The organism is Amycolatopsis orientalis DSM 40040 = KCTC 9412 (assembly GCF_000478275.1).
Taxonomy (GTDB): domain Bacteria; phylum Actinomycetota; class Actinomycetes; order Mycobacteriales; family Pseudonocardiaceae; genus Amycolatopsis; species Amycolatopsis orientalis.
In genome coordinates this window covers 171,751-225,565 of the sequence record NZ_ASJB01000062.1, presented here as the reverse complement: position 1 = coordinate 225,565, position 53,815 = coordinate 171,751, and the positions used below count along the sequence as shown (strand labels likewise).

Here is a 53,815-nt window from a genome sequence, read left to right as displayed (position 1 = left end):
GCTAGGTGTATTTGGCCATTAGGTTGGTTGCAGTCGGCTGGTGGGTGGTTGGCCGCCGAGTGCGCTGTGGCGGCGTTGAGTGTTGTAGTGCTCGAGCCAGGGTGCAAGTGCCGCGGTGCGTTCGGTGTTGCTGGTGAAGACCTGGCGGTAGGCCCACTCGGTTTGCAGCGTGCGGTTGAGACGTTCGACTTTGCCGTTCTGCCAGGGGCAGTGGGGCTTGATGAACTTCTGCCGGATCCCGTGCTCGGCGCAGACTTCCCGCAATGACCAGCGATAGGCCCAGGCGTTGTCGGTCATCAGTCGTTCGATCTGGGTGATTCCGTGGCCGGCGAAGTAGGTGATCGCGCGGGTGAGGAAGGCGGCGCAGGTCGGGCCTTTCTCGTCCGGGTGGATCTCGGAGTAGGCCAGGCGAGAGTGGTCGTCGACCAGGGAGTGGACGTAGTCGTAGCCGATCTTGGCGTGGCGGTCGCGGGTGGTCTCCCGCTGAGCCCGGCCGTGGGCTCGCCAGCCTCCGCCGTCGGGAATGCGGCCTATCTTCTTGACGTCCATGTGGACCAGCTCGCCCGGCCGCTCACGCTCATAGCGGACGGCGGTGGTCTTGCTGGCCCGGATCACCTGGCCGGTGATCGGGTCCAGCGCGGCCAGCCGAGGGATCTGGTGACGAGCCAATACCCGCGACACCGTCCGGGTCGGGACACCTAGTTCGCAGCCGAGCCAGGCGGGCCCGCGGCGTTCACGCTGCCGCAACGTGATGATCCGCTGCTCGAGCTGATCATCAGTGCGTCGTGGTGAGGTGTGCGGCCGCGAGGACCGGTCACGAAGACCGGGCTCGCCCTCGGTGGCATAGCGGTCCAGCCACGTCTTCACACACTTGCGGGAGATTCCCATCGCGGCGGCGATATGCGCTTGCGGCCATCCGGCCTGGTGGCGCTGGACGATCAGCAACCTGCCCAGAAACGTGGTCCGGGCGTTACGGTGAGACACGAGAGCCTCCGGCTGGCGTGGGTCCTAGACAAGCCACACCTCAACCGGAGGCTCTCCCCATGTCAACCAGAACCCTCCCGCAACCAACCTCCTGGCCAGATACACCTAGGGCGTGTTTCATAAGTCTGTTCGATGGGCTTCGTGATCCAGGTGGTTCCTGGCGGTGCGGCGGGATCGCCCTCGTACCGGGTTGTACTCGGGCGCATTCCGCCGTGCCGCCAGGGGACACCTGGGCGCGAAGACCGCGAACTTGACTTGTGAAACACGCCCTAGCCCCGGTCGCCTCGTTCCCGCAGGTAGCGCGTGTGGTCGGCCTGCAGCATGACGTCCCCGGCGTAGAACCGTTCCGCGACCCGGTGCGCTTCGGTCTCCAGCAGATCCAGCTGCGCGAGCAGTTCTTCGGACGCGCTCCGCTCGCCGCTCGCCCGCCGTTTGGCGGCGAACCACCACGGCAGGTTGAGGTAGGTCTGCACGGAAAGCGGCAGATCCGTCCGTGCCAGCCGGACGATGGCGTGCCGGACGTCCGGATCGGCGGCCAGCCGCTCCGGCCGCGCGAGCAGATCGTCGAGGACCTCGGCGATCCGCCGCACACCGTCCACAGAGGACTCTGGCATCCGCTGCGCCTGCGCGGTCACCTTGCCCACCACCGAGGCGAGGTCGGCGCGCAGCCGCCCGGCTTCGGTGACGGCGTCCACCGGCACCAGCCGGATCCGTTCGGGCGGCGCGAGCAGGGCGAACACCGCGTACAGCCCCGCGACGACCACCGGCCACAGTCCGCCGACGACGCCGGTCAGGTACAGCACGAGCCCGATCAGCCCGCCGACGCAGCCGGCGAGGTTCTTCGTGGAGCCGAGGTACCGGATCATTGGTACCCGCGGATTTCCTGGAACACCTTGGGCAGTACGTCGCCGCGCGCGTCGAACACGTTGCCGCCGGTGCGTTTCGCGACCTCGCCCAGTTCGGCGGAGTCGCCCTCACCGAAGATGACGGTGAACACCGGGATCTGCCGCACCGCCTCCGGCAGCGCAGGGAACTTCCGCTGGAAGTCCGCGAACGTGGAACCGCCCGCGTTCGCTCCGTCGGTCATCAGCACGATCGAGGTGAACCGGTCCGGGTCGCGGGCGACCAGCGGCCCCAGGATGCCGTACGCGCGATCCAGGCTGTCGTAGATCGCCGTACCGCCGTCCGCGTCGAGGTCTTCGGCGAAGTGCTTGATTTTGTCCAACGTGGGCTGGGGATCACCTTCCGGAACGACGAAGGTCTCCGGGCGGCCGGGCACCGTGTCGAACGGCAGCATCGTGACCTCTTCGCGGCTGCGGAACCGCCGGTACCGCCCGGTCAGCGAACCGTCGGCGCCGGTCAGGCCGATCAGCGCGGTCCGCAGTGCCTCGATCCGGTCCCCCGCCATGGACCCGGACGTGTCGAGCACGTACAGCGTCCGCGAGGGACGCCGGATCTTGTCGAAATACGCGCCCAGCAACGCGTCGACAGCCTGCTGCGTCGCGGGGAACGGCAGCTCGACGAGATCCCGCTGAGCGAACTGCTGTCCGAGCTGGACTCCGGGGACGACCGGACGGCGCTGCGTGGTCTCCATGATCCTGCGCTGCGTGTCCGGTGTGCGCAGCCGCTCGGCCAGTTTGCGATGCGCGTCCCGCGCGTCGGGATTCGCGCTCTGCAACAGGGTCAGCGGATAGTCGGCGGTGACCACACCGTCTGAGGGATACACCAGCGTCAGCGGTTCGGGGAGCGTTCCGGTCGCGTTCAGCGAAAGCAGGACGGACTCGTAGTTGATCAAGCCGTCGACCTTCTTGCCGGGATCCTGACCGCTCGCCCTCCGTTGGTATGCCTCGGAAAGCCAGCCGGACGAGCCTGCGGACATCGCCTGCGCGCTGAAGAACTCGGTCAGTTTCGGGGTGACGGAAGCGATCTGCTGCGCGTCGATGGCGTTGCCCGCGCCCGCGAGCGCCGACGCGACCCCGACCAGGGCCGAGAACCCGGAGTTCGAGGCCGACGGATCGGTCATGCCGTAGCTGAAGGCCTTCTTCCCCGCCTGTTCGGCGATTTCGCCCCAGCCCACCGGCCGCCCGGTCCAGCCGAGCCGCTGCGCCGCCGAGGCGGAAAGACCGAGCACCACCGGCGAACTCATGATCTTCACCTGCTCGCCCAACCGCTTCGCCGCTTCGGGAACGGCCGCGGGATAGCGGTTCGACGAGAACCAGACGGCGTCGTACTGGCCGTCCGCCTTCCCGTTCGCGAGCGATTCGGTGCCCTCCAGCGTGCCGGCGAACTGGAATTTGACCTTGACCCCGGTGGCCGCCGCTTCCTGTTCCAGCAGCGGTCGCATATCCGCCAGCTCGCTGCCCGCGAGCACCCGCAAGGTACCCGGCTCGGCCTCCCCCAGTCCCCGTTCCTCTCCTTCGCCCGAATCACAGGAAACCAGCGACAGCGCGCAAACCGCGCTGATCGCCAGTACCGTCCAGCGTTTCACGATGCCCCCTCGGCCGTCGCCGTCTCATGGGACCGGCGCAGCTGGTCTTCGGCCCGCCGGATCTCCCCGGACAGCGCCTCCACGGTCGCCGCCATCGTCGAGACGGCCCCCGCCTTGAACTCGTCGATCGCGTCGATGCTCCGGTAGATCCGCTCGAACGACTCGCGGATCGTCTCCACCGCCACCGCGGGATCACTGCCCGCGCGCTGGATCTCGGCGCTGCGCAGTTCCAGCATTTCCGCGTTGGCCCTGATCAGCCCGTCGGTCGTGGCCTGCACGGCCCGCACCTCGTCGAGGACGTCACGCTGACCGGCGAGCGCCCCGCTCACCACCAGTGCGACCCGCAGCGCCGCGACCGTGGTCGACACCGCCCGCTCGATCCCGCGGATCAGCTCGTCGTTGTTGCGCCGCACCAGATCCAGCGCGAGATAGCCCTGCGCGCTCACCGCGAGCTGGGTCAGCAGATCCTGGTGCCACTGCCGGATCGGATGCAGCGCGTCGGCCCGCAACGACTTGGCCCGCGCCGGATCGGTCAGGTCGAAGATCCCCGCCTGGCGGTCGATCGCCGCGTCGACCGCCTCGGCGAACGCGGCCGCCTCCGACAGCTTGCCGAGCGTCGCCCACAGCCGCTCCCGTTCACCCTTGAGCGCGGCGTTGTCCCGCCGCAGGACGTCCTGCCGCGCGCGCAGTTCCAGGACCAGCGCGTTCACCGGCTCGTTGGCGGCGCGGTAGCGGTCCAGCGCCTTCTTCGCGCTCCACGCGACCGGGATCAGTCCCCTCAGTTTCCGGCCGGTGATCGGCAGTTTCGCGGGATCGATCTCCGCCACGGTCCGCCTGAGCCCGGCCAGACTCACCGCTGCCTGCTGTTGCGGTGACCCGATTTCCGCCAGGGCCCGCGCCGAGCGATCCAGCAGGGCGCCCGCGACCGACGCCGCCGCGCGCATGTCGGACTCGCCGACCGCGAGCAGTTCGTCCAAGACCCGGGTGAACTCCGGCGATCGGACGTCGAGGGCTTCGAGCCGCCGCGCGAACTCCTCGGCGCGCCGGGCGACTTCGGCATGCACCTCCGGGCCGAGGGTGACCAGGCCGACCGCCCGCTCGGCCGGGATCGCCTCCACCGGTTCGGGTGGAGTGAGCGTGAACTCGTCCATCAGTACTGCTTCTTCACGGCGTCGAGCAGACGCTCCAGGGTTTCGAACGACGGCGGTTCGACGGCGTCCACCAGATCGGCGGGCACCGGCGCCTTGGCCGCGGCGACGACGTCGGCGAACAACCGGGGGTCACCGGTGCGGAACCCGAAGGTGGCGGCGAGTTTCCCCAGTTCCGGGTCGGTCGCGAGCAGCCTGCCGACCTGGTCGCCATTCGGTTTCAGCGGGACGAGCGTGTGCTTCGAGTAGACCGTCGGCGCGGTGTAGAGCAGGCGCATGTCCTGCCTGATCGAGCCGTCCGCGCGCACCAGCCTGTCGACGAACTGCGACTCGTAGATGAGCGCCATCGGCGTCTTGCCCATCCCGGCGGCGAGGTAGTCCTCGAACGGCCCTTCCGTGCTGTTCTGCGTGTATCCCTGGTCGATGAAGAGCTTCGACACCCCGGGTAGCACCTTCGCTTCGGCTTCCGGCGTGCTGACGACGTTGTTCCCGTTGGCGACGAAGGAAACGATCGACAGGTACATCGCCGCCGAATTCGATTCACGCGGATCCGTGGTGGTGACCAGCACGTTCTTGCGCGCCGGGAAGGCGGTGTTGCCGGGAAGCTGGTCCCAGCGGGTGCCCTTCTGCGCCAGTTCGAGGTACTTCGCGATGTCGAGCACCTGATAGTCCCCGGCACCCTTGCGCACGATCCCGTTGGCGGCCAGCAGGTTCACGATGGGTTCGAAGGTCGCGACCGCCATCGGCGACTGGAACGGCGTGTGCACGCCCGTCACCTTGTGGTCCCGCTGGATCCGCTGCGCGGCGGGTGACGAGGACGGGAACGCGAACTCGTACCCGCCGAGGTCCATGTTCGCGATCTGTCGCGACCCCGCGGTGTCGACCTCCACCTTCAGGCCGTGTTTCGCGAAGGCGTCAGTCACCCGCTTGTCGGAGAAGAACGCGAGTTTCTCCGAACCGATGACCCCACGCACAGTGGTCAGGCCGGTACCTTGCGCGGTGTCTTCGTCGCCTCCCCGGCCCCAGATGATCACGGCCACCACGGCCAGCAGCAGCACCACGGCCAAGCCGATCGACAGACGGCGTTTCACCGAGCCCACCCCCTCGTTCACAGGCCCGATCCTTCAGCCCGTTCACCTCTTTTGACGCGCGGGCGAGCCATTTCGAAATGAACGGTGTGTGAACGGAAGAAGTCGTCAACTCCTGGCGAACCGTTGGGGTAGAAGGAAAATCAGATCACGGACTGCTCCGAGACCGGCAGGCACACGGTGAACCGCGTGTTCCCGGGTTCCGAGTCGACCCGCAGATCGCCCTGATGCCGCTCGACGACGATGCGCCAGGAGATGTCCAGACCGAGCCCGGTCCCTTGTCCCACCGGTTTCGTGGTGAAGAACGGTTCGAAGATCCGCTGCCGGATCTCCATCGGGATCCCCGGGCCGGTGTCGCCGATCTCGACGTGCACGTGATCGTCCACCCGGGACGTCCGCAGCGTCAGTGTGCCCTCTGCACCCATGGCGCCGAGCGCGTTGTCGATGACGTTCGTCCACACCTGGTTCAGTTCGCCCGCGTACGCCGGGATCCTCGGCACCGTGTGGTCGTACTCCTTCACGACCCGGATCCCCGGCGCGATCTTGCCGGCGAGCATGACGAGCGTGGAGTCGAGTCCTTCGTGGACATCGATCCACTGGTGCGGCGCACGGTCCATTTGGGAGTACTGCTTGGCTTTGCCGACCAGCACCGAGATCCGCGTCGTCGAATCCTCGATCTCGCCCATCAGCATCTCGGTCTCGAGCGCGTACGCCAGCCAGCGGACGGCGCCGTCGAGGAAGGTCTCCCCCACCGAGTCCAGCAGGCGATCGAGATCCGGCACGGTCAGCCCGGCGCGGACGTAGATGTCGGCGAGGTCCCAGCCCTGGTCGATGCCGTGGTCGTCGAACCAGTCGCCGATCTCGTCCTCGCGGTCGGCCTGCTGCATCGCGGTCAGCTTCGGCGCCGAGGCGACCTGCTTGACCAGCTGCTCCTGGATGTCGAGCAACTGCTCCAGCAACGTGGGATCGACGTTCTTCTTCGCCAGCAGCGCGAGTTTGTGCCGCATCCCCGCGACGCGCTCCCGCAGTGCGGCCGTCGCCCGTACGGCGGCCGCGGCCGGGTTGTTGAGTTCGTGGGTCAGCCCGGCGGACAGCTCGCCGAGCGCGAGCAGACGCCGCCGCGAGCCGATCACCGTGTCGCTGTTGCGCCAGCCGAGGTACATGCCCTCCAGCAGATGCGTCGCCATCGGGAACCAGCGGCGGAACTCGGTGGCGAACTCGGCCGCGGGCAGGGTCAGGAAGGTGAGATCGCTGACGGCGTGCACCGAAGCGCCGTACGTGTGTTCGGTCTCCTGGTGCACGAAGAACTGCGTCGCGCCGCAGTACGCGCCTCGCTGGTCGGACCGGATCGTCTCGACCTCGGTTCCGCCGACGAGCCGCGTCATCCGCAGCGCGCCGGACAGCAGGAGGTAGAAGCAGGTGGCCGGCTCGCCCTCGCGGATGACCGTCGTGCCGCCGGCGTACCGCTCCAGCACGGCGTGCTCGTCGATCCAGTCCAGCTGTTCCTCGCTGAGGTGCTCGAAGAGGAAGAGCCCGCGCAGTTCCTCCCGGGGCAGAACGCTCATTGCTCCTCCAAGTAGCGATGAACCAGGGTGACCGCCATGGCGCCTTCGCCGACGGCGGACGCGACACGTTTCACCGACGCCGCCCGGACGTCACCCGCGACGAACACGCCGGGGATGGACGACTCCAGGTAGTGCGGGTCGCGGTCCAGCGGCCAGCCGGGCGGCTGCGCGCCGTCGGTCAGCAGATCGGGCCCGGTCCGGACGAAACCGTGGTCGTCCCGCAGGATCTCCGTGCCCAGCCAATCGGTCCGCGGCGCGGCGCCGATGAAGATGAAGAGATGGCCGGTGGGCACGGTCTCGGTCGCGCCGCCGTTCTCGCACAGGGTGAGCCGTTCGAGATGGTCGTCGCCGTGGGCCTCGACCACCGTGGTCCGGGTGCGGACGTGGATGTTCCCGATCCCGGCGATCTGTTCGATCAGATAATGCGACATCGACGCTTCGAGCGACTCGCCGCGGACGAGGATCGTGACGTCGGCGGCGTGCTTGGAGAAGAACACCGCCGCCTGGCCCGCCGAGTTCGCGCCGCCGACGATGTAGACGTGCTCGCCCTTGCACTCGGGCGCTTCGGTGGCGGCCGAGCCGTAGTAGACGCCGCGGCCGGTGAGTTTCTCGATCCCCTCGGCGTTCAGGGCGCGATAGGTGACGCCGCTGGCCAGCACCACCGAATGCGCGGCGATCTCGGTCCCGTCGCCGAACATGACCACCCGCGCCGAACCGCGCGCCTCCAGTCCGACGACGTCGCGGGTGGTGAGCACCTCCGCGCCGAACTTCAGCGCCTGGCGGCGGGCGCGGTCGGTGAGCTGCGCCCCGGAAACGCCGTCGGGGAAGCCCAGGTAGTTCTCGATCCGGGAGCTGGTGCCCGCCTGCCCGCCGGTGGCCTTGCGCTCGACGATGACCGTCCGCAGCCCCTCCGACGCGCCGTACACGGCCGCCCCGAGCCCGGCCGGCCCGCCGCCGATCACGATCAGGTCGTAGAACTCCTGCGCCGGCCGTGTCGAGAGTCCGACGGCGTCGGCGAGTTCCGGTCCGGACGGCTGGCGCAGCACCGTGCCGTCCGGCGTGACCAGCACCGGGATGTCCTGCGGCGCGGCGTCCGCGGCCTCCAGGATCCGGCGGCCCTCGTCGTCGTCGACCGAGTACCAGCGGTACGGCACGGCGTTGCGCGCCAGGAAGTCCCGCAGGTGGAACGACGGCGACGAGTACCGGTGGCCGATGAGCTTGATCTCGTCGACCGGCCGTTCCCCCACCGCGCGCCAGGTCTCCACCAGCGCGTCGATGACCGGGTAGAGCTTCTCCTCCGGCGGGTCCCACGGCTTGAGCAGGTAGTGGTCGACGTCGACCACGTTGATGGCCTGGATCGCGGCGTCGGTGTCGGCATAGGCGGTCAGCAGCGCGCGGCGGGCGTTCGGGAACAGGTCCATCGCCTTCTCGAGGAAGACGATGCCGTCCATCTGCGGCATCCGGTAGTCGGCGAGGATCGCGGCCACGGCGTCGCCGCGCAGCTTGATCTCGCGCAGTGCTTCCAGGGCGTCGGCCCCGGAATCGGCCCGGATGATCCGGTAGTCCTTCCCGTACCGTCTGCGCAGGTCGCGGGCGACCGAACGGGATACGGCGGGATCGTCGTCGACGGTCAACAGGATCGGCTGGCTCACCGGATCAGCCTAAGCGATCCCGGGTAGCGTCGGATCATGCTCACCGACGCGGAGCGCGTCCTCCACGACCGCGCCGTCCTCGCGTGTGCGGCGGCAACCGCGGCGGGTCTGCCCGGCACGTTCGAGGCCTGGCGCGAAGACGGGCTGTTCGCGGTGCTGGCGACGGCACCGGAACTGCGCTTTCTCCGCACGATCTCCGGTGTCACCGAGGCCAATCTGCCCCAGGCCGTGCGGCTCGCGAGCGCGTCCTGTTGGGACGGTGACCGGCCGACGCTCGTCCTCCCACCGGGGGTGACCCCGGCAGAGGCCGGTCTCGTGCCCGCCGGTGTCCGCCCGATCGCGGTCCTCCCGCTCGAAGGCATTCCCGTCACGGAGGACCCGGATGTCTTCGAGTCACCCGACATCGACGTCTTCCTCCCCATCCTGCTCGACGGCTATGAGAGCGAGGGCGCCGTGACGAGGTTCATCGCCGCGGAGCACTCCGATCCGGGGATCCGCCGCTCGGTGCTCGTCGAGAAGGGCGAGCCGATCTCCGCCGCGGCCCTGAGTTCGCACGGCCCCGGCGTCCTCCTCGGCGGTTCGGCCACGCCACGGGAACACCGCGGCAAAGGCGCGCAGGCACGGCTGCTCCTGCACGGGCTGACTGCGGCCGCCCGGGAGGGTCACCGTTTCGCCGTCGCGACCGCGGTGGAGGGATCGCCGAGCCTATCGAACCTGCGCCGCGCTGGGGCCCGCGTGCATCAGCGGCAGGCCTGGCGGTGAACGCTCAGACCTGGGCGAGCTTCCGCAGCCGGAAGGCCAGTACCAGCAGGATCACGCCGTAGATCAGGGCGTAGATCCCGACCAGCAGCGCGATCCCGAACGCGCCCGCCACCGGGTTGAACACGATCACGATGCCCGCGATCAGCGAGAGCGCGCCCGCCGCGATGAGGAAGGCCTCGCCCTCGATCTGCTTGCGCAGCCGGATCGCGGCGACGATCTCGACGATGCCGGTGAAGATCGCCCAGAACCCGACGAGCAGCGCCAGCACCAGCACCGTGATCCCCGGCCAGAGCAGGACCAGCACCCCGGTGGCGATGCCGAGCAGGCCCAGCACCCCGTAGGCGGCACGGTGGGCGGCGTCGCCCGGCCGGAAGGCCTGCATCACGCCGCCGATGCCGTCGAAGATCGCGTAGACGCCGTAGAGGATCGCCAGCACCAGGACGGTCGTTCCCGGCCAGATCAGCGCGAGCACCCCGAACAGGACGGCGAAGACCCCGCGGAGGGCGGCGAGCGGCCAGGCCAGGCGGGGTTCGATGGCGGTGAAACCGACGAGAGGCATGCTCCGAGTATCGAAGCGACGGAAGGCGTGCGCGCGGCACACCACCCGTTCGGGGGCCGGTGCGCGCCGCGACCGCCATCACGGCGCGCACCGGGGTTCCTCAGGGATACGCGACCAGGTTGGCCACGTTCGTGCCCGAATTCGACGGTCCGCCGGTGTTGTTGATGACCCGGCTGATGGTCCCGTTCCCGCCCAGGGAGACGGTGACCATGCTGCGGAACCGCACGTTCGGGGTGTTCGGTACCTCGATCGCGCGATCCGCGACCACACTCGGGTTCACGTTGAAGAAGCAGTAACTGCCGAGTCCGTACGCCTCGTGGGCCGTGACGGAGTCCGCCACCTTGTAGGCCGCGTAACCCCGGGTCGACCCGTTCATCCAGGCGGCCTGATTCGGTGGGTCGTAAGGCATTTCGTTCTGGTAGAAGTACGTCCGGCCGCGGTTGCCGGTCCAGATCGTCTGGTACTTCTGGTAATGCTCGACGAACAGGCCGTACATCGTGACGTCGTCGCCGTTGACGATCAGGCCGGTGTCGGCGGTGTTGGTGGTCCACCCGACCCCGCTGCCGTGGTCGGCGCGCCAGATCCACAGGTGGTCGCCGATGACGTCGTCACTGTTGACCACCAGGCTGTTCGTGGCCTTGCCGACGCCCGCCCCGCCGACGCGGAAGAACACGTCGTGCAGCGAAGTCGGGTTCGCCGCGTGATCCTGCGCGGAGTCGGCCGGGCCGACCTCCATCAGCGTGTTCGAATTCGTGGTGCCCGCGTCGATCAGCACGCCGGCCACCTTCACGCCGTCGACGTCGGCCACCCTCATCGCGGTGATGCCGTTGTCCGGGACCAGCGTCGCCAGCCCGAGGCCGAGCACGACGGTGTCCGGCCTGGTCACACGGAGCGTCTCGCTGAGGTGGTAGACGCCCGGCGTGATCAGGAGGTCCTTACCCTCGGCGAGGGCCGCGTTGAGCTGCGACGCCGTCGTTCCGGGTTTCGCGATGAAGAACCGGCTGATCGGCAGCGACGTCCCCGGCTGGCCGGCGCCCCACGTGATGCCCGACGCGTTGGTGCGCGTGGAAGGCACGAAAACCTGGTACGCGCCCGCGTTGTCGACGTAGAGGAACGGTTTCTCCCGCACGACCGGCGTCGTGTTCACCGTGGTGTAAGGCGGATTCGGGAAACTCGTCGACGGCGCGCCGTTGACGCCCGCGAACACCATGTTCCAGTTGGAGCCACTCCAGCTACCGAACTGCGAGTTGCGCGAGATCCACTGCTGCTGCGAACCGGAACGGACCTGACCGTCGACCTTGACGTCGGACATCCAGCCGCCACTCGACCAGCCTCCGTCGTCGAGCTGCAGATTGCCGCGGACATGCATCCGCCGGTAGGGCGCGGCCTGCGAAACGGCCCAGCGATCCGTGCCGCCGTTGGGGGTGACGGAGAGGTTTTCCGCGCCACGCCAGAAGTTCTGCGTCGCGTTACCCTGGAACCAGTCGGCCTCCGCGTGCACCGCGCCGTTGATCGTCACGTTGTCCGGCGAAAGCCCGAGCCCGAGCACCTGCGTGTAGAACCCGACGTTGACGTCGACGTTGTACGACCCCGGTTTGAAGAGCAACGCCTTGCGGTTCGACCCGAACTGGTTGGTCTCCTGCTGCGAGAACACGCTGTTGACCTGGGATTGGATCGCCGACTGCGCCATCCCGGGGTCGAAGACGAGCACGTTCGGCCCGAGGTCGGGGTTCGCGGTGCCGGAAACCGGGGTGAGCCGGAACGACTGCGCGCCGGAGCCATTGCACGTGTACTGCTGGAGCTGGACACTGTCCGCGGTCGAGGCTCCCGGGACGTCCAGGCACTTCCCGCTGTTGCGGCTGACGAAGTGATACGCCCCACCGGATTCCTCGACAGGCTGCCACTGCTGGTTGTTCCCGCCGCCGTAGGCCCACAGGTGGATCAGTCCCCCGTCGGCCGTCGACACGTCGGCGACGTCCCACACCCGCGCCGGGTCGTTACGCGTGTTGACCCGGTAGTAGCCGCCCGACGTGGACTGGAACTGCCACTGCTGGGAGAAGGTCTGGTTGCACGCGTACTGCTGGACGACCGTCCCGTTCGCCGTCCCGGCGGCCCGCGCGTCCACGCACTTCCCGTTGACGGCGGTCACTGTGTACCAACTGTCGGGCACGATGGCCGCCTGCGCCGCCGGAGCCACCACTATCAGCGCTCCGACCAGGGAAAACAGGGTTAACAGAGCTGCTCTGGCCCGCATCCGGACCTCCTCCGCGTCATTGGGGCAGGGCGAGCTGAGGCGGAGCCCAGTGGAGACGCGGCGTAGCGGGCGGGGACCTCGGCGTCACGATGGTCGAAAACGTAACGGCGGTCACAGGCAGAGTCAATACACAACTAAAAATAAGGCTCAAAGATGCAGGTCAGCCGGGTTTCGGTCGACCGCGCCCACGCAAGGTGACCCCCGCGTGAACGGCCCTCGGGGGCGGTGTAATGTATGGACACACGAGATGCGGAGTACAACTTCGCTCCGGGGCTATGGCGCAGCTGGTAGCGCACCTCACTGGCAGTGAGGGGGTCAGGGGTTCGAGTCCCCTTAGCTCCACAGTGACGAAACACCGCCCACCTGGCAGATTTGCCGAGGTAGGGCGGTTTTTTTCGTTCGGTCTTACTTTGAGAATTGGCATAGCGAACTTCCGTTACCGTGCAGTAGCTGGAGCAAATCAGGAGCACGCCATTCCCGGTACCGGACATACGCGGTACCACGTCGACGCTTGACGTTTGTTCCGCTTGCCGGAGTGGGCGAACCGGCGCGGCTCGAACCGTAGGCCGGCCCGGGTCGCGCCGCCGAACCACAAGACCAGGTACCGCTTGTCGTCGCGGCCGCGGGACGTCACCGCCAGAAGGAAACCAACCAGCACCACCACAGATGGAACCGCGCCCGGGATTTCTCCATCCGCACGCCGTGATGCCACAACAACAGCAAGACGAGGGCGCCCGAGCTGAGCACGGTCAGCACACTGCCCATGACGATCACGCCGGTGTGCTTGTCACCTTCGTCCAATTCCGCGCGTCGCTCGTCCGGCCACACCCGGACCTGTACCCTGCTCCCCTGGTGGATCCTGCGCGGCTGGTGGTGCTCAAAGGTTTCCGTCCTCGTCACGCCGTCGGGTCCGGTGTATTGGACGTCCGCGGTCGAGGTCATCCGAACCCCGGTCGCCACGACCCGCCCGGGGACGAGCCCTGCCGACCGGTTGACATCCGCGGCGAGGGAAACACCGAGCCACAGCACCGCGAGCCCGCAGACCAGCAACATCAGGGGAAGCCACAACACGGCCATCCCGGGCAGCCAGGACCTCGACGACTTCATGCCTTCAGCACGCCCAGAACGCTGTCGCGGTTGCCTCAGCGGCTCCCAGCGATCCTGTTTCATCAGAGGTCTCGGCGTCATCCGCGTGACCAACGCGATGCTGCCGCTACCGCGGCACTCCCCGTCACCGCGCACTACACCCGGCAGCTCACCGGTACGGACATCCTGATCAACGCCGCCTGTTCGGGCGTTCTTCCGCTGGTCGACTTGGCGGTCCGTTCCGGCGAGACAGCGCATCTTTTCTTCCGTTCGACGCGGACACCTTCGCACAGTTGCCTCTTGAAGGTTCGGAAGGAATCTGGCAGCCTCACGAAGCGGCGATGTTCACCGTTTCCCTCGAAGTCCTGTGGCGTGAACGCGTTTCGTGGCTCGAATGTTAGCGCTAACACAATGGTGCTGTCTCTGCTGAACCTTTGTCTCGACAAGGAGCTGTCATGAGATTCAACGGCGAATCCGAGCAGGACCGTCAACCGCGTGGGCGGCGCGTCGCCTAGCCACAGTGGCAAAGCCGTAGAACGCAACAACGGCAATGCCGCGGAGATCGAGGACCTTTCGGCCGCGTACGGAATAAGTCGTCCAGTACGGCCAAGGGAACAGATCCGACCCGTGCTCTCATCGGACCGAATCGTGAGTGCGGGGATCGGGTCTCCTTGTCGCGCATATGGGGCCCGATGTGGCCTTGACTCTGAAGGAGAATCACTGTGGATTCGATGGGCCAAGTTCCCCCGAGCGGGCGGCGCCGGATAGCGCGTCACCGTGCGGCCGGCGTCCGGCGCGGTCGTTGGGCGTCCGCGCTGAGCACCTTGCTCGTGACCATTCTCGCGACCGCCACGGCGGTCGCGCTCGACACCGGTACGGCGTCGGCGGCGACCGTCGACACGAACGCGTGGTACGTGCTGGTCAATCGCAACAGCGGCAAGGCGATCGACGTCGCGAGCGCTTCCACCGCCGACGGGGCGGTGGTCCATCAGTGGTCCCGCCACGACGGGGCCAACCAGCAGTGGCAGTTCGTGGATTCCGGAAACGGCTACTACCGGCTGAAATCCAAGAATTCCGGCAAGGTCCTCGAGGTCGGCAACTGGTCGACCGCGGACGGCGGCAAGATCCAGCAGTGGACGGACAACAACAGCACCAACCAGCAGTTCCGGCTCGCGGACTCCGACAGCGGCTACGTCAGGTTGCTCAACAACAACAGCGGCAAGGCCGTGGAGGTGACCGGCCTGTCCACCGCGGACGGAGCGGCGGTCGTGCAGTACGGCGACTGGAACGGGGCCAACCAGCAGTGGAAACTCGTCCGCGTGGGCGACACGCCGGGCGGATCGTGCCGGCTCCCGTCGAGCTATCGCTGGTCGTCGACGGGCGCGCTGGCGAACCCCAAGTCGGACTGGATATCGCTCAAGGACTTCACCAACGTCGTCTACAACGGTAAGCACCTCGTCTACGGTTCGACGGTCGACGCGTCGGGGCAGCACTACGGCTCGATGAACTTCGGGACGTTCACCAACTGGTCGGACATGGCCTCCGCCCCGCAGAACACGATGAACATCGGCACCGTCGCACCCACGTTGTTCTACTTCGCACCGAAGAACATCTGGGTGCTCGCCTACCAGTGGGGTCCGACCACGTTCAGCTATCGGACCACCAACGATCCCACCAACGCCAACGGATGGTCGGCACCGCAGGAGCTCTTCTCGGGCAATATCCCCGGCGGCGGCGCCCTCGACCAGACCATCATCGGCGACGGCACGAACATGTACCTGTTCTTCGCCGGTGACAACGGCAACATCTACCGCGCCAGCATGCCGATCGGGAACTTCCCCGGCAGCTTCGGCACGTCGTACACGACGATCATGAGCGACACCAAGGAAAACCTGTTCGAGGCCGTCGAGGTGTACAAGGTCAAGGACCAGAACCAATACCTCATGATCGTCGAGGCGATGGGGGCCAACGGACGCTACTTCCGCTCGTTCACCTCCAGCAGCCTCAACGGTTCGTGGGCCCCGCAGGCCGCCACCGAGAGCAACCCGTTCGCCGGCAAGGCCAACAGCGGCGCCACGTGGTCCAACGACATCAGCCACGGCGATCTGGTCCGGAGCAACCCGGATCAGACCAAGACCGTCGACCCCTGCAACCTCCAGTTGCTCTACCAGGGACTTCCCCCGGGCTCCAGTGGCCCGTACAACTCCCTGCCCTGGCGGCCGGCCGTGCTGACGCTCCAGCGCTGATCGCCTGACACAGGACCGTCTCGACCGTCGGGCCGGCGCCCTCATCGCTCATCGGGTGAGGGCGCCGGTCCTTCAAGTTCGGGACACTAGGACTGGGTGGCCGGGCGCGGTGACTCGGTGCTCGCCGAAGCCATCAGGACCGCGCAGATCGGCACCGCCAGCGCCAGGGTGGCGAGGACGAAAACCGGGAACAGGAAGGAGAATACCTCCACCCCCGGCGGATCCGCCGCGGCCGGATCCAGGTCCAGGCGCACCGCCGCCATCCCGGTGTAGTGCATGCCGGTGACCGCCGCGCCCATCACCAGTCCCGCCGCCAGCCGGGGCAGGAGCTTGTCCAGCCCGACGGTGAACCACAGCGCGGCGGTCGCGGCGACGACCGCGATGACCACCGAGAGCGCCACCATCGGGACGTCGTAGCCAATGGTCCCCTTGACCTGCACAGCCCACATCCCGGTGTAGTGCATGCCGTTCACGGCGAGCCCGGTGAGCAGCCCGCCGAGCAGCAGCCGCCGCCACGCGAACCGGGTGCGGACCCCGAACACCAGCAGGCCGAGGAAGACCGCGGCCACCGAAACGATCGCGGACAGCGTCGTCCGGAGGATGTCGTAGCGCACCGGCAGACCTGGCGTCGAAAAGCCCAGCATCGCGATGAAGTGCATGACCCAGATGCCGACCCCGCCGATGGACACCGCGGCCAGCACGAGCCAGCCCAGCCTGCTCCGCGGGTTGATGGTCGACCGAGCCTGCAGCGTGCAGGCGAGCCCGAGCGCACACCCCACCACCGAAGTGAGGTACGCGAGCACGACGAGCCAGTTCCCCATCGCGAAATCGTCGTGGTCCATAGGCATTTCCGGGCTCCTGTCAGGCTTTCCGTTGATGCGGTGCGTGCAACTCGGCCAACGCGTGCTCGGCCGCGGCGATCAGGGTCTGTTTCGTCGACTCCGGCGAACGCGCGTCGCAGGAGATCACCTGTACCGTCGGCGGGATCTTGAGCGCCTCACGGACTTGTTCGGGCGCGTGCTGGCGGGTGCCCTGGAACTGGTTGATGGCCACCAGGAACGGCAGGCCGCGCGACTCGAAGAAGTCGATCGGCGCGAAGCAGTCCATGAGGCGGCGCGTGTCGACCAGGACGATCGCGGCGACCGCGCCGCAGACCAGGTCGTCCCACATGAACCAGAACCGGTGCTGGCCCGGGGTGCCGAACACATAGAGCACCAGATCGTCGGCGAGGGTGAGACGACCGAAGTCCATCGCGACGGTGGTGGCGATCTTCCCCGGCACCGCCTCGATCCGGTCGACCCCGACGCTCGCGGTCGTCATCATGGCTTCGGTGCGGAGCGGGAGTATTTCCGAGACCGCGCCGACGAAGGTGGTCTTGCCGGCGCCGAATCCGCCTGCCACCACGATCTTGGCCGAGGTGATCCGTCGTTCAGAGTGCGCGTAGTCCACTGAGGACCCTTTCGAGCAGGTCGTTGCGTTCGTCCCAGGAGGTGTCTTCGGTGAGCGTGTCCCGCACCGACACCTGCCTGGTGCTGAGCAGGTCGCCGATCAGGACCCTGGCCACCCCCAGCGGCACGCTCAGGTGGGCCGCGATCTCCGCCACCGAACGCTGGTGCAGGCACAGCTGCGTGACCACCGCCAGCGGGTTGGTGGGGCTGTAGGGCGCCGTGCGCCCCTCGGCTGTCGTCTCCACGAGTGCTTCCACCGGGAGGTCGACCGCGGGCCGGGTCCGGCCGGCGGTCCACGCGTAGGGGCGGGCCAGCGAAGCCGCGTGCCTGCCGCCCTCACGTCGCCGGGCCTCACTCACCTGGTGGCTCCCGGCGAGGCCGCACGCCGCACCGGGGTATCGACCATCTTCCCCACCCGGTCGACCAGCAAGGTCATCTCGTACCCCACCAGCCCGATGTCGCAGCCAGGGTTGGCCAGCACCACCAGATTCGAGCCGTCGCCGACGTTCATCAGCATCAGGAAGCCCTGCTCCATCTCGATGACGGACTGCACGACCCGGCCGGCGGTGAACAGCTCGGCCGTGCCCAGCGCGAGGCTGGACAGCCCGGACGCGATCGCCGAGAGCTGGTCGGCCCGGTCCCGTGGCAGCGTTTCGTTCGCCGCCACGAGCAGCCCGTCCGCCGAGACGAGCGCCGCGTGCGCGACGCCGGGAACGTCCTGGGTGAACGCCGACACCAGCCAGCTCCGGGACTGGTCGATCACGTCCGCTCCTTCTTGCCGGGTGTTCATCGCTTCTCCACCTTCGGTGCGGCCTGCTCGTTCGTCACGCGATGGCGGGCCGCGCGCATGCCGCTGTAGTGCCGGGAAAGGTTGTTCCGCACCGCCGCGGGATCGCGAAACGACGTGTCCTGCGGCTGCGGACGGCGCGGAGCGGCCGCGCCAGGGGCGAGCTGCGCGCCGGGTTGCCGGGTCGGCAGCCCGGACTCGGTGAACTCGATGTCGGCAAGGCCACCGACCGCGACTTCCGCGGCCAGCCGGACCTGGTCGACGGGGGTGACCCACTGCTCGGTCCGGTCCGCCGGGGCCGCGCCGGGTTCGTCGGCGAACCAGTGCGAGAGCGTCTGGTCGAAGATCGGGGTCGGCATCTGGGTGAGCTCCGGGTCGAAGGGCGCTGGTTCCTCGGCGGGCCATCGGGGTTCGAGTTCGTGGCGCGCGCTGCCGTTGATCGCGGGCCGTGCCGGGAAGACGGGCCGCGGCGGAAGGTCGACCAGCACCAGCACGCCGGGAACGTGCACGCTCGCCGTGATCCCCGCACTCGCGTTCCGGGTGGTCGTCGGCCGCAGCCGGACGGTGATCCCATGCGACGCGGCGAGCCTGCTCACCACGAACAGTCCCATGCGGCGCGTGGTTTCCGGGCTCACGGCGGCACCGGCGGCGAGCCGGGCGTTCGCCGCTTCGATGTCCCCGCCGCTCATGCCGAGCCCGACGTCGACGACCTCGATCAGCACCCCGCCGTCGTACCCGCGGTCGGCGGTGAGCACGACCTGCTCCTCCGGCGGCGAGGAGCGAATGGCGTTCTCCAGCAGTTCGGCGAGGATGTGCACGACGTCGGCGGCGGCCTCGGACTGCACCGAGCCGCGCGGCGCGTTCCCCAGGGAGATCCGCTGGTAGTCCTTGACCTCCGAGGTCGCGGCCCGCAGCAGCTCGACCGTCGCGACCGGCCCGGTCTCCCGTCGCACCGGGCGGCCACCGGCGAGGACCTGGAGGTTCTCGCCGTTGCGCCGCAACCGGGTGGCGATGTGGTCGATCTGGAAGAGTTCGGCGAGCCGCTGCGGATCCTGCTCGTCGGCTTCGAGGTCCTCGATGACCGAAAGCTGAAGTTCCACCAGCGACTGGCTGCGGCGGGACAGCGTCATGAACATCTCGCTGACCTGGATGCGCATCTCCGCCTGCTCGCCGACGGCCAGCCGGACGGCCTGCCGGTGCATGTCGTCGAAGGCGCGGGCGAGCTGGCCGATCTCCTCCTCGGAGTCGACCGGGAGCGTCTCGACCGCCTGCCAATCGATCGTTTCCCCGCCCCGGATCCGCTCGATCATGTCGGGCAGCCGGTGGCGCGCGACGTCGATCGCGGCCGCGTGCAACCGCCGGATCGGCGCGACCAGCGACCGCGCCACGGCGAGCGCGATGGCGAGCGCGCTGAGCAGTGAAGCGATGATGAGCGCGGCGTCGCGAAGGGCGTCGGAACGGGCCAGGTCGGTCTGGAAGCCGACCGAGTCGGACAACGTTTTGACGTGCTCCGTCAGCAGATTCCCGAGCGCGGCGCGTTTCGCCGCCGATCCCCCGGCGGCGGGAATGGTCGCCGCGGCGAACCGCGCGGCCTCCGCCCCCGGCGGCAACGACCGGCGAATCTGGGCGGTCAGCACGGTTTCCTCGGCGGCGACCGCGATCGACGCGTCCGGCGGCTGCCTGGACAGCGCTTCCTGCACCGCGAGACTGGTCCGCAACTGCATGAGCGCCCTGGCGATACCGGCCGAGGCGTCGAGTTCCGGGCTGCCCGCCTGCCGGACCACCCCGGGGATCACTTCGCTGAGCGCGAAGACGAAGTCGTGGTAGCGACCGGTTTTGACGGCGGGTGCCCCGGACTCCTGACGCAACTCGGCCAGCTTTCCCAGCTCGGTCTCCAGCGCCCCCGCGGTCTGCGGTGCCAGCCGCGCGAACTCGGCGTCATGCCGCACCGACGCCGCTTTCGCATCCACCGCGCCGGTCTGCGCGGATGCGCCGTCGTGGATCATCTCTTCGTCGACGAGCGCGCTGAGCTCGGCAATCCCTTGCAGTACAGGCATTTGATCCCGTACGGCACTGAGCCCGCCCGCTCTGGCGAGCTCGGATTGCACCCGTATCCCCGCCAGCAGCAGCGCGACGAGCACGGGCAGCAACAGCACCACGGAGATCTTGGTGCGCAGCCGCCACGTGCTGGGATTCCAGTACGTGCCGGCAGGACGGCGTCGAAGGGGTTCGTCTTCTTTCATCTGTGGCGTGGCTCGATTCCTACGCGTGGCCCGATGAACGATTTCCAGAGTTCGTTTTTTCCCTGAATTCAAGCCAGAGACGTAACTCCGCCGCCGGGGGTGTTGTCAAGGAGCCGAACTCATTTCCCCCGTACGCATCAGCTACGCAGGGTAAACGTCGCACAGCTGGGCTTTTACCTTCGCGGAGGGTGAGCTGTCCAATTCCGCGATCGCCATGTCCGGGAATTTCCGGCGACCATTTCTTGATCGGCCGGATTTGATCACACCTGGCACGCATCGAAGGTGTTCGCGGTCTTGACGACCGTCCCGATCTTGTCGGCGCAATCTCCCCGGGGTGACTCGCCGCCGTGGCACCACACCCGGCGGACAGGCCCGCTACAGCCCCACCAACCAGCTCGCCTCGATCACCTCCGGCGCCGACACACCCTGTTCACCGCCTCCTACGACACCCTCGACCAGACCCAGCCCGATACCATCACCGAAATCACCGGCGCCGTCACCACCAGCCACGCCTTCACCCGCACCGCCATCGGCGTCTCCCGCACCGTCGTCAACGGCGCCGGCCGGCTGACCGCCCGGCCACCTCCATGACCTCTGGGAAACGATCGACCAGGTTCGCCTTGCGGCGCGGCCGCAGACGGCGGATGGTTCCCGCCCTCACCCAGGTCGATCGCACGCCATGGACCCGGTGCTACCGGGGAAACCCCGCGAACGGCGCCAACGTCGGCGCCACCACCTGGTCGTGGGTCAACGCCGAAACCTGGAGTTCGTTCGCGAGGAAATCAGGCCGCGTCACCAAGATCGAGTATCTGAGCGACGTCGACCTCGGCTCCGAAACACGGGCCCGGATCCCGTTCTGAAGGGAACCTTCGAGACGCTCCACGTCCGAAAGGGGCCTTCAGGACACCCCAGGCCACGAAAACCCCACCCGACCCGGGGCGCACCACCCAGCCATGTTCGCCTTACCTCTCAATAACCTGAACAACGCAGAACATCGGCACGCCATTGTGCTCCGGCCTCGACAGACAGGGCAAACTGCCGAGGCATCGCTAGTGCGCGTGTCCCGAAGTCGGCGGTCACCGTTGCACCGCGACGAGAGAGACGACGGGCGGCGGTCAGACCAGGTATCGCGGACGAGGTCCGGACTGTCCCCTCCCAGAGCATCAGCGCGGTTCCAATGTCGTCCCGCTGGACGTGCCATAGCGCGAATCGCGCACCGCCTTGTCACAGGGATGTGCCTCTTATGGACGGAACACGCACGGCCGCTCCCGGCTGTGCCGTGAAACTTCCAGTGTTGCCGGACGGCGAGGTGTGGGTGGCGATGCCCAGACCCGGTTCCCCGCCCTGCACACCACGACACGACGTCGAGGTCGGGTTGCGGTGCCACTCCGCTGTCGCGCGCTGGATGCCGCCCTTGACGTTGTTCCGCGGCAAGGAGCTGCGCACGTTGCCAGCGGGGAGGGAACTGGACCGCTTCGGTGGCCCGAACGGCAACCTGACACTACGCGAACGGGACGCCGTTCGAGGCCGCGACGCCGAAGGGCATGACCGGCAATCGCCGCGCCCGCCCCGTCCCTATTCCACGGGCGCTAAGTCGAACGTTCGCGGCGATAGTGACGAGCGGCTTTCGCCCGGTTGCCGCAGGTTTCCATGGAGCACCATCGCCTGGTGCCGTTCCGGGTCGTGTCGTCGAAGTACAGCGTGCACACCGGATACGCCGAGCATCGCTTGATCCGTTCCGGGCGCGTGCGAAGCAGGCTCAAGTAGCCGTACGCCGCGAGCCACGCGGGTCGCCAAGCCACTTCCTCGACCTCGATCACTTCTTCGGGGCCGCCTTGCCGCAGCTCCGGCCGCAAACGCCCGCGCGCCAGCACCTCGTTCAGCTCGCGTTCGGCGGAAGCACCGGGGCTTTCGAGCACCTCGCGCAGGACGGAACGCGTGTGCCGCAACGGTTCCTCCGCCCCCGGCGTATCCGGCAGGCCTCGTTCGGCCAGCCAGGTGCCGACCCCACCAGGCTCGTCGAAGACGTCCCGCTGCTCACCACGATCGGGCCACGTGGTGTTCAGCAGGTCCAGAGCGATCGGCTCGCCGACCAGGGGGCGTTGCGGCATAGCGTCATCCTACCCGCCGTCGAACGCTTGACAGGTTAGGTCCTCTCCTGCTTATCTCTAACCGTTCTCAAGTATTTAGCCGGTTAGAACCAGTCGCGAGGAGCAACCACCCATGTCCGAATCCACCCAGCCCGTGTCGCACCGCACGGCGACCATCGACGGCCGCGGCGTGTTCTACCGGGAAGCCGGTGATCCGGCCGCGCCCACCGTGGTGCTGCTACACGGTTTCCCCACGTCGTCGCATATGTTCCGCACGTTGATCCCGGCACTGGCCGACCGTTACCACGTCATCGCCCCCGACCACGTCGGCTTCGGGCACTCGGACACCCCGGCCGTCGACGAGTTCGACTATTCGTTCGAGAACCTGACCGCGATCACCATGGGCCTGATCGACACGCTGGGCCTGGACCGCTTCGCCCTGTACATCCAGGACTACGGGGCACCCATCGGGCTCCGTATCGCGAGCCGGCACCCGGACCGGGTCAGCGCACTGCTGGTGCAGTCCGGCAACGCCTACGTCGACGGCTTCACACCGTTCTGGGACGTTCTGTTCGCGCACGCCAAGGATCGCGAATCCCACGAGGCGGAAGTGCGCAAGCTCCTGGAGCTCGACGCGACCCGCTGGCAGTACACCCACGGCGTCCCCGCCGACCGGCTGGACCGGCTCACCCCGGACACCTGGACCCTCGACCAGGCCCTGCTCGACCGCCCCGGCAACAAGGAGGCGCAACTGCAGCTGTTCTGGGACTACCAGTTCAATCTCGACGCTTACCCGGCCTTCCAGCGGTACTTCCGCGAGCACCGGCCGCCGACGCTCATCACCTGGGGCGAGCACGACGAGATCTTCGGCGCCGACGGAGCCCGCGCGTTCCTTCGCGATTTGCCCGACGCCGAGCTGCACCTTCTCGACGCCGGACACTTCGCACTGGAGACACACGGCCCGGAAATCACCGCACTCATCCGAGACTTCCTCGACCGCACCTTGCACTGACCACACCCGGACAAGTGACCCCGGCCCGTGCGGACGTGCTGATCACCGCCCCACACCGCGTCGGTGTGCTGCCGGACCAGCCGTCCGACCAAGCCCGGTCAGGACGCCCGGCCGGTGATCAGGAACAGCGCCAGACGTACGGGTGGAAGATCCGCTCGGCGTCCATGCGCGCCCCTGCCACCGTGCCGTCGTCGCCGATCCGGGACGGGAGGTCGAGCTTGATGTCGCCGAAGTTCGACACCCACGCGCCCTGCCGCCACACGCCGTAGCCGGTGCCGCTGAGGTCATTACCGCCGTGCGCCTCGTCGATCCGGCCGGTGATCAGGCCGTCCCGATTGATGTCGAAACGCGGGTTGCCATTGGACAGGTTGTAGCTCGAGTTGGGCAGCACGTGCGCGGCGCCCTGCTGGTCCCAGTAGACGCCGACCTTCTTGTCGTTGTACACGGCGTAGCCGACCACGCGCCCGTTGGAGAACGCGTCGCCGCCGGGATGGCGCAGGCCCGGCAACGTGCCGAGCTGGGTGATCGTGCCGTCCCGCCAGACCGCGAGACCGGAGTCGCGCAGCAGCAGCACCGAGCCGTCCTCGTCGACCGCCTGGGGCCAGGTGGGGTCAGGAGGCAGACCGGGGAGTGTGGTGACGGTGCCCGGTTGTGCGGCAGGCCAACGCACCACCGTCTTCAGGCCGAGGCCGTCGTCCCAGACGTAGCCGGTGATGTCGCCCGCGTCGTTGATGCCGAGTGCGGCGGCCTTGGTGTTGTTCCCCAGCTTGGGCAGCTCCTCCAGCACGCCGTCCCGAGAGCGGAACGCCGTGCTCTGGGAGTATCCCCCCCAGAGGTGGAACTGTGCGGTGCCGACGATCGTGCCCGCGCGGTTCTCGTCGGTCACCTCGTAGCTGCGCCTGAAGCCGATCTCGGGGAAGACGGAGTACGCGCCGTTCTTCCACGTGAGCGCCCGCTGGCCGTCGGCGGTGCCGGCGATGCCGGCGAAGCCGCCCTGGTGGTCGGTCGCTGTCGGCAGCCCGCCCTTGCCCGGCACGGGAAGTGCCGTCGGACGCCAGGTGCAGGCCGCCGCGGCGGATGCTGTCGAGGTCGGGACGAGCAAGGCCGCCGCGAGCAGCAATGCGCCACCTAGTAACCGGTATCTGTGCACGTTTCCCTCCAGAAAGTATCGGTGAACGCGACCAAGGATCGCATTCACCACCATTGGAGTGGGCAAAGATAGGGGTGCTTTCGCGTAATTAGGGGTTACCGCCCGCATACGAACGAAAAATGATAGGGAGAGTCCCTGTACGTGCCGTGAAATGCATCCGTGTAGGTCAAGAACCCGTGATCACTAGTAAGCGAGTTCTCCGATGCCGCCGTCGACGCGCAACACGGTGCCGGCCGTGTAGGCGGATTCGTCCGAGGCGAGATAGACGGCCGCCTTGGCCAGTTCGGTGGCCGTTCCGAGGCGGTGGAGGGGCACGGTCCGGCGGAGTTCCTCGTAGACGGCAGCCTGGCGCTCGGGGCCAAGCGGCGCGAACGCGTTGGTGACGGTCGGCCCCGGGCTCAGTCCGTTGACGCGGATACCCCGGTGCTTCAACTCGTAGGTCAGTCCACGGGCATAGGAAAGCAGCCCCGCCTTCGCCGCACCGTAGACCGTCGCGTTCTCGTGTCCGATGAAGGCGGAGACCGAACCGACGAGAATGACCGAGGATTTCCGCGAGAAGAGCGGCAGTAGCTCTTTGATCAGGAAGAACGGCGATTTGAGATTGGTGGCGACGAGCCTGTCGAACGCTTCCTCGGTCCATTCCTCGATCGGGAGATGGGTGATGTCGGCGGCGTTGTTCATCAGGATGTCGAGCTTGGGCCATTCAGCGCGCAGCCTCGCCGCGAGCGCCGCTTGGCCGGGTACGTCGCCCGCGTCGCTGACGATGGTCAGCAGCGGCCCTTCCAGTTGCCGGGCGGCCTCGTCCAGCCTTTCCCGCGAGCGGCCGGTGATCGCGACCGATGCCCCCTCGGCGAGGAATTCACGGGCGGTTTCGAAGCCGATGCCGCTCGTTCCTCCGGTGATGAGTGCGTGCTTTCCGTCAAGACGGCTCATTGAATTCATCTCCTTGTCCGACTCAGATCGCGGTCCGGCCACCGTCGGCGGCCACGGTCGCCCCGGTCACGTAACTGGCTCGGTCGCCGGCGAGAAAAGCGATCACGTGCGCGACTTCGGCCGGGTCGGACGTGCGTTTGAGCGCGGTGGTCAGGCCCATGCCACCCATGTCCGGGCCCATCGCCGCGACCACCTTCGGGGTGCGCATCGGGCCAGGGACGACGGCGTTGACCCGCACGTTCGCCGGGGCGAACTCCGCCGCCCACGTGCGGGTCAGCGATTCGACCGCCGCCTTGGTGGCGCCGCAGACAGCCATGCCCTGCATGCCGAGGACGGCCGCGGTGGAACTGACGTTGACGATACCGCCGCCGCCCTTGGCGGCCATCTTCGGCGCGACGAGCGCGGTGAGCAGGAACGCCGCACGCACATTGACCGCGAAGGCGGCGTCGTAGCTCGCGATGTCCTGTTCGGTGGTCGGACTGAACGTCATGACGCTCGCGTTGTTGATCAATAGGTCCCGGATCGGTGCCGGTGACGATCACGTCGGCTCCCTGCGCGGCCAGGACCCTGGCTGTCGCATGCCCGAGCCCGCCGACCGCGCCGGATCCGGTGACGAGTGCCGTCCTGCCTGCCAATTCCATTGCTTCGCCCTTCGCGTCCGCAGTGTCCACCGACTTCTGTGCAACCGTTCAAGAAGTCATGCGAACGAAGCTATGACTTCTTGAACGGACTGTCAAGAAGTCGTAGAGTCGTGGCCGTGGCACGAACCGGACGTCCCCGCGGCTTCGACAAGGGCAAGACCCTGGAGCGCGCTCTCGAACTGTTCTGGTCCCGGGGATACGGGGCCACGTCGATCCAAGACCTGGTCGAGGCACTGGCGGTCGAGCGCGGCAGCCTCTACGGAACGTTCGGGGACAAACGCAGCTTCTACCTCGAAGCCGTCAGGCACTACTGGGAGGTGTACGAGCGGCGCCTGACCGCCGCGCTCGACACTGACCCACTTCTTCCGGCGCTTCGCGAGATCCTGACCCACCCGGCGCGCCTGGACGAACTGATCTCCGACTTCGGGATGCCGAACGGCTGCCTCGTCGGCAACACGACCGCCGAACTCGTCCCGCACGACAGCGAGGCCACGGAGATCGTCGCGCGCTCATATCGCCGGTTCACCGACCTCGTCACCGACGCGCTGCGCCGCGCACAAGCCGCCGGGGAAGTCACCGACGACACCAGCCCCGAGGCCCAGGCCCAGCTACTGCTCTACGTGGTCCAAGGCCTCTCGCTCGTATCGAGGGCAGGTGTCGACAGGAAGGCGGCACTGGCCGCGGTCGACGCCGTGATCGCGGGCTTGCGGGCGTAGACCCCGGCCTCCAGTGCGTAATCCGCCTGAGCGGACCGAAGCCGAAGTGGTCAGCGAGTGCGTGCGACGCCGGCCAGGCCGCGCGAACGTGCGGCGTCCTTGTCGGCGCCCGCGGTGTCGGGGTGCCATTGGGGCAGCCACACCAGACCGGGCTCGACGAGCTCCAGATCTCCGAAGAACTCGGTGATCTGCTCACGTGTCCGCATGATCGCGGTGTGGTTGGTCCGGCGCCCGTACTCCTGCGCCACCCGCTTGCCCGCGTTCTGCGTCTCGACGTCGTCGGGCGCGACATGGATATGCGACAGGGCCAGGAAGCTGCCGGGCGGCAGCATCGCGCGGTGGAAGCCCAGTGCGGCGTGCGGGTCCTGCTCATCGGGCATGAAATGCAGCAGCGCGACCAGCAGCAACCCGATGGGCTGGGTCCGGTCGATCAAGCCGGTGTCCAGCACGCGGTCCCACAGCGGGCGCCGGTCGAAGAAGTCGGCGTCCAGCGCGGCGTGCCGCTCCGGGTCCGCGGTCTCCTCGAGCAGGATCTGCGCGTGCGCCCTGGCGATCGGCTCGTTGTCGATGTAGACCACCCGGCATTCACCCGGCGCCACCTCGTCGGCGACCTCGTGCACGTTGCCCTGCGTCGGCAGCCCGGAACCGATGTCCACGAACTGCCGGATCCCCTGCCCGACCATGAAGCGGACGGCACGGCCGAGGAACGCCCGGTTCGCGCGGGCGAAGTCCCGGATCTCCGGCAGCACCGCGAGCTGCTTCTCGGCGAAAGCCTGGTCGACGGCGTAGTTGTGCGTCCCGCCGAGCAGGTAGTCGTACACCCGCCCGACCGACACCTTGTCCACCGCCGCGCTCAACCGGGCCGCCTCGTCCATGCTCATCGCCATCCCCAGATCATCTCGCGGGCAACGTTCGCCGGGCGACGGTGATCACGCTGCGGCGACCTCCGCGCCTGCAGGCAATGCCGCGCTCAGCCGACGACGCCATACCTCGATGAGGACGGTACCGACCATGGTCGGCGCGAGCCAGGGGATCAGCTCGACGGGGCCGCTGACCGGTCCGTCGACCACGAGCGCGACCACGATCAGCGCGGTGACGAGTGCGACGTACGACCCGCCCTGACCGTGCACGTAGCCATGGATCCAGGCCCGGTACCGACGTTTCGCCGACACCTTGGCGAGTACGGCCAGGCCGTAGGTCAGCGCGGAGACCGGCACCAGCCACCACAGGTCGGTGCGGCGTTCGATCACCAGCCCTGTCGCGGAGAGGCAGATGAGGAGGACCATCGCGCGATACCAGGCACTGATGACGCCGGTGGAACGCTCGGCGGAGCGGAAGCGCCGAAAGTCCTGGCGCATGGCCGGCGGGCCGAGCAGCAAGCCGATAGTGCCGGTGGCGATATGGATGACCAGCAGGGCGACGTGGACCATGCGCTTCACCTCTCGCGACCGACATACCGACAGCCGAGACTTGTCTCACTAAGTTAGCATGTTAAAGTAGTTCGTGCCGCAGGATTTGAGCTTCGATCTGCATGCGTTGACGGCCCGGCTGGACCGGTCGGCCGACCGGATATTGCAGGCCGAGTACGGATTCTCGTATCGCAGGTTCCGGATGTTGCTGATCGTGGGCAAACTGGGCGAGGCCACTCAGCGAGCGGTGTCCGAGGAACTGGGTGTCTCGGAGCCGTCGGCGAGCCGGATGACCGGCGTGCTCGCACGCATGGGCCTGCTCGACGCGCGACCGGATCCGGCGGGCGGGAACCGGCGCCGGTTGAGCCTCACCGTCGAAGGCAAGCAGATGGTCGAGCAGTGCCGCGCCTTGCTGGAGCGCCGATTCCGCGACCTGGTGCGACGCAGTGGCGTGTCCTACGCCGACTACGCACGCAGCACGCGCCTCCTCCTGGACGCGCTGAACACGCCACCGGGGCTCGACACGAAGAAGTGAACGGGCCGGGGTTGGGCGTTTTTCTGCCCCTGTTGACATCCGCGCCGGTGGACCGGAAGGATTCACGCCCACAACTGAAGACGAAGTCAGCGCCGTGGTGGTAGGTGGGTGCGCCGGCGTGTTCGTGCAGCCCGCGAACACGTCCAACACACCCAGGAGGTCAAGTGTCCCACCATGATCCCGACGTCATCGTCGTCGGCGCCGGCATGGCCGGTCTCGTCTGCGCCGATCGTCTTCGTGCTAGCGGAGCCGAAGTTCTTCTCCTCGAAGCCTGTCCTCAAGTCGGTGGCCGCACGGCCGGAATCGAGCTGGACGGCGAGATCGTCGACCTTGGCGGTCAATTCATCGGACCGGGCCAGGACCGGGTCTACGCGTTGGCCGCGGAACTCGGGGTGGCCACCGTTCCGACTTACACGAACGGCGAAAATCTGCTCCAGACCGAGACGGGACGGTTACGACGGTTTCGGGGCATGGTGCCGAAACTCGGTCCGGTGACGCTGCTCGACGTCGCGCAAGCCCAGTCCCGCCTCGACAGGCTCGCCCGGGCCATCGACACCCGAACACCTTGGCGCGGCCCGAACGCACAGGCGCTCGACGGGCGAACCCTGCGTTCCTGGATCGACCGCACAGCGTGGACCCGGGGCGGGCGACGGTTCCTCACCCTTGCCTGCCAAGCGATCTGGGCCTGTGAACCGAGCGAACTGTCGCTGTTGCACGCCCTGTTCTACGTGAAGTCCGGAGGCGACCTGTCGGCGTTGACCGACGTCGAAGGCGGCGCGCAGCAAGACCGGCTGGACGGCGGTGCGTACGGCCTGGCCACCAGGCTCGCCGACCGCTTGGGCGACGCCTTGCGGCTCGACGCACCGGTCCGGCGGATCGAGCAGGACGGTTCCGGTGTCGTGGTCACCGTCGACGACGGCACCGCATGGCGGGCGGGCCGGGTGGTGGTCGCGGTCCCTCCCCCGCTCGCGTCCCGGATCGTCTACCACCCGCAGTTACCGGCCGCACGCGACAACCTGCTGCAACGACTCTCCATGGGCAGCGTGATCAAATACGTCGCCACCTATCCGGAACCGTTCTGGCGATCGGCGGGCCTTACCGGCGCCGTACTCAGTCTTCGCGCCCCGATCGCACTGACCGTCGACAGCAGCCCACCCTCTGGCCGGCGCGGCGTACTGCTCGCCTTCGTCAACGGCGCGGCCGCCCGAGACCTCGCCGCCCGTTCTTCCGGTGACCGCCGGGCGATCGTCCTCGGCGAGCTGGCCCGGCTGTTCGGCCCGCAGGCCGCCACCCCCTCGAACTTCGTCGAACGGGACTGGAATCGGGAACCGTTCGCCCGTGGTGGCTACTCGGCCGTGTTCCCGCCGGGCGCGTGGACGCGAGCCGGCTCCGCACTGCGCGCTCCCGTCGGCCGGATCCATTGGGCCGGAACGGAAACCTCGGCGCGCTGGTACGGCTACATCGATGGCGCGGTGCGCTCGGGCGAAGCCGCGGCGGACGCGGTCGCGGCGGACGCGGGCGACGTCGGTTGACTTCGTGCCGCGAGATGGTCTTGGAGTGTGGCGTGCCGGAATCGGTAGACCGGGCCCACTGTTCTGAGGATGTGCCGTGAGCGCGCGTCCTCGAGGAACCGCAGTAGCCGGAAGGGAGTCCGGTACCGGACCGTGAGGAAGCAGGCGGAGGCCGACAGCCGGGTGAAGGCGGCCTTCCGAGCTTGGAGCGCGTGCATGGCGCGAGACGGGTTCGACTACACCGATCCGTGGCAGCCCAACGACAATCCCGAATTCCAGAGCCTGGAAGCGAACGTCAGGGAAGTCGCGACGACGACCGCGGACGTGCGCTGTAAACGCGAGGTGAACCTCGTCGGCATCTGGGCCTCCGTGGAGGCCGCCTACCAGGAACGGAAGATCGGCGAAAACGCCGACGCGCTGCAAAACGTGAAGGCGGCGATTCGGGTCATGCTCGGAAACGCGGCCAGGATCACCGACGGAAGGTGAGGGTTGAAATCGCCACGGCCGGTGGCCTAGATGAACACCACCGAGCGGAAGGTGACCCGATCCGAGCCCTTGCCGTACGGACCCAGGCTGAAGGAAGCGGCCCCCTCACAACCGCTCTCGTCATACATTTTCGCGATACTCCCGGTCCAGTTCCACGGTCGGAAGGCGGAGCCGGTGCCCGCCGCGACTTCCGGGATCTCGATACACTCGGCTTCGGGCGGCTCGATCAGGCGACTCTCCTGGACCTCCTGCTGATCGTCGTAGTAGAGATAGCTGAATTCTTGCGGGTCCGCGGAAGCAGTGCCGGCCGGCATCAAGGCCAGGGCGAGAACACCCGCGAGGGCGACGTGAACCGTGCGTGAGCGCATGAGGAAGGTCCGTTCTTTTCGCGGCTTGGACCTGATGGACACTGCTCGCTTTCCGGCCGGAATTAATCGATCTCCACCCATTCGCGTAGCCTTGGGCCCCGCTCCGGGTGATTGTGCTCATGCTCTTCGGGTTGATGGATCAAACGGCTGTGTCATCGGATGGGGGCAGTGCACTGCGGCACACCGCTGGATCAGGGCACGGACTTCCGGGTGCCGCCCGAACGTCTGAAGGCGCTTCCGCAGATCCTCCAACGCGGCGGTGACACGGCCGGAACGCAGGCCTGGGTACACGTCGAGAAAACGGTGCGCCACGGTGCAGGCTCTGCTGAGCAGACCGAGATCCAGTTGCCGTTCGGCGAGTTCGGCCAGTGCCAGTGCCAGCGAGCGGCGCTCACCGGGCGGATAGTGGCGCAGCGCTCGGCGAAGCGCCGTGACCGCTCCCGCGATATCGCCGTCGAACACGTGAATCGACGCGGCGTGATAGTTCAGTTCGCCGCGGTTGTACGAGCCGAAAACCGGTCTCGGCCCGGCCGCCCGGCCGAGGATCTCGCGAGCACGCCGGTGAGCGTCGAGCGCGGCCTGGCTCCGGCCGAGAACGGCGTAGCTCAGCGACACCTGTGCGTGCAGGAAGGCGCTGGTGTGCGGCTCGACATGACGGTCCCCCACCGTGAGCGCCGCGAGGGCCAAGCCCAACGCGGCGGTTCCGTGCCCGAGGTGGGATGCCTGCAGACTGAGCGCCCGGAGCACGATCGCGTACCGGACCGGGTCCGAGGTCAGGACCGCGAGATCGAGCGCGATCCGGTAGTACTGCTGCCCGAGCCCGTGCTCGTTGTTGTCGAAACAAGCGAATCCCATCAGCAAGGTCAGGTCGAGTACGGACCCCAGAAGCTCGTGGTGATCGGCGTCGCCGTTCCCGCCTGCCAGCTGCGGGAGGATGTCGTCGGCGAGGTAGGTGGTCAGCGCGGTCCTCGCGTGGCCACTGCCGAACTGGTGATTGGCCGCCGCGAAAACGCGCACCATGTGCTGCGCCATCGAGACCGTGCCGGATGTCCGCCAGGTCGGTCGATCGGGACGGCGGTCCTCCGCTGCCCGCTCCGGCCACATCGGTACCGCCAGCACATCGAGCCGGTACACCGACCGTGCGAGCCTGCCACGTCCCACGACGCTCAGATCGGTCCGGACGAGATCGGTCAGCACGGTCAGCGCGCAGGCCGGCCCGACGGCCTTCTCCTCGGCCATGGTCACGGCGAAACCGAGTTCGGTGATGGTGACCGGCCTGCCGAGCCTGCGGGTCAGCACCTCGGCGATCAGCATCAGCACTTGGCCCCGCGGGCAACTTCCCGAGAGCCAATGCGCGACAGCGGTGCGGTCGTAGCGCAGCCGCAAGCCGGATTCGGCGCCGGCCATGTTCACCGTGCGCGCCAGATTGTCGTAACTCCACTGAGCGGTGGTCAACAATGCGCGAAGCCGGTCATTGCGGACACGGCGCGACATGTCTTCTCCTCACAGGGTCCGGGTGAAGCGCCGCCGACTTTCGACACCGCGACGACCAGAGTGCTCAGACCGGTGCCGTCACCACCAACGCGCCGCCTCGCCGTGCCAGGCCGGTATTCGAACTGCCGCAAGGGACGTCCGAAAATTCCTGACGCCTAGCACAAGGCCAACAATCAGACGTTAGGCCACTTTCGCCGGTTTGACGTAGAAGGATTCTTTGCTTCACCCGAATGAACCGGGTCGACCACGCGGTGAGAGCAAAGTCCGGCTCCGGGCAGTGCATATGCGCGGTAAGACTCCGTAGTTTCCTAGTTATCGCGGCGGGCGATGAGGTGCGCGAGATCCACCAGGCCCTGCACCACGGTCAGGGCGGGTGTGACGGTCCGCAGGCCGGCGAGCGCCTCGGCGAGGGCCATCTCGGCTTGGGACCGCGCCCAGTGCCGTCCACCCGCCGTCTCGACCAGCTCGGCCGCGTGGACCAGCTCGGCGGAGGTCAGGGGGCGGTCCACCGCGTAGAGCTCCGCCAACCGCTCGCCGGCGGCGGTGCCGGAGGTGAGACCGAACAGCACCGGCAGGGACTTCTTCCGGTTGACCAGGTCCGATTTCGCGGGTTTGCCGGTGTCGGCCGGGTCGCCCCAGATTCCCAGGATGTCGTCCACGCCGGACGGATCATCTTGCCCTCGCCACCGGTCGCCGGCCCGCCGGTGGCGGTCACCCAGCCGAAGTGATGACCGACCACTCCCCGAACCTCTTCGGGAAGCCTGTCGACCACCGCGCGCAACGCCGGCTCGATCACGCTCTTGACGTCCGGAAGCGATTCGTGCGTCTCCCCGCCGAGACGAGCAGCATCGGTCGCCGTCATCTCACACCTCCGCACTCGCTTCAGCCCAGCAACCTCCCTCACGACCGAAAAGCGATAGGCGGCCAAGGAGACGTCGGTGTTGAACGTGTTGAACGCGCCGGACCACGACCGTGGTCAATTCCAAACGGCGAAGTCGCGATTCACCAACTTCGGTCGCATCGGGAAATATTTCCAGCACCCCATCGGTTGACGCGCCGTCACACCGATGGACCAGTCACGTCCCGCCGGTAACTACTAAGCTTTTCGTCTCAAGACGAACGAGCGACGCGGTGAAGATACGCGGTCCATGCAGAACAGGCGATATTTCGGAAAGTTTCGAACTCGATTCGCATATCCACGGCGCCGCCAGGAGGATCCGTTGGGGCATCACCCGGTGGTGGACCTGCCGTACCCTGATCGGCCTCGGACGAAAAGCGGAATCGGCGTCAATGGCCGGTCGAGGACACGGAGAACAAGGGGTCGAGCGTCATGACCAGGCCACTACCTTCCGACGGGCAGGAACAGCCCGCCGGAACGCGGCCTCTCGCGTCGCGGCGGGAACGCGTCAAGGTCGCGCGAAAATGGGCCTATCTCATCAGTAGCACCATTTACCTCCCCCTCTCGCACGACCAGATCGAACGAGAGCTACTGGGCCTGCTCGATCGGCTGCTCGAGGCGTTGGCCGGGGACCGGCCCGGCACCGAGAGCGCGGCGGAGGTCGGCGCCGAACTCGTTCGGCTGCACTGTGTCGGCAAGACGAGCCTGCAGTGCACGGTGGACGTGCTCGCCACCGCATTGCTGGCGCCGTCGGGTTCACGCCCCGCCGATCGGTTCCCGGAGCGCGTCGCCAGGTTGCTCGGCGCGCTGGCGTCCGGTTACGCGGAGGCGATCCGTTCCGAGGCCGTCGAGCAGCGGGACACGAGTGACCAGGCGCTGCTCAACGCGGTCCGGGAGTCGCAGCGTGAGTGGCGGACCAGTGAGGCCCAGCTGGACGAGATCTTCCTCGTTTCGCCGAGCGGGATCGCGGTCACCGGGCCCGATGGGCGACTCGTCCGCACCAATCCCGCCCTGCACCGGATACTGGACCGGACGTCGAACGAGGTCGCGGACGGCAACCTGTTCGAGTTCGTACACGAGACGGATCGGCCGCTCCTGCGGGACGGCTACCGCGATCTCGGGGACGGCAAGATCGAAAGGCTGCGATCGCGCCCGCGCTTCGTCACCAAGGACGGCGACCTGTTCCAGGCCACGCTGACCGCTTCACTCTTACGCGGTTCGCAAGGCTACGTCACGATCGTGGCCGACGACGCGGAGCTGATGCTCCTGCAGAACCAGCTGCGGCACCAGTTGCTGCACGACATGCTCACCGGCCTGCCGAACCGGCAGTTCTTCAGCACACACCTCGAACACGTGCTGCACCTGCCGAATCCGGCGACGCTGTACCACGTGGACCTCGACGGATTGTCGTTGGTCACCGATGGTCTCGGCAGGAAGACCGGAGACAGCCTGCTGCGGACCGCCGCGGACCGGCTCAGGTCCGTGGTGGCGGGTGAGAACGCGATGGTCGCCCGGTTCGAGAGCGGCAAGTTCGGCATTCTGATCGAGAAGTCGGCGAACACGCCGGACGTCGCCACGATGATCGAGCGGATCAACGAGACGCTGACCGAGCCGATCTACATCGACGACAAGGGCCTGGCGGTGACGGCGAGTTTCGGCGTGGTCGAAGACCTTCCCCGCAACGTCGAACCTGCCGAGCTGTTGCGTTCGGCGGACCTGGCGATGCGGCGGGCCAAGAACATGGGGCCCGGCCGGTGGATACGGTACGACCCGGTGCGGGACGGCCGAGCCAGGGAGACCATCGGCCTGGTGGCCGCCATGCCCGGTGCCTGGGAGAACGGCGAGCTGAGCATCGGCTACCAGCCGCTGGTACGGCTGGCCGACGGCGAGATCGCCGGGGCCGAGGCTCGGCTGAGGTGGGAACATCCGGAGTTGGGTCTGCTGCCAAGGGAACGCTACGTCGAACTCGCCGAGCACACCGCGCTGACCGGCGCGCTCGGCGCGTGGCTGGTCAAGCGTGGCTGGACGGACCAAGCCGCGGGTGACCTGCCACTGCTGGTACCGCTCACACCGAAGCAGCTGGCCGATCCTCGGCCGGCCGAGGCGATCCGGGAAATTCTCGACAGCGCCGCGCCTGCCCCCGGCCGGTTGTGGCTCGGCCTGCCGTCCGGGGCACTGCTCGCGGACGGACACGAGATCGCCGGCAACGCGCGCGTGCTCGCCGACCGGGGAATCGACTTGGTGCTGCTCGACTTCGGCGTCACACCAGGCGAGCTGACGTTACTGGAGGACATCCCGGTACGCGCCGTACGCCTCGGCTCTCGTCTCGTGCGGCATGCCGTCGATGAGGACTCGATGGTCCTCGCCGGGGCGAAGACCATGATCGCGCTGATCCGTCAGGCCGGGATCACCGTGCTCGCCGGTGATCTGGAAACCCGCGAGCAGGCACGGTGGTGGCAGCTGGCGGGTGTCGAGCTGGGAACCGGCCCGCTGTTCACCGGCGACAAGGGGCTCGGGACCGACATCGGCTCCCTCATCGGCGGTGGACAGGCCGGTCCGAGTCGAGGCCGGTGAAGTCTCAGTGTCCTGAATGGACAGTTGACCCGGCGCCCCGCTTCAGGGTTTGCGTGCCATCCCGGCGTAGAGGACCTGATTCAGTATCGGGTCCTCGGCGATGTCGCCGGGCCCGGCGGGGCGCCAGGTTCCGCATCCGACCAGGCCGGGTTCGAGCAGTTCCAGGTCGCCGAACATGGCGAGCACCTCGTCGTACGGGCGTGACGTGACCTGGTCGCCGCCCCTTGTCGCGACCCTGAGCGCTTCCCGGACCTGATAGGGCTGGTAGTCCTCGGTGATGTGCGTGATGGCCAGATAGCTTTCGGAAGCCATCGCGTTGATGTAGTGGCGCATGAGGTCACGCGGGTCGGATTCGTCCGGGATCCAGTGCAGCATGCACAGGAACAGCATGCCGATCGGCTCGTCGAGATTCAGCTGCCGACGCAGTTGAGGATCGCCGAGGATGCGTGAGGGGTCACGGGCGTCGGCCTTGAGCGCGGTGGCGCGGTCGTTGCCGGCGAGGATCAATTGGCTGTGCGCGACCGCGACGGGGTCGTGATCCACATACACCACCCGGCATTCCGGGTTCGCGTCCTGCGCGATTTCGTGCACGTTGCCGACAGTCGGTACACCCGAACCGATGTCGAGGAACTGGCGGATGCCCTGGTCGATCATGAACCGGACAGCCCGTCGGAGGAACGCGCGGTTGAGCCTCGCCACCCCCCGGGCGTAGGGCACGATTCGCTCCGCCTGCGTGGCGGCCCTGCGGTCGACGGCGAAATTGTGGCCGCCGCCCAGCATGTAGTCGTAGATCCGGGCGGCGCTGGGGACCGTGTCGTCGGTGTCCGGCGGGGCCCAGTCCGGCAGTCGCGTCAGTGCCAACACCCCAATCCCATCGCTTTTTCTCGGGAAGCCGTCGAGCTTACCCAGTCCGGCACGGTGACCGGGGCGCGGCCGTGTAGTCACCTGATCGAGTGCTGTGGGCCGCAACCGAATGGCGCTAGCGTGTTCTCTTCCCTTCCGCGTCGGCGATGGAGTGCGGATGCCTGTACCGGTTGCGCCCGGTCGATGGCCGTTGCTCGGACACACCCCCGCGATGCTGCGGCGTCGCTTCGGTTTCACGTCGTCGCTGTACGCCCGCGGTGACGTGGTGCGCGTCTACCTCGGCGCGATGGAAACGTACTTCGTGACCAGTCCGGAATTGACGTACCGGGTATTGGTCACCGACGGGAATGATTTCCGCAAGGGCGCGATGTTCGAGAAGTTCCGCCCGTACGTCGGCAACGGACTCGCCGTCTCCGACGGTGTTCTGCACCGGCGGCAGCGCCGGTTGATACAACCCTCCTTCCACCACGCCGCCATCGCGGGGTACGCCGAGATCATGGCGAGAGCGGCCGCCGAACTGGTCAGACCCTGGAGGCCGGGCGAGGTACGCGAGGTGGACCACGACATGCAGGCGCTCGCGGTCGCCATCGTCGGCGAAGCGCTGTTCTCCACCGGACTCGGCAAGGCCGCGATCGAGGAGGCCCGGCGGTCGATCCCGATCATCCTCAAGTACGGCATGATCCGCGTGCTCTCGCCCGCTTTTGTGGAAAAGCTCCCCATTCCGGCCAACCGGCGGTTCGACGAGGCCATCGACCGCATGCGCACGATCGTCGAAGAACTCATCGACAACTGGCGAGCCGAGCAGCCCGACCGGAACGACGTGCTGTCCATGCTGCTGCTGGCCAGGGATGCCGAAACCGGCGAGGGGATGACCGACGAGCAGGTGCGCGACGAGGTCATCACCTTGCTCACCGCGGGAATCGAGACCAGTGCGCTGGCGTTGTCCTGGCTGTTCCACGAAATCGCCCGGCACCCCGAGGTCGAAGAGAAGCTCCACAACGAGATCGACGAGGTGCTCGGCGGCAGGCCGGCGACCGCCGAGGACGTGCCACGACTGGTCTACACGCGGCAGGTCGTCAACGAGGTCCTGCGGATGTATCCACTGTGGATTCTCATGCGCCGCGTCACCAAGGAAGTCGATCTCGGCGGTGTGCGCCTGTCACCGGGCACCGAGGTGATCATCAGCCCGCACGCCATGCATTTCGATCCGAGGTTCCACGATCACCCCGATCGTTTCGACCCGGACCGCTGGGCGGGCGAACGAGCCAAGGATCTGCCCCGCGGGGCCTACCTCCCGTTCAGCGCGGGTGCCCACCAATGCATCGGGAACTCCTTCGCCATGACCGAAATCGCGATCGTCGTGGCCACGATCGCCGCTGCGTGGCGCCTGGTCCCCGTCCCGGGCGAGCCGGTCCGGGTGAAGTACACGACGACCGCGTATCCGAGCAGACTGCCGATGACAGCGGTCCCGCGCTTCCCATGATCGTCGAACCCTATTTCAGTGGAGGTTTGTTTCATGCCTTGGCGTCGCAGCAGAGTGAATCGCCGTGTCGGCGCGGTGTTGTTCGCGATCCTGCTGGCCGGGTCACTGCCGGCGCCCGCGCAGGCTCAGCCCGATACCGCGTCCTGCCAGGACGTGACCATCCCGGTGTGGCTGGACGGGCTGCTTCCCCAGCTCGTGCACGGGACGCTGTGCGAACCACCGCAAGGCGCGCGAACCGTCCAGGTGCTGGTTCCCGGCGCCACCTACAACAGCGTGTACTGGGACCCCGCACTCGCGCCGGAAACCCATTCTTTCCGGCTCGCGATGAACAAGGCCGGTTACGCCACCCTCGCCCTCGACCGGCTCGGTACCGGCGCCGGCTCCAAACCGCCCAGCGCACTGCTGACCGCGTTCACCGAAGCCGACGTGGTACACCAAGTGATCCAAGCGATCCGGGCCGGCGACGTCGGCCCGCGGTTCGACAAGGTGATTCTCGGCGGGCACTCGCTCGGCTCCGCCATCGCCGTGCTGGAAGCAGGCACCTATCACGACGTGGACGGCGTGCTGGTCACCGGACTGGCACACCACATCAATCCTCCCGGCGCGCTGATCATCCTCGGCTCGTTCATTCCCGTCGCGCTCGACCCGGCGCTGTCGCGGCTGGGGCTCGACCCGACCTACCTGACCACCCAGCCGGGCACCCGGTACACGGCATTCCACGCACCCGGACCCGACGTCCCCGAAATGACCGCCTACGACGAGGCAAGCAAGGACGTCGTCGCCCCCGGTGAACTGCTCGACGCCGCCGCCCTCGCCACCGTGCTCCCGTACACCTTGCGGATCACGGTGCCGGTGCTGGTCGTGCTCGGCGGCGGCGACAGCGGCCTGTGCGGCCCGCTCGCGACCGACTGCACCTCCTCGGACGGCCTGCTCCGGTCCGAGGCGCCGTACTACTCCGCGGCGGCGCGACTGCGGACCTACGTCCTGCCCGGCTACGGCCATTCGATCAACTACGCACCCAACGCGCCCGACTACCACCAAGCCGTCACACAGTGGGCCGACACCATGGGGCTGTCCGGGTGACTGCTGGTCGTGAGTGTTGAGTGTCGTTCTAACGACACTCAACACTCACGACCACCATGACGGTGCGGTTGCCGCAGCAGGTGTCCCCAGAGCGTTCGCGATCTTGACAACCCGACCTCCGGCGCATATAAAACCAGGAGGTTATCGAACCGGAGGGTTATCTACATGGTTGCAAGCGCCACGCTGGACGCGACGTTCGCGGCACTGGCCGACCCCACCCGGCGGGCCATCCTCGCCCGGCTCGCGACCGGTGATGCCACGGTCACCGAGCTGGCCGCGCCCTTCGCGATGAGCCAGCCGGCCGTCTCCAAACACCTGCGAGTGCTCGAACGAGCCGGCCTGATCAGTCGCGGCCGCGACGCGCAACGCCGGCCGTGCCACCTGGTGGCCGAGCCGCTCAAGACGGCCACGGACTGGCTGGCCGACTACCGCGACTACTGGGAAACGAGCTACCAGCGACTGGATGCCCTGCTGGACGATTTGCAGGACGGCGAAACGTGACATCTCCGCACCCCGGCTTGGGGCTGCGGGTCGTCGCGTCCGGGACCACCGACCTCGTTCTCACCCGTAGCTTCGCCGCTCCCGCGCCACTGGTCTTCGCCGCGCTCACCCGACCGGAACTGCTCCGCCGCTGGCACGGCGCCCGCGGCTGGCAGCTCACGGTCTGCGAGGTCGACCCGCGCCCCGGCGGTGCCTGGCGATTCGTCTCCGCCGGCCCGGCCGGCGCCGAGATGGAACTCCATGGGCTGTTCCGCGAGGTCGTGCCGCCGGTGCGCCTCGTACAGACCGAGATCCACCGCGACTGGCCCGAAGGCGAGGCACTGGTCACCACGGTGCTGGACGAGACAGACGGACGCACCGCCATGACCGTCACCGCGCGCTATTCCTCGTCCGAGATCCGCGACGCGGTCGTGCGCAGCCCGATGGAACGCGGCGCCGGCGAAGGATACGACCGCCTCGCCGCCCTGCTCGCCACCCTCATCCAAGAAAGGCGTCAACCATGACCGACACGCCCGCCCCCACCACCGAAGTCACCCAGGATTCCGGCAACCCGCCCGTACCGCCCGGCACGTTGTTGCTGGAGCTGGTGCCGGTGCCGGTCACCGATATCGAACGGGCCAAAGCCTTCTACCAGGACAAGATCGGGTTCCGCCTCGACGTCGACGTCAACCCGAAGCCCGGTGTCCGGATCGTCCAGCTCACCCCGCCCGGTTCGGCCTGTTCGATCACCCTCGCCGAAGGTCTCGCCACCCTCGACATGCCTCCGGGAACGCTGCGCGGTCTGCATCTGGTGGTCGCCGACATCGAGGCGTCCCGCGCCGAACTCGTCGAACGCGGCGTCGAGGTCAGCGAGGTCGAGGACCTCGGCGGAGTGTTCTACGCGTACTTCGCCGACCCCGACGGCAATACCTGGTGCCTGCAGCACATGCCCTGGCGTTGATCCCCGGGGACAGGGCGCACAGCGATTTCTCGCGGCCGGCCTACGACGTGATCACCACACCGCCGATGCCGCCACGACCGGCAGGGGAACCCACCAGTTCGACGCTCACCCCGGAACGGACGGATTCACCGAATACGGCGACGATCGCATCGGTCACTCCGGACACCAGCCGGGCCACGGTGTCCTCCGCGTCCGGCCGGCCGAACGCGGCCTCCTTGATACCGAACAGCACGCTCGGCGACGGCGCTTGCGCCGGTTTGCCGCCGATGCCCCATCGGCCCGCCGGCAAACCGATCAGGCGCACGTCCACGATGTCCCGCGCCCACTCCCCGTACACCGCGACGACCGCGTCGGTCAGTGCTTCGATCAACGCGGTCTCTCGGCCGACCAGGTCGTCTTCAAGGACGTGCACGGTCAGATGCGGCATGATGCCCCCAGTAATTACATTTGAAGTCAAACAACCTTTGTAAACAAAGGTAATAGGTGAGGTCGGTACATGTCAACGCCCGATGCCGCGGACGACGCCGTCCGGGAGCTGTTGCTGCTGATGCCGCGGCTGGTCGGCCGGGCCAAGCGGCTGCCGGTGCCCGAGCGGCTCCGGTCGTTCGACCTGGCCCCCAGGCATCTCTCGCTGCTGTCCCTGTTGCTGCTCGACGGTCCGCTGACCGTCTCCCAGCTGGCCGGGAAACTGGACGTCGCGCCGACCACCGTGAGCCTGATCGTGAGCGACCTGAGCCGCAAAGGGGTCCTGGAGCGGCGCGAGGACGAGGCCGACCGGCGCCGGCGCATCATCGACATCAGCCCCGACAGCCGCCCGGCCATCTCCGAGTGGCTCACACCTGGTGCACACGCATGGCGCCGAGCCCTGACGCCGTTGACACCCGCGCAACGGCGAACCTTCGTCGACACCCTGCTCGCCTACGAAAGCGCCTTCTCCGACGCGTCCGACCGAACCGCGGCAACCGGAGATCCCGCCGACGTCGACTAATGCCTCCACCCGCCACGTGACGACAATCAGCGCGGCTCGCCGAACCAGTGCCCGAGCGCCGGCTCGAGGGCGTCCGGATTTCCCGCCCAGCACACGTAGCCGTCCGGCCGGATGAGCATCGGCTCGGTACCGGCGCCCTGACCCGCGCGGTCCACCCGGTCCCCCCAGAGGGCGGCGACCTCGGCGAATCCGTCGGCCGGGTCGATCAGGACCCCGCGTCCGCGCCGCAGCAGCTCGTGCGACCGGACCGGACCAAGGTCCAGGTCGGGCGAGGGAAAGCCGACGAGCGGCTGCTCTTCGGTGCCCGGCATGGGGTAGCGGATACCCATCCCGGACAGTGTGTCGTCAAGGTGGTACTGCACGTCCCGCAGTCGCGCCAGGGCCGCGAACAGTTCTTTGACGGCCATCAGATCCGGGTCGCGGGTGCCTTCCTGGTCCAGCAGCAGGCTCTGTGCCTGGACGTTGCGCAGTACGGCGGCCGCGACCGGATGACGTTCGGCGTGGTAGGTGTCGAGCAGATGCCCCGGAGCCCAGCCGTGCACCGCGGCACCCAGTTTCCATCCGAGGTTGAGCGCGTCCTGGATCCCGGTGTTCATGCCCTGCGCGCCGATCGGGAGATGGACATGGGCGGCGTCACCGGCGAGGAACACCCGCCCGTGCCGATAGCGCGCGGCTTGCCGGGCCGCGTTGGTGATGCGGCGTGCGTAGCGGACTTCGAGCAGTTTCACCCGGGAGCCGAAGACGGCGCGCAGCCCCTCGCGGATCTCGTCCTCGGTGACCGGGGCTTCCCGGGGCAGTGACCGGCCCGGCCCGCCCAGCGAGAGCCGGCGCAGCGGCCTGCCCTGCGGATCGGTGCCGAGCGGGAACACCATCGCCCAGTGCCCGTCCTCGCTCCGAGCGTGTGTCATCGCTGGTTCGTCATCGCTCAACCGCACGTCGGCGGCGACGGTGGTCCGGGTGCCCGCTCTGCCGGGGAACTCGGCCCCCAGCAGTGACCGGACCGTGCTGTGGCCGCCGTCCGCGGCGACCAGGTAACGGGAGCGGACGACATCGCCGTCCGCGAAGGTCGCGGTGACCCCGTCCCCGTCCTGGGCGATGCCGGTCAGTTCGTGGTCGCGCCGCACCTGGATGCCTTGTGCCGCAAGGTGCCGCTCGAGGAACCCCTCGATCACCACCTGCGGGATGGAGCGCCACGGATGGCGGTGCCTCTCCCGGGTGAGCAGGAGCGTGATACCGGCGAAGTGTGCGGTGCCGACCGAGTGTTTTCCGAGAGCCAGCAACGGTTCCAGCAAGCCGCGTTGGTCGAACGCCTCCTGGGTGCGGGACTGCACGCCACCCGCCTTCGACAAGTTGCTGCGCTGCGGCAGCTTGTCGACCAGCACGGCCGACACCGCCGCCAGCCGCAGTTCGTTGGCCAGCGTCAGGCCGGTCGGGCCCGCGCCGACGATGAGCACATCGGTGTCCATCGGTTCTCCCCTGATTGTTTCGATCAAGACGAGGGCAACGCTCCGCCCGCCGACGCAGTCACGCCAGAAACAGGCTTGATCGTGTCGATATACGACACCAATTAGGCTTGACCCGGTGGAATCCGACTTCGACGAGCTGGATCGTCGTCTCGCGCATGCCTTGCAGATCAACGGCAGGGCTCCGTTCAGCACGATCGCCGAGGTTCTCGGCGTGTCGGATCGCACCATCGCCCGCCGCTACGCCCGGTTGCGGTCGGCCGGGGCGCTGCGGGTGCTCGGCGGGGTCGACCCGACCGCGCTGGGCGCGGTCCTGTGGTTCGTGCGGGTGCGCTGCGCGCCCACCGCGTCGGTCCAGGTCGCCGAGGCGCTGGCCCGGCGACCCGACACGTCCTGGGTGAGCCTCACTTCCGGCGGAACGGAGATCACGTGCACGGTCCGCACCGAAAGCGAGACCGACAGCGAGACGCTGCTGCTGGCCAAACTCCCGCGCACCCCACGTGTGGAGGGCGTGACCGCGCACTCCGTGCTGCACGCGTTCTACGGCGGTCCGGACAGCCTGGTCGCCAAGCTCGGGTCACTGGACGAGGAGACGATCGCGCGGCTGCGCCCTCTCCCGGTGCCACACCGCCCGGGACCGGTACGACTCGACGACGGCGACCGCAAACTCCTCGCCGCACTCGCCACCGACGGCAGGACCGAACTCGAGCGGCTGGCCGCGGTGACCGGCTGGTCGCCGACGACGGTCCGGCGCAGGATGACCGAACTTCGCGAACACGGGGTGCTGTACCTGGACATCGACGTCGACGGAAGCCTGTTCGGCCTCGGCCCCCGGACCCTGCTCTGGCTCTCGGTCGCGCCCAAGCATCTGGAAGAGGCCGGCACAGCGTTGGCCGGGCACCCCGAGATCGCGTTCGCCGCCGCCACCACCGGGCCGACGAACCTGTACGCGAGCGTGGTGTGCGCGAACCAACGGGAGCTGTACCGGTACCTGACCACCCGGGTGGCCACGCTGCCCGCCATCACCCATATCGAAACCGCGCCGGTGATCAAAACCGTCAAGCGGGCCGCGAACCACACGTAACGACACCATGCGCACGCGGCCATCGCGGGTCGACCCGGGACTACAGCATCGTGATTCTCCGTCGACGAGCCACGCGTGGCGTGGTCAGCTCCGCGGGGCTGACACGGGACAAACGCCCGCGGCGAGCCATTTCTCCCGGAGGTCCGCCGGGATGGTCAGCGCGGTGGATTGTCCATCGGTGAGCGTGCGGACGCTGCCACCGAGCAGGAGATCACCGGCCTTGTCGAGCACCGCCGTGGCCATCCGGCTGCGGTCTTCCGACCGTTCCAGTAGCCGCATGGCCCGCACGCCCGCGCCGACCGCGCGGCCCCAGCCGCGTGAGCGCGGCACCTCGAGCCAGTCGGCGACGTCCTCGGTGACGACTTGGCGGACCATCGCGGCGACCACGCCGTCGAAGGCTTTGCCGGGTACCATGTTTTCGTACAGGCGCAGGAGGTTACGGGTCAGTTCGATGCCTTCGGCGGAGGGACCGTAGCTCGCCTCGACGAGTCCGGCGTTCAGTTCTTGGGCCGCTCGCAGGGTTTCGGGCATCGCTTCGGCGGGGATGCCGAGCATCGCGCCCGTCACCCGCCAGACGTAGTAGTAGTCCTCGGCTTCGCGGTCGGTCACCGTGATGCCCATGCGGCGCATCCCGTCGATGACCTGAACCGAGAAGATCAGCAGCGCTCCGAGCATGTCCTGCTGGCACAACGGAACACCGTCCGCCTCGACATCCCAGTCACCGGATCGGGTGATGAAATACCGGACGGCCGCGTGGATCAGCCGGGTCTTCTGGATCGTGGGCACGAAGCCGCCGCCGGAGCCGAACGGGTCGGGGCCCATCAGGTTCAGCACGAACTGGGAGGTCTCCGACAGCCGGCGGTGCGGTTGATTGAGCCGGTGGGTCAGCGAAAGGACGCGGGACGGCCGCGGTTGCGCGTAGCAGTTCACCATCGCCCCGAACGACAGCACCGAAGCGACGTGCACACCGTCGTCGACGAAGAATTCGTACGCGCCCGCGACCCGCTCGAGATCCGCCCAATCCGGTGGCATGTCGGTCTCGATCAGGTACCGGCGCACCGATTCCGGAAGGTTCTCCGGAATGGGCTGGTCGTTTTCCCTGAACTGCGCCAGCACCTCGTTCACCGCGCTCGTCCGCTCGTCGGCCACCAACTCGGCGACGACGGCGTCGGCGAGCGGATCACCTTGGTACTTCAGTCTTTCCAGGGCGGAAAGCCCCGGCGGTTCGAGCGTTTCCGGCATCGGATCAGCCTCATCCATACCGGAACGCCGCGCTAGCGCCGTCCGGGGAAAGGTCGAACCCGATCTGATGGCGGCCCGCTCGCTGTCCGTGACACCGCGCGGCTCGTGGCCACTTTGTACGAATCTTGTACGCGCTTGAAGAATTTTCGATCGGACCGCGAAAAGTCGACGAAGGTGAGCGCTCATGTCCGAGCAGGTGTCCCGGGATCTCGTTTCTCGCCGTTCACTGCTGCGCTTGGGCGGTGGGCTCGCCGCGACGACGGCACTGCTCGGCACCGGCGCGGTGTTCGCCGGTCCGGCTTCCGCCGCGATTCCGGTGTCCAAACGTTTCGACCTCACCAAGCCGTCCTACGACGAGTTCCGCGGCAAGATCCTGCACGAGGCGCACCACGTAATGCAGGGTTTCGCCTTCGACAACCAGAACGTGCGCATCTTCATCGTGAACGCCCGCGATGGCGGGACCGGGGACGACCTGTGCGTCACCCAGGTCAACTTCTCCGGGGAGATCCAGGGCTCGATGCATCTCGGCAACGCCGGGCACGGGGTGTCGATCGGCGTCGAACCGGTGGGCACCGACTCCTACATCTGGATGGAATGCGACTCGGACGACCCCACGAGCGCCGGGCGCGGCACGGCGCTGGCCAGGTTCAAGTTCGTCAACGGTGGCACGCCGTCGGTGAAGAAGTTCCTCACCGGCAGCGACACGATCACCTGCGCCACCGACCCGATCACCAAGCGGATCGCGGTACGCCGCAAGGAGGGCGGCAAGATGTTCATCAGCGTCTACCCGCTCGCGTCCGCCGCCGCCGGCGACTTCAGCGCACCGCTGGCGCATTTCCCGCAGCCCGCACTGGCCGCCGAGCCGGTGACGTTCCAGGGATACACCATCCATGGCCAGTATCTGTACACATTGGACGGTAATGGCCATGCCGACCCCGCCGACATCGATTCCTACGTCACGTGTATCGACATGAACACCGGCAAGGTGAAGAGCCGCGCGCTGACCAAGGCCGGGGAGTCACTGGTGTTCCGCGAGCCGGAGGGACTCGGGATCTACCGGAGCCTCGCCGGGGAGACCCGGCTGTACATGGGTTTCGGGTCGCGCAGCAGCATGACCAACGTCAACCGCTACGCGAACCTGTTCTACAAGAACGTCCTCATCGACTGAGGCCCGGCTGGCGGAGGGGTCTCATGTAGACCCTGATACGGTTCCCCGGATCCCCGTTCTGAAGGGAACTTTCGAGACGTTCAACGTCCGAAAGGGAGCCTTCAGGACACCTCAGGGCACGGAAGGGTCGCGAGCTCCACGCTTGAGACGCTGATCGTCCCCAACGAGGCGCATGAGACATCCGCGCGCGGGACCGCACCTGGGTCAGCTCACGCCGAGATATCCGGCGAGGTCGGCGAGTACCTGCCCGGCCGGGACGAAGACGCAGGCACCCGGCCCGAGGATCTCCCCCGCCGACGGCAGCAGCGCCCGGTAGGCCATCTCGGCGACGTCCTTGTCGTCCGTGCGGATCGCGGTCAAGCCGACCAGCGCGATGTCGAGTTCGTAGGTGGCGTCCGGAAACGCGGGAAGGGCCGCCCGGAGGATTTCGCGCGCCCGGTCGAGGTCGCCCGCCAAGGCGAGGGTGAGCGCGAAGAGCTGGGGTGAGGCGGGCCATGCCGGATACCGGGCGGCGTATTCGGGCAGGAGTTCGGCCGCCTTTCCGGCACGGTAGGCCCGGCACCAGCGCACCGTCATGAACAGGAGGTCGGCTCGTTGAACGCCGGCGTCTTCCAGAGCCCGCGCGCCGGCCTGGTAGGCCTTCGTCACGTCCTCGTCGGGGGCGTCGGCCAGATCGAGCAGCATGGCGCGATGCCACCGCACCCTGGCGATGCTCGCGGGATGCGGGAATCGGCGAAGCTGGCTGTCCAAAGTGGAGAGTGCGCACTCGGCTTCGCTCAGGTCCCCGCGTTGCTCGGCGGCGTAGAGCTGCCACAGCAGGCCCAGGCGTTCGGAAACCACGAGTCCGTGCGCTTGGGCCAGTGCGACCAGTTCGGCCGCCAGCCGGGTCCGCCGGGCCAGGCCACCCGGGGTGGCGTAGGCCTGGGTATGGGCGGCGATCAGCACTTCCGCCCTGGTTCCGGCGGAGAGGTCGATCCGCCGCGCGATCGCCTCGGCTTCGTCGGCGGCCGCGCGGCCCCGGTCGCGTTCGCGGTCGTCGGGGTGGCCGTAGAGCTCGATGGCCAGTTTGGTCAGCAACAGGGCGCGAAGCTCGCTGTCCTCGTCGCTCAACTCGCTCAAGTTCCGCGCCAGCAGGGCGACCACGCGATCCAGGTGACCGGCCTGTTCGGGGGCCACGCGTCGTTCGGCGAGCACCGGGTTGCCGGGGTCGAGGGACATGACGACATGGGCGGTCAAGGCGGGGTCGGCCAGCTCCGACAGCGGGGCCAGCGCTTCGGCGCGCAGGACGCGCATGGCGGCCTTGTCGCTGAGGAAAGCGTGTGCCTGCAGTAATTCCCCGACGATGGTCAGTCGGTCGCGAGGGGTGCTGCCGAACCGGTCGGCGACGGCCAGCGCGGCGGTGCGCAGCCGTACGGCTTCGTGGTAGGCGAACCGGCCTGCCGCCTGGTCCGCGGCCATCCGGGCATAGCGGATGGCGGACGTCGCCGTCCGCGCGCTCGGTGCTTGCAGATGATGTCTGGCGAGCGCCGGGACGTTGTTCGGCTGGAGCCGTTCGAGGGTGGCCGCGGCGCGGCGATGCCACAGTGTCCGTCGTGGCGTGGAGATCTCGGCGTAGACGGCCTCGTGCATCAAGGCATGGGTGAACCGCAGGGTGCCTTCGGTGGTCCCGTCGTCGAGGATTCCTGTCGCCAGCCCGGTTTCGACGCGTTCGAGCACCGCGTCGTAATCCGGCTCCTGCCCCTGGTCTTCGTCCATCGCCGCGAGCAGGTCGAGGTCGAACTCGTCACCGAGCACCGCGGCCTTGCGCAGCAGGACGCGCACCTCCTCCGGCAGTCCGGCGAGCCGCTGGACGAGCACGTCACGGACTCCGGCGGGGAGGCTGCGCAACGCCGCGTCCGGCCCGTGCGCGGCGATGTGCCTGGCCAGTTCGCGGGCCAGGAAGGGATTACCCGAGGTACGACGGGCGATCTGCTCGGCGAGCACGTCGTCCACCAGGTGGGTACCGGCGGCCCGTGCCAGGGAGCCGATGGCCTGCGCGTCCAGACCGCCGAGCTGGATCCGTTCGGGACGGCGACCGGCCAGGTCGGCGAGGCCGGCGGCCAGCAGCGGATGGTGCGGGGCGGGGCGGAAGGTGCCGATCAGGAGTACCGGATGGTCGGCGAGCAGGCGCGCGACCTCGACCAGCGGCGTGAGGGTGTCGGCGTCCGCGAGGTGCAGGTCCTCGAGCACGATCAGCAGTGGCCGGTCGCCCGCGACGGCCGCCAGATAGCCGGCGAGCAGGCGACAGAACCGGAACCGGTTCGCGGTCGCGGTGTCCACGCTCGTCGTCCCCATGGGGCGGGAGGCCGCGGCGAACAGTTCCTCCAGTTCCGGCGGCGGTCGCCGGTGGACGGTAAGCAGGTCGACGACCTCCAGCCACGGCCAGCCTCCGGGGGCGCCCGCCACCTCGGGACACCGGGCTGTCGCGGTCGACCAGCCTTCGTCGCGCAGCCGGGCGAGCAGGTGCCGGGCCAGTGCGGTCTTGCCGATGCCCGCGGGTCCCTCCAGCAGCGCGATCCGCCCGGTCCCGGCCTTGGCGGCGGAGGCCAGCCGGACCAGAGTGTCCACTTCGGACGTTCTCCCCAGGAGTGGTTCGTGCGTGGTGGTCTCGGCCACCGGGGCAGGCACGCTCACCGGTGACGACGGCACAGGCGCGGGCACCTGGGCGTGGACCTCGGCTTCCAGCGTGCGCAAGGGCAGACCGGGGTCGATGCCGAGTTCGTTCCGCAGGGTCGTCCGCACTTCGCGCAACGCGGCCAGTGCCTCGCCTTGGCGTCCGGCGCGGTAGAGGGCCAGCGCGTGCAAGCGCCTGCCTTCTTCGCGCAGCGGGTGTTCGCCTGCCAAGGCCTGCAGATCCGGCAGGGCTTCGGCAGCCCGGCCGAGGCCAAGCAGGGCGGTGGCGAGGCCTTCGCGCGCGGTGACCCGCAGTTCGGCGAGCCGGGTGATCTCCACGCGCGCCCACTCGGCGTCGGCGAACTCGGCGTAGGGGCCGCCCCGCCACAGTCGCAGGCCCTGCTGGAAGAGGGGCAGGGCCTCGGCAGGACGGCCGCGGCCGAGCAACTCGGTGGCCTGGTCGGTGAACGCCTCGAAATGCCAGGAATCGGCGGCGTTGGCCTCGGCGCGCACCGCGTAGCCGGGTGCGACGGTGACCAGCACGCGGGCCGGGGTGCGTCGTGGCCGGTCCGGTTCCAGCACCTGCCTGAGGTGGAACACGATGGTGCGCACGGTCGCGATCGCGTGCCGGGGCGGATCGTCGCCCCAGATGTCGGTGATCAGCCGGTCGATGGCGACGACCTGGCCCCGCGCGAGCAGCAGGCGGGCGAGGATCTCGCGGTGCCGGGCGCCGCCGAGGTGCACCGGGCCGCTGGGGAGGCGGGCCTCCAGCGGGCCCAGCACGAGGAAGTTGACCATGTCTCGCGGAGCATACGGTCGGTGCTCGGCCGTCCGGGATAAACACCCGATAAACGACGGCGAACAATTCGTTCTTCATCGGTCTCGGTGAGGGTTCGGGTCACGACAGCCGCCCCTCACCCCGAAGGAAGACCGACATGCGCGCCATCTCACTTCTGCGCAGTCCCAAGATCTGGGCGTTCACCCTGATCGGCGCGGTGCTCGCCCTCGTACTGACCGCGGGCTATCTCGGCGGTTCACTGGACACCGGCGTGCCCGGCCAGCGGGTGCCCATCGCCTGGGCGAACGCGGATCGCGGCGACGGCGGCCACGATTTCGGCGCCGCCCTGACCGAGCAGGTGCGCACCGGCGGCCAGGCAGGCGCCGCACACTGGCTCCCGGTCGAAGACGAAGCCGCGGCACGACGGCTGCTCACCGGAGGCACCGCCTACGCGGCCGTCCTCATCCCGCCGGATTTCTCCGCCAGGATCGCCGCCTTGGGCGATTCCCCGGGCACCCCGTCCCCGGTGCGGGTGACGGTGCTGACCAACCCCATCGCCGGCCCGGCGGCCAGCGGTACCGCGACCGGCACGGCACAGGCCGTGCTCGCGGGGATGTCGGAGACCCTCGGCGGGAAACTGCCGGTGGCGGATCCCCTCAAGGTCACCCTGGTCCCGGTCGGACCGGTCCCGCCGCACAGCGCGGGCGGGATGGCGGCCTTCTACTACACCCTCGTGCTGATCCTGACCGGTTTCCTGCTGGCACAGGTCCTGCATTCCGCCGTCGACGGCGTACTCGGATTCGCGCCGAGGGAGTTCCTGCACAAGCGGGCCACCCATCCGCCGTTCCCCATCAACCGGGTGCAGACGCTGCTGGCCAAGGCGGCGCTCATGATCGGCTGCTCGATCGTGGCCGCCACCGTGATCGAGACCGTCGCCGTCTTCGCCCTGGGCATGCCTGCCGAGCATCCCGTCGGCCTGTGGCTGTTCTCGATGCTCGCGGTCGCCACCGCCGGTGTGCTGCCCCTGGTGCTGCTCGCGGTGTTCGGCTCCCCCGGCGCGTTGCTGGCCACGGTGATCCTGGTGGTGCTCGGGGTGCCGTCCTCGGGCGGCGCCTTCCCGCCCGAACTCCAGCCGCCCCTGTTCCGGCGGCTGGGCGACGTGCTGCCGATGCGCCACACCACCGACGCCACCCGCGACCTGATCTTCCCCGTCACCGCCGACCTGACCGGCAGCGTCCTGGTGGTCGCCGCCTGGCTGGTGGTCAGCCTCGCGGCCGGGCTCTCCGTCACCGCCTTCTACGACCGCACCGGCCGCCATCGGACCAGCGTCCAGGAACGCGGCCGCCTCCTTCCCGTTCCGGCTCCCGAAGGGCAGTACCGGTCATGACCTCCTCACTCGACCTCAACAGCACTTGGGGCGCGATCACCGAAACCGGGCCGTGGCAAGTGCCGCCGCTCATCAACGCCACCTCCACGATGGGGTCGATCACGCTCGACTTCACCGCCGCGCACTGTCCGCACGACGAGGTCGAGGTGCACGTCAACTGCCAGGCGGGCCGCATCGTCCTGGTGGTCCCCGACGGATGGACGGTGCTCACCTCCGAGGTCTCCGCGAGCGGCGCGGGGATCCGGACCACCCTCGGCAGCCCGCCCCGGCCGGGAAAGCCCCGGCTGCGGATCACCGGCCAGGTCACCTGGGGCCGGCTCGAAATCACCGACCGCGCCGATCACCAGTCCCGAACGAAGAAATGAGAACCACGATGAGCACGACACACCGCAAACTCCTGCTGAAGGCCGGTTTGCTGGCCACCGCCGTCACGGTGGCCCTGAGCGGGACCACCAGCGCGGGCGCCGACTCCGCACCGGAGGTGACCAGAGCGGTCAAACCCGCGATCCTGTTGGTGCACGGTGCTTTCGCCGACGCCTCCAGCTGGGACGGGGTGGCGACCCGGCTGCGCCAGGACGGCTACCAGGTGACCATGGCCGCGGTCGGACTGCGCGGCCTCACCGACGATGTCGCCTACGTCCACGGCGTGCTGGAATCCCTGCCCCGCAAGACGGTCGTCGTCGGCCATTCCTACGGCGGCGCGGTCATCTCCGGCGCCGCGACCGGCTCCACCAAAGCGGCCGCGCTGGTCTACGTCGCCGCGTTCGCCCCGGACGCCGGGGAAACCGTCCAGGAACTGGATCAGCGTTTCGGCGGACCGACCGGGAAGATCACCACCACCCGGCCCTACCCGCTGCCCACCGGGATGCCCGGCCTGCCGGGAGGGATCCCGCCGGTGGAGCTGACCATCGACCCGGCGAAGTTCCGCCACTACTTCGCCCAGGACGTGCCGGAGCAGCAGGCCGCGAACATGGCCGACGGGCAGCGCCCGCTCGCACTGGCCGCGCTCCTGCAGCCCGCCGGTCCGCCGGCGTGGAAGTCGCTGCCCAGCTGGTACCTGCTCACCCGCGAGGACCGCATCATCCCGCCGTCGGGCCAGCGGCAGATGGCCGAGCGGATGCACGCCCGCGTCGTCGAACGCTGGGCGAGCCACGCCGTCACCGTTTCCCAGCCGGGCACGACCGCCGAGGTCGTCGAAGCCGCCGCGCGCCAGATCCACCCCTGACCCGAGAATCCCTTTCGAGAAAGGCACCACCGTCATGAGCGAGCCCACCATCGTCCTGGTCCACGGCGCGTTCGCCGACGCCACCGGCAGCTGGGACGGCGTCACCCGCCTCCTGCTCGGCCGTGGCCACCGGGTCGTCACCGTCGCCAACCCGTTGCGCGGCCTCCACCACGACGCGGACTACCTCCGCACGACGCTCGCCACCACCCCCGGCCCGATCGTGCTGGTCGGCCATTCCTACGGCGGCGCGGTGATCACCCAGGCGGCCACCGAGGCCGAGAACGTCAGCGCGCTGGTCTACGTCGCGGCGTTCGCCCCGGACCAGGACGAGTCCGCGGGCGAACTGGACCGGCGTTTCGGTGGCGTCGCCCAGGAGGTCACCACCGCACGGCCCCTGCCGGGAGCAGACGAGGCCGACCCCGACGGGCCGCCACGGGTCGAGCTGAGCATCGACCCCGCTCGTTTCCACGACGTCTTCGCCCCGGACACGACGGCGGCGGACGCCGCCCTGCTGGCCGTCAACCAGCGTCCGCTCGCGCTGGCCGCGATGCTCGAACCGGCCGGTGCCCCGGCGTGGAAGCGGCACCCCGTCCACTACGCGATCGCCACCGAGGACCGGATGATCCCCGTTGCCGGGCAACGATTCATGGCCGGGAGGATGAACGCGAACGTCGTCGAGGTGCCCACCGGTCACCTGGCCATGCTCGGCGCGCCCGAAGCCATCGCGCGGCTCATCACCACCGCGACCGGGCACTGACCCCCGAGTTCCGCGCCGTCCCGGCCTCCACCGGGACGGCGCGGAACTCGTGACGGCTCACGGGTAGAGCGTC

The 53,815-nt window shown here is 68.3% G+C and carries 52 protein-coding genes, 1 tRNA gene and 1 pseudogene (1 of these 54 cut by a window edge); 24 read left to right on the top strand and 30 right to left on the bottom strand.

Features of this window, described 5'->3' with window-relative positions:
• Positions 1–18: 18 nt before the first annotated feature.
• The 7 genes from L324_RS21455 to L324_RS21425 all read right to left on the bottom strand — a co-directional run bounded on the left by L324_RS21455 (position 19) and on the right by L324_RS21425 (position 8,925).
• Positions 19–984 carry an IS481 family transposase gene (locus tag L324_RS21455; RefSeq protein WP_037311259.1) on the bottom strand — a complete coding sequence of 322 codons (966 nt, stop codon included), beginning with the start codon at positions 982–984 and terminating at the stop codon, positions 19–21.
• A 269-nt stretch (positions 985–1,253) separates the two neighbouring features.
• Positions 1,254–1,850 carry a hypothetical protein gene (locus tag L324_RS21450; RefSeq protein ID WP_037311256.1) on the bottom strand — a complete coding sequence of 199 codons (597 nt, stop codon included), beginning with the start codon at positions 1,848–1,850 and terminating at the stop codon, positions 1,254–1,256.
• Entirely contained in the window at positions 1,847–3,472 is a 1,626-nt protein-coding gene (locus L324_RS21445; RefSeq protein ID WP_037311253.1) for a VWA domain-containing protein, read from the bottom strand. The genes L324_RS21450 and L324_RS21445 overlap by 4 nt, the downstream gene beginning before the upstream one ends.
• Positions 3,469–4,623 (bottom strand): toxic anion resistance protein, encoded by a 1,155-nt coding sequence (locus tag L324_RS21440; protein WP_037311250.1) that lies wholly within the window; start codon positions 4,621–4,623, stop codon positions 3,469–3,471. The genes L324_RS21445 and L324_RS21440 overlap by 4 nt, the downstream gene beginning before the upstream one ends.
• Positions 4,623–5,711: a hypothetical protein gene (locus L324_RS21435; protein ID WP_037311360.1), complete on the bottom strand. Its 1,089-nt coding sequence runs from the start codon at positions 5,709–5,711 to the stop codon at positions 4,623–4,625. Before L324_RS21435 ends, L324_RS21440 begins: the two co-directional genes overlap by 1 nt.
• 140 nt (positions 5,712–5,851) lie before the next feature.
• The gene (locus L324_RS21430; RefSeq protein ID WP_037311247.1) at positions 5,852–7,273 is read right to left on the bottom strand and encodes an ATP-binding protein; all 1,422 of its coding nucleotides are present in this window, start codon (positions 7,271–7,273) and stop codon (positions 5,852–5,854) included.
• Positions 7,270–8,925: an NAD(P)/FAD-dependent oxidoreductase gene (locus L324_RS21425; protein WP_037311244.1), complete on the bottom strand. Its 1,656-nt coding sequence runs from the start codon at positions 8,923–8,925 to the stop codon at positions 7,270–7,272. Before L324_RS21425 ends, L324_RS21430 begins: the two co-directional genes overlap by 4 nt.
• Positions 8,926–8,961: 36 nt before the next feature.
• On the opposite strand from L324_RS21425, the gene L324_RS21420 reads away from it, so the two are divergent.
• Positions 8,962–9,687 carry a GNAT family N-acetyltransferase gene (locus L324_RS21420; protein ID WP_037311242.1) on the top strand — a complete coding sequence of 242 codons (726 nt, stop codon included), beginning with the start codon at positions 8,962–8,964 and terminating at the stop codon, positions 9,685–9,687.
• Between the two features lie 4 nt (positions 9,688–9,691).
• Here L324_RS21420 and L324_RS21415 read toward each other — a convergent pair whose 3' ends face one another.
• Together L324_RS21415 and L324_RS21410 are read right to left on the bottom strand one after the other, a co-directional pair.
• Positions 9,692–10,246 carry an HdeD family acid-resistance protein gene (locus L324_RS21415; protein WP_037311239.1) on the bottom strand — a complete coding sequence of 185 codons (555 nt, stop codon included), beginning with the start codon at positions 10,244–10,246 and terminating at the stop codon, positions 9,692–9,694.
• A 100-nt stretch (positions 10,247–10,346) separates the two neighbouring features.
• Positions 10,347–12,416, bottom strand: a complete 2,070-nt coding sequence (locus L324_RS21410) for a pectate lyase-like domain-containing protein (RefSeq protein WP_499698312.1) — start codon at positions 12,414–12,416, stop codon at positions 10,347–10,349.
• Positions 12,417–12,769: 353 nt separating this feature from the next.
• Here L324_RS21410 and L324_RS21405 point away from each other — a divergent pair.
• Positions 12,770–12,842: transfer RNA gene (locus L324_RS21405), tRNA-Ala, on the top strand.
• 288 nt (positions 12,843–13,130) lie between these two features.
• Here the strand turns inward: L324_RS21405 and L324_RS21400 are convergent.
• Positions 13,131–13,607 (bottom strand): DUF3592 domain-containing protein, encoded by a 477-nt coding sequence (locus L324_RS21400; RefSeq protein WP_037311234.1) that lies wholly within the window; start codon positions 13,605–13,607, stop codon positions 13,131–13,133.
• A gap of 710 nt (positions 13,608–14,317) precedes the next feature.
• Between L324_RS21400 and L324_RS21395 the strand changes: the two genes are divergently transcribed.
• Positions 14,318–15,832, top strand: coding sequence for a non-reducing end alpha-L-arabinofuranosidase family hydrolase (locus L324_RS21395; protein ID WP_051174027.1), 1,515 nt, complete (start codon positions 14,318–14,320; stop codon positions 15,830–15,832).
• An 86-nt stretch (positions 15,833–15,918) separates the two neighbouring features.
• Here L324_RS21395 and L324_RS21390 read toward each other — a convergent pair whose 3' ends face one another.
• From L324_RS21390 to L324_RS21370, 5 genes are read right to left on the bottom strand one after another with little or no spacing between them, the layout of a single operon-like run.
• Positions 15,919–16,674, bottom strand: coding sequence for an MHYT domain-containing protein (locus L324_RS21390; protein WP_037311231.1), 756 nt, complete (start codon positions 16,672–16,674; stop codon positions 15,919–15,921).
• Between the two features lie 19 nt (positions 16,675–16,693).
• Positions 16,694–17,281, bottom strand: a complete 588-nt coding sequence (locus L324_RS21385; protein ID WP_037311228.1) for a GTP-binding protein — start codon at positions 17,279–17,281, stop codon at positions 16,694–16,696.
• Complete coding sequence (locus L324_RS21380) at positions 17,262–17,639, bottom strand: DUF742 domain-containing protein (protein WP_037311225.1); 378 nt, start codon at positions 17,637–17,639, stop codon at positions 17,262–17,264. Before L324_RS21380 ends, L324_RS21385 begins: the two co-directional genes overlap by 20 nt.
• Positions 17,636–18,070 (bottom strand): roadblock/LC7 domain-containing protein, encoded by a 435-nt coding sequence (locus L324_RS21375; RefSeq protein WP_037311223.1) that lies wholly within the window; start codon positions 18,068–18,070, stop codon positions 17,636–17,638. The genes L324_RS21380 and L324_RS21375 overlap by 4 nt, the downstream gene beginning before the upstream one ends.
• Positions 18,067–20,310 (bottom strand): HAMP domain-containing sensor histidine kinase, encoded by a 2,244-nt coding sequence (locus tag L324_RS21370; RefSeq protein WP_235783602.1) that lies wholly within the window; start codon positions 20,308–20,310, stop codon positions 18,067–18,069. The genes L324_RS21375 and L324_RS21370 overlap by 4 nt, the downstream gene beginning before the upstream one ends.
• Positions 20,311–20,604: 294 nt before the next feature.
• On the opposite strand from L324_RS21370, the gene L324_RS21365 reads away from it, so the two are divergent.
• From L324_RS21365 to L324_RS44315, 3 genes and pseudogenes are all read left to right on the top strand, one after another.
• Complete coding sequence (locus L324_RS21365) at positions 20,605–20,901, top strand: hypothetical protein (RefSeq protein ID WP_152546944.1); 297 nt, start codon at positions 20,605–20,607, stop codon at positions 20,899–20,901.
• A gap of 53 nt (positions 20,902–20,954) precedes the next feature.
• The gene (locus L324_RS21360; protein ID WP_037311219.1) at positions 20,955–21,170 is read left to right on the top strand and encodes a hypothetical protein; all 216 of its coding nucleotides are present in this window, start codon (positions 20,955–20,957) and stop codon (positions 21,168–21,170) included.
• 548 nt (positions 21,171–21,718) lie between these two features.
• Positions 21,719–21,836: pseudogene (locus tag L324_RS44315) on the top strand (glycohydrolase toxin TNT-related protein); the annotation flags it as partial.
• A gap of 63 nt (positions 21,837–21,899) precedes the next feature.
• Here the strand turns inward: L324_RS44315 and L324_RS21355 are convergent.
• Positions 21,900–22,421, bottom strand: coding sequence for a CGNR zinc finger domain-containing protein (locus tag L324_RS21355; protein ID WP_037311216.1), 522 nt, complete (start codon positions 22,419–22,421; stop codon positions 21,900–21,902).
• A gap of 112 nt (positions 22,422–22,533) precedes the next feature.
• Between L324_RS21355 and L324_RS21350 the strand changes: the two genes are divergently transcribed.
• Entirely contained in the window at positions 22,534–23,412 is an 879-nt protein-coding gene (locus L324_RS21350) for an alpha/beta fold hydrolase (protein WP_037311212.1), read from the top strand.
• Between the two features lie 118 nt (positions 23,413–23,530).
• On the opposite strand, the gene L324_RS21345 is transcribed toward L324_RS21350, so the two are convergent.
• From L324_RS21345 to L324_RS21335, 3 genes are all read right to left on the bottom strand, one after another.
• On the bottom strand, positions 23,531–24,562 hold the full coding sequence (locus L324_RS21345; RefSeq protein ID WP_152546943.1) for a hypothetical protein: 1,032 nt from the start codon (positions 24,560–24,562) through the stop codon (positions 23,531–23,533).
• A gap of 183 nt (positions 24,563–24,745) precedes the next feature.
• Positions 24,746–25,495 (bottom strand): SDR family oxidoreductase, encoded by a 750-nt coding sequence (locus L324_RS21340; protein ID WP_037311206.1) that lies wholly within the window; start codon positions 25,493–25,495, stop codon positions 24,746–24,748.
• A gap of 22 nt (positions 25,496–25,517) precedes the next feature.
• Complete coding sequence (locus L324_RS21335; RefSeq protein WP_235783601.1) at positions 25,518–25,985, bottom strand: SDR family NAD(P)-dependent oxidoreductase; 468 nt, start codon at positions 25,983–25,985, stop codon at positions 25,518–25,520.
• Positions 25,986–26,252: 267 nt separating this feature from the next.
• On the opposite strand from L324_RS21335, the gene L324_RS21330 reads away from it, so the two are divergent.
• The gene (locus L324_RS21330; protein WP_037311354.1) at positions 26,253–26,852 is read left to right on the top strand and encodes a TetR/AcrR family transcriptional regulator; all 600 of its coding nucleotides are present in this window, start codon (positions 26,253–26,255) and stop codon (positions 26,850–26,852) included.
• Positions 26,853–26,902: 50 nt separating this feature from the next.
• Here L324_RS21330 and L324_RS21325 read toward each other — a convergent pair whose 3' ends face one another.
• Both L324_RS21325 and L324_RS21320 read right to left on the bottom strand, forming a co-directional pair.
• Entirely contained in the window at positions 26,903–27,733 is an 831-nt protein-coding gene (locus L324_RS21325; RefSeq protein WP_438938461.1) for an SAM-dependent methyltransferase, read from the bottom strand.
• Between the two features lie 48 nt (positions 27,734–27,781).
• Complete coding sequence (locus tag L324_RS21320; protein WP_037311203.1) at positions 27,782–28,282, bottom strand: hypothetical protein; 501 nt, start codon at positions 28,280–28,282, stop codon at positions 27,782–27,784.
• Between the two features lie 73 nt (positions 28,283–28,355).
• Between L324_RS21320 and L324_RS21315 the strand changes: the two genes are divergently transcribed.
• From L324_RS21315 to L324_RS21305, 3 genes are all read left to right on the top strand, one after another.
• Positions 28,356–28,796: a MarR family winged helix-turn-helix transcriptional regulator gene (locus L324_RS21315; protein ID WP_152546942.1), complete on the top strand. Its 441-nt coding sequence runs from the start codon at positions 28,356–28,358 to the stop codon at positions 28,794–28,796.
• Between the two features lie 164 nt (positions 28,797–28,960).
• Positions 28,961–30,328 (top strand): flavin monoamine oxidase family protein, encoded by a 1,368-nt coding sequence (locus L324_RS21310; protein ID WP_037311201.1) that lies wholly within the window; start codon positions 28,961–28,963, stop codon positions 30,326–30,328.
• Between the two features lie 162 nt (positions 30,329–30,490).
• Positions 30,491–30,793 (top strand): hypothetical protein, encoded by a 303-nt coding sequence (locus L324_RS21305; protein WP_161780872.1) that lies wholly within the window; start codon positions 30,491–30,493, stop codon positions 30,791–30,793.
• A 26-nt stretch (positions 30,794–30,819) separates the two neighbouring features.
• Here the strand turns inward: L324_RS21305 and L324_RS21300 are convergent, their stop codons facing one another.
• From L324_RS21300 to L324_RS43650, 3 genes are all read right to left on the bottom strand, one after another.
• Complete coding sequence (locus tag L324_RS21300) at positions 30,820–31,161, bottom strand: hypothetical protein (protein WP_037311349.1); 342 nt, start codon at positions 31,159–31,161, stop codon at positions 30,820–30,822.
• Between the two features lie 117 nt (positions 31,162–31,278).
• Positions 31,279–32,655, bottom strand: a complete 1,377-nt coding sequence (locus L324_RS21295; RefSeq protein ID WP_051174018.1) for an NsdA family TPR-like regulatory protein — start codon at positions 32,653–32,655, stop codon at positions 31,279–31,281.
• Between the two features lie 308 nt (positions 32,656–32,963).
• Positions 32,964–33,314, bottom strand: coding sequence for a polyprenyl synthetase family protein (locus L324_RS43650; RefSeq protein WP_051174017.1), 351 nt, complete (start codon positions 33,312–33,314; stop codon positions 32,964–32,966).
• A gap of 671 nt (positions 33,315–33,985) precedes the next feature.
• On the opposite strand from L324_RS43650, the gene L324_RS21285 reads away from it, so the two are divergent.
• Positions 33,986–36,127, top strand: coding sequence for a putative bifunctional diguanylate cyclase/phosphodiesterase (locus L324_RS21285; RefSeq protein ID WP_037311192.1), 2,142 nt, complete (start codon positions 33,986–33,988; stop codon positions 36,125–36,127).
• A 42-nt stretch (positions 36,128–36,169) separates the two neighbouring features.
• Here the strand turns inward: L324_RS21285 and L324_RS21280 are convergent, their stop codons facing one another.
• Positions 36,170–36,991: an SAM-dependent methyltransferase gene (locus L324_RS21280; RefSeq protein ID WP_051174016.1), complete on the bottom strand. Its 822-nt coding sequence runs from the start codon at positions 36,989–36,991 to the stop codon at positions 36,170–36,172.
• Positions 36,992–37,148: 157 nt separating this feature from the next.
• Between L324_RS21280 and L324_RS21275 the strand changes: the two genes are divergently transcribed.
• The 5 genes from L324_RS21275 (at position 37,149) to L324_RS21255 (ending at position 40,998) form a co-directional block, all read left to right on the top strand.
• Complete coding sequence (locus L324_RS21275) at positions 37,149–38,474, top strand: cytochrome P450 (RefSeq protein ID WP_037311188.1); 1,326 nt, start codon at positions 37,149–37,151, stop codon at positions 38,472–38,474.
• Between the two features lie 33 nt (positions 38,475–38,507).
• Complete coding sequence (locus L324_RS21270; protein WP_037311185.1) at positions 38,508–39,557, top strand: alpha/beta hydrolase; 1,050 nt, start codon at positions 38,508–38,510, stop codon at positions 39,555–39,557.
• A gap of 165 nt (positions 39,558–39,722) precedes the next feature.
• On the top strand, positions 39,723–40,058 hold the full coding sequence (locus tag L324_RS21265) for an ArsR/SmtB family transcription factor (RefSeq protein ID WP_037311182.1): 336 nt from the start codon (positions 39,723–39,725) through the stop codon (positions 40,056–40,058).
• Positions 40,055–40,561 carry an SRPBCC family protein gene (locus L324_RS21260; protein WP_081736417.1) on the top strand — a complete coding sequence of 169 codons (507 nt, stop codon included), beginning with the start codon at positions 40,055–40,057 and terminating at the stop codon, positions 40,559–40,561. The genes L324_RS21265 and L324_RS21260 overlap by 4 nt, the downstream gene beginning before the upstream one ends.
• Positions 40,558–40,998 carry a VOC family protein gene (locus L324_RS21255; protein ID WP_037311176.1) on the top strand — a complete coding sequence of 147 codons (441 nt, stop codon included), beginning with the start codon at positions 40,558–40,560 and terminating at the stop codon, positions 40,996–40,998. The genes L324_RS21260 and L324_RS21255 overlap by 4 nt, the downstream gene beginning before the upstream one ends.
• A gap of 40 nt (positions 40,999–41,038) precedes the next feature.
• On the opposite strand, the gene L324_RS21250 is transcribed toward L324_RS21255, so the two are convergent.
• Complete coding sequence (locus L324_RS21250) at positions 41,039–41,425, bottom strand: tautomerase family protein (protein WP_037311173.1); 387 nt, start codon at positions 41,423–41,425, stop codon at positions 41,039–41,041.
• 69 nt (positions 41,426–41,494) lie between these two features.
• Between L324_RS21250 and L324_RS21245 the strand changes: the two genes are divergently transcribed.
• Positions 41,495–41,986 (top strand): MarR family transcriptional regulator, encoded by a 492-nt coding sequence (locus tag L324_RS21245; protein ID WP_051174015.1) that lies wholly within the window; start codon positions 41,495–41,497, stop codon positions 41,984–41,986.
• 26 nt (positions 41,987–42,012) lie between these two features.
• On the opposite strand, the gene L324_RS21240 is transcribed toward L324_RS21245, so the two are convergent.
• Positions 42,013–43,452, bottom strand: coding sequence for an FAD-dependent monooxygenase (locus L324_RS21240; protein WP_037311171.1), 1,440 nt, complete (start codon positions 43,450–43,452; stop codon positions 42,013–42,015).
• A gap of 115 nt (positions 43,453–43,567) precedes the next feature.
• Here L324_RS21240 and L324_RS21235 point away from each other — a divergent pair, with 115 nt between their 5' ends.
• Positions 43,568–44,533, top strand: coding sequence for an Lrp/AsnC family transcriptional regulator (locus L324_RS21235; RefSeq protein ID WP_037311168.1), 966 nt, complete (start codon positions 43,568–43,570; stop codon positions 44,531–44,533).
• Between the two features lie 84 nt (positions 44,534–44,617).
• Here the strand turns inward: L324_RS21235 and L324_RS21230 are convergent, their stop codons facing one another.
• A complete protein-coding gene (locus tag L324_RS21230) occupies positions 44,618–45,775 on the bottom strand; it encodes an oxygenase MpaB family protein (RefSeq protein WP_037311165.1) in 1,158 nt (385 codons plus the stop codon).
• Positions 45,776–45,959: 184 nt separating this feature from the next.
• On the opposite strand from L324_RS21230, the gene L324_RS21225 reads away from it, so the two are divergent.
• Entirely contained in the window at positions 45,960–46,943 is a 984-nt protein-coding gene (locus tag L324_RS21225; protein WP_037311162.1) for a phage baseplate protein, read from the top strand.
• A 204-nt stretch (positions 46,944–47,147) separates the two neighbouring features.
• On the opposite strand, the gene L324_RS21220 is transcribed toward L324_RS21225, so the two are convergent.
• Complete coding sequence (locus tag L324_RS21220) at positions 47,148–50,393, bottom strand: ATP-binding protein (RefSeq protein ID WP_051174014.1); 3,246 nt, start codon at positions 50,391–50,393, stop codon at positions 47,148–47,150.
• 137 nt (positions 50,394–50,530) lie between these two features.
• Here L324_RS21220 and L324_RS21215 point away from each other — a divergent pair, with 137 nt between their 5' ends.
• The 4 genes from L324_RS21215 to L324_RS21200 are packed head-to-tail and all read left to right on the top strand — an operon-like array spanning position 50,531 to position 53,742.
• A complete protein-coding gene (locus L324_RS21215; protein ID WP_037311160.1) occupies positions 50,531–51,760 on the top strand; it encodes a YhgE/Pip domain-containing protein in 1,230 nt (409 codons plus the stop codon).
• Positions 51,757–52,125 (top strand): hypothetical protein, encoded by a 369-nt coding sequence (locus L324_RS21210; protein ID WP_051174013.1) that lies wholly within the window; start codon positions 51,757–51,759, stop codon positions 52,123–52,125. Before L324_RS21215 ends, L324_RS21210 begins: the two co-directional genes overlap by 4 nt.
• Before the next feature lie 8 nt (positions 52,126–52,133).
• Positions 52,134–52,985: an alpha/beta fold hydrolase gene (locus L324_RS21205; protein ID WP_081736416.1), complete on the top strand. Its 852-nt coding sequence runs from the start codon at positions 52,134–52,136 to the stop codon at positions 52,983–52,985.
• A gap of 34 nt (positions 52,986–53,019) precedes the next feature.
• A complete protein-coding gene (locus L324_RS21200) occupies positions 53,020–53,742 on the top strand; it encodes an alpha/beta fold hydrolase (RefSeq protein ID WP_037311154.1) in 723 nt (240 codons plus the stop codon).
• Positions 53,743–53,799: 57 nt separating this feature from the next.
• On the opposite strand, the gene L324_RS21195 is transcribed toward L324_RS21200, so the two are convergent.
• Positions 53,800–53,815 carry the 3' portion of a hypothetical protein gene (locus L324_RS21195; RefSeq protein WP_037311151.1) on the bottom strand. 833 nt of this gene lie beyond the right edge of the window, so the window shows 16 of its 849 coding nt (coding positions 834–849); the start codon falls outside the window, past its right edge; its stop codon occupies positions 53,800–53,802.

What these genes read in the sequence shown, in the direction of transcription:
- L324_RS21450 (WP_037311256.1), bottom strand. Translation starts at nt 1,850, where the DNA reads ATGATCCGGTACCTCGGCTCCACGAAGAACCTCGCCGGCTGCGTCGGC.
- L324_RS21440 (WP_037311250.1), bottom strand. Translation starts at nt 4,623, where the DNA reads ATGGACGAGTTCACGCTCACTCCACCCGAACCGGTGGAGGCGATCCCG.
- L324_RS21430 (WP_037311247.1), bottom strand. Translation starts at nt 7,273, where the DNA reads ATGAGCGTTCTGCCCCGGGAGGAACTGCGCGGGCTCTTCCTCTTCGAG.
- L324_RS21420 (WP_037311242.1), top strand. Translation starts at nt 8,962, where the DNA reads ATGCTCACCGACGCGGAGCGCGTCCTCCACGACCGCGCCGTCCTCGCG.
- L324_RS21415 (WP_037311239.1), bottom strand. Translation starts at nt 10,246, where the DNA reads ATGCCTCTCGTCGGTTTCACCGCCATCGAACCCCGCCTGGCCTGGCCG.
- L324_RS21400 (WP_037311234.1), bottom strand. Translation starts at nt 13,607, where the DNA reads ATGAAGTCGTCGAGGTCCTGGCTGCCCGGGATGGCCGTGTTGTGGCTT.
- L324_RS21395 (WP_051174027.1), top strand. Translation starts at nt 14,318, where the DNA reads ATGGGCCAAGTTCCCCCGAGCGGGCGGCGCCGGATAGCGCGTCACCGT.
- L324_RS21390 (WP_037311231.1), bottom strand. Translation starts at nt 16,674, where the DNA reads ATGGACCACGACGATTTCGCGATGGGGAACTGGCTCGTCGTGCTCGCG.
- L324_RS21375 (WP_037311223.1), bottom strand. Translation starts at nt 18,070, where the DNA reads ATGAACACCCGGCAAGAAGGAGCGGACGTGATCGACCAGTCCCGGAGC.
- L324_RS21370 (WP_235783602.1), bottom strand. Translation starts at nt 20,310, where the DNA reads ATGAAAGAAGACGAACCCCTTCGACGCCGTCCTGCCGGCACGTACTGG.
- L324_RS21360 (WP_037311219.1), top strand. Translation starts at nt 20,955, where the DNA reads ATGGTTCCCGCCCTCACCCAGGTCGATCGCACGCCATGGACCCGGTGC.
- L324_RS21355 (WP_037311216.1), bottom strand. Translation starts at nt 22,421, where the DNA reads ATGCCGCAACGCCCCCTGGTCGGCGAGCCGATCGCTCTGGACCTGCTG.
- L324_RS21350 (WP_037311212.1), top strand. Translation starts at nt 22,534, where the DNA reads ATGTCCGAATCCACCCAGCCCGTGTCGCACCGCACGGCGACCATCGAC.
- L324_RS21340 (WP_037311206.1), bottom strand. Translation starts at nt 25,495, where the DNA reads ATGAGCCGTCTTGACGGAAAGCACGCACTCATCACCGGAGGAACGAGC.
- L324_RS21335 (WP_235783601.1), bottom strand. Translation starts at nt 25,985, where the DNA reads ATGACGTTCAGTCCGACCACCGAACAGGACATCGCGAGCTACGACGCC.
- L324_RS21325 (WP_438938461.1), bottom strand. Translation starts at nt 27,733, where the DNA reads ATGAGCATGGACGAGGCGGCCCGGTTGAGCGCGGCGGTGGACAAGGTG.
- L324_RS21320 (WP_037311203.1), bottom strand. Translation starts at nt 28,282, where the DNA reads ATGGTCCACGTCGCCCTGCTGGTCATCCATATCGCCACCGGCACTATC.
- L324_RS21300 (WP_037311349.1), bottom strand. Translation starts at nt 31,161, where the DNA reads ATGCGCTCACGCACGGTTCACGTCGCCCTCGCGGGTGTTCTCGCCCTG.
- L324_RS21295 (WP_051174018.1), bottom strand. Translation starts at nt 32,655, where the DNA reads ATGTCGCGCCGTGTCCGCAATGACCGGCTTCGCGCATTGTTGACCACC.
- L324_RS21285 (WP_037311192.1), top strand. Translation starts at nt 33,986, where the DNA reads ATGACCAGGCCACTACCTTCCGACGGGCAGGAACAGCCCGCCGGAACG.
- L324_RS21275 (WP_037311188.1), top strand. Translation starts at nt 37,149, where the DNA reads ATGCCTGTACCGGTTGCGCCCGGTCGATGGCCGTTGCTCGGACACACC.
- L324_RS21270 (WP_037311185.1), top strand. Translation starts at nt 38,508, where the DNA reads ATGCCTTGGCGTCGCAGCAGAGTGAATCGCCGTGTCGGCGCGGTGTTG.
- L324_RS21265 (WP_037311182.1), top strand. Translation starts at nt 39,723, where the DNA reads ATGGTTGCAAGCGCCACGCTGGACGCGACGTTCGCGGCACTGGCCGAC.
- L324_RS21255 (WP_037311176.1), top strand. Translation starts at nt 40,558, where the DNA reads ATGACCGACACGCCCGCCCCCACCACCGAAGTCACCCAGGATTCCGGC.
- L324_RS21250 (WP_037311173.1), bottom strand. Translation starts at nt 41,425, where the DNA reads ATGCCGCATCTGACCGTGCACGTCCTTGAAGACGACCTGGTCGGCCGA.
- L324_RS21245 (WP_051174015.1), top strand. Translation starts at nt 41,495, where the DNA reads ATGTCAACGCCCGATGCCGCGGACGACGCCGTCCGGGAGCTGTTGCTG.
- L324_RS21240 (WP_037311171.1), bottom strand. Translation starts at nt 43,452, where the DNA reads ATGGACACCGATGTGCTCATCGTCGGCGCGGGCCCGACCGGCCTGACG.
- L324_RS21230 (WP_037311165.1), bottom strand. Translation starts at nt 45,775, where the DNA reads ATGCCGGAAACGCTCGAACCGCCGGGGCTTTCCGCCCTGGAAAGACTG.
- L324_RS21225 (WP_037311162.1), top strand. Translation starts at nt 45,960, where the DNA reads ATGTCCGAGCAGGTGTCCCGGGATCTCGTTTCTCGCCGTTCACTGCTG.
- L324_RS21220 (WP_051174014.1), bottom strand. Translation starts at nt 50,393, where the DNA reads ATGGTCAACTTCCTCGTGCTGGGCCCGCTGGAGGCCCGCCTCCCCAGC.
- L324_RS21215 (WP_037311160.1), top strand. Translation starts at nt 50,531, where the DNA reads ATGCGCGCCATCTCACTTCTGCGCAGTCCCAAGATCTGGGCGTTCACC.
- L324_RS21210 (WP_051174013.1), top strand. Translation starts at nt 51,757, where the DNA reads ATGACCTCCTCACTCGACCTCAACAGCACTTGGGGCGCGATCACCGAA.
- L324_RS21205 (WP_081736416.1), top strand. Translation starts at nt 52,134, where the DNA reads ATGAGCACGACACACCGCAAACTCCTGCTGAAGGCCGGTTTGCTGGCC.
- L324_RS21200 (WP_037311154.1), top strand. Translation starts at nt 53,020, where the DNA reads ATGAGCGAGCCCACCATCGTCCTGGTCCACGGCGCGTTCGCCGACGCC.